The sequence below is a fragment of the Mesorhizobium sp. CA4 genome, assembly GCF_020165075.1.
Classification (GTDB): domain Bacteria; phylum Pseudomonadota; class Alphaproteobacteria; order Rhizobiales; family Rhizobiaceae; genus Mesorhizobium.
Genome location: NZ_JAIUHK010000001.1, coordinates 280,964 through 333,587, shown reverse-complemented (window position 1 = coordinate 333,587; position 52,624 = coordinate 280,964). Strand labels below are relative to the sequence as shown.

At 64.1% G+C, this 52,624-nt stretch carries 42 protein-coding genes and 3 pseudogenes (1 of these 45 only partly in view); 17 read left to right on the top strand and 28 right to left on the bottom strand.

Going from position 1 to position 52,624, the window contains the following annotated elements:
* Positions 1-105 precede the first annotated feature (105 nt).
* From LB528_RS01615 to LB528_RS01605, 3 genes are all read right to left on the bottom strand, one after another.
* Positions 106-1,131 (bottom strand): NAD(P)/FAD-dependent oxidoreductase, encoded by a 1,026-nt coding sequence (locus LB528_RS01615; protein WP_224713603.1) that lies wholly within the window; start codon positions 1,129-1,131, stop codon positions 106-108.
* A 231-nt stretch (positions 1,132-1,362) separates the two neighbouring features.
* On the bottom strand, positions 1,363-1,683 hold the full coding sequence (locus tag LB528_RS01610; RefSeq protein WP_041000712.1) for a 2Fe-2S iron-sulfur cluster-binding protein: 321 nt from the start codon (positions 1,681-1,683) through the stop codon (positions 1,363-1,365).
* A gap of 98 nt (positions 1,684-1,781) precedes the next feature.
* On the bottom strand, positions 1,782-2,150 hold the full coding sequence (locus LB528_RS01605; RefSeq protein ID WP_224512047.1) for an Hpt domain-containing protein: 369 nt from the start codon (positions 2,148-2,150) through the stop codon (positions 1,782-1,784).
* Positions 2,151-2,451: 301 nt separating this feature from the next.
* On the opposite strand from LB528_RS01605, the gene LB528_RS01600 reads away from it, so the two are divergent.
* Positions 2,452-8,658, top strand: coding sequence for a kinesin (locus LB528_RS01600; RefSeq protein ID WP_224713602.1), 6,207 nt, complete (start codon positions 2,452-2,454; stop codon positions 8,656-8,658).
* An 87-nt stretch (positions 8,659-8,745) separates the two neighbouring features.
* On the opposite strand, the gene LB528_RS01595 is transcribed toward LB528_RS01600, so the two are convergent.
* The 4 genes from LB528_RS01595 to LB528_RS01580 form a co-directional block, all read right to left on the bottom strand.
* Complete coding sequence (locus LB528_RS01595) at positions 8,746-9,372, bottom strand: ABC-type transport auxiliary lipoprotein family protein (RefSeq protein ID WP_224713601.1); 627 nt, start codon at positions 9,370-9,372, stop codon at positions 8,746-8,748.
* Between the two features lie 63 nt (positions 9,373-9,435).
* Positions 9,436-10,809, bottom strand: a complete 1,374-nt coding sequence (locus LB528_RS01590; RefSeq protein WP_224713600.1) for an MCE family protein — start codon at positions 10,807-10,809, stop codon at positions 9,436-9,438.
* 14 nt (positions 10,810-10,823) lie between these two features.
* Positions 10,824-11,636 carry an ABC transporter ATP-binding protein gene (locus LB528_RS01585; protein ID WP_224512051.1) on the bottom strand — a complete coding sequence of 271 codons (813 nt, stop codon included), beginning with the start codon at positions 11,634-11,636 and terminating at the stop codon, positions 10,824-10,826.
* Between the two features lies 1 nt (position 11,637).
* Positions 11,638-12,825 (bottom strand): ABC transporter permease, encoded by a 1,188-nt coding sequence (locus LB528_RS01580; RefSeq protein ID WP_224713599.1) that lies wholly within the window; start codon positions 12,823-12,825, stop codon positions 11,638-11,640.
* Positions 12,826-12,902: 77 nt separating this feature from the next.
* Here LB528_RS01580 and dgcA point away from each other — a divergent pair, with 77 nt between their 5' ends.
* Positions 12,903-13,886 (top strand): N-acetyl-D-Glu racemase DgcA, encoded by a 984-nt coding sequence (dgcA, locus tag LB528_RS01575; protein ID WP_224512053.1) that lies wholly within the window; start codon positions 12,903-12,905, stop codon positions 13,884-13,886.
* On the opposite strand, the gene LB528_RS01570 is transcribed toward dgcA, so the two are convergent.
* Entirely contained in the window at positions 13,857-15,071 is a 1,215-nt protein-coding gene (locus LB528_RS01570) for an MFS transporter (RefSeq protein ID WP_224713598.1), read from the bottom strand. The two genes, dgcA and LB528_RS01570, sit on opposite strands and share 30 nt — an antisense overlap.
* 189 nt (positions 15,072-15,260) lie before the next feature.
* Entirely contained in the window at positions 15,261-16,091 is an 831-nt protein-coding gene (locus LB528_RS01565; protein ID WP_224713615.1) for a UDP-2,3-diacylglucosamine diphosphatase, read from the bottom strand.
* 122 nt (positions 16,092-16,213) lie between these two features.
* On the opposite strand from LB528_RS01565, the gene LB528_RS01560 reads away from it, so the two are divergent.
* From LB528_RS01560 to LB528_RS01550, 3 genes and pseudogenes are all read left to right on the top strand, one after another.
* Entirely contained in the window at positions 16,214-16,993 is a 780-nt protein-coding gene (locus LB528_RS01560; protein WP_224713597.1) for an SDR family oxidoreductase, read from the top strand.
* A gap of 161 nt (positions 16,994-17,154) precedes the next feature.
* A pseudogene (locus LB528_RS01555) lies at positions 17,155-19,477 on the top strand (NADP-dependent malic enzyme).
* A gap of 100 nt (positions 19,478-19,577) precedes the next feature.
* Positions 19,578-20,798, top strand: coding sequence for a DUF2865 domain-containing protein (locus tag LB528_RS01550; protein WP_411962083.1), 1,221 nt, complete (start codon positions 19,578-19,580; stop codon positions 20,796-20,798).
* Here the strand turns inward: LB528_RS01550 and gltX are convergent.
* Positions 20,716-22,089 (bottom strand): glutamate--tRNA ligase, encoded by a 1,374-nt coding sequence (gene gltX / locus LB528_RS01545; RefSeq protein WP_224713596.1) that lies wholly within the window; start codon positions 22,087-22,089, stop codon positions 20,716-20,718. The two genes, LB528_RS01550 and gltX, sit on opposite strands and share 83 nt — an antisense overlap.
* A 710-nt stretch (positions 22,090-22,799) precedes the next feature.
* On the opposite strand from gltX, the gene LB528_RS01540 reads away from it, so the two are divergent.
* On the top strand, positions 22,800-26,576 hold the full coding sequence (locus tag LB528_RS01540) for a vitamin B12-dependent ribonucleotide reductase (protein WP_224713595.1): 3,777 nt from the start codon (positions 22,800-22,802) through the stop codon (positions 26,574-26,576).
* A gap of 1,126 nt (positions 26,577-27,702) precedes the next feature.
* The gene (locus tag LB528_RS01535) at positions 27,703-28,074 is read left to right on the top strand and encodes a VOC family protein (protein ID WP_224713594.1); all 372 of its coding nucleotides are present in this window, start codon (positions 27,703-27,705) and stop codon (positions 28,072-28,074) included.
* A gap of 402 nt (positions 28,075-28,476) precedes the next feature.
* On the opposite strand, the pseudogene LB528_RS01530 reads toward LB528_RS01535, so the two are convergent.
* The 4 genes and pseudogenes from LB528_RS01530 to LB528_RS01520 all read right to left on the bottom strand — a co-directional run.
* Positions 28,477-29,343: pseudogene (locus LB528_RS01530) on the bottom strand (GH25 family lysozyme); the annotation flags it as partial.
* 135 nt (positions 29,344-29,478) lie between these two features.
* Positions 29,479-29,619: pseudogene (locus LB528_RS30505) on the bottom strand (muramidase); the annotation flags it as partial.
* A 147-nt stretch (positions 29,620-29,766) separates the two neighbouring features.
* Positions 29,767-30,552, bottom strand: a complete 786-nt coding sequence (locus LB528_RS01525) for a phosphodiester glycosidase family protein (protein WP_224713592.1) — start codon at positions 30,550-30,552, stop codon at positions 29,767-29,769.
* Between the two features lie 49 nt (positions 30,553-30,601).
* The gene (locus LB528_RS01520) at positions 30,602-31,474 is read right to left on the bottom strand and encodes an undecaprenyl-diphosphate phosphatase (RefSeq protein WP_224713591.1); all 873 of its coding nucleotides are present in this window, start codon (positions 31,472-31,474) and stop codon (positions 30,602-30,604) included.
* 199 nt (positions 31,475-31,673) lie between these two features.
* Between LB528_RS01520 and LB528_RS01515 the strand changes: the two genes are divergently transcribed.
* Positions 31,674-32,603 carry a hypothetical protein gene (locus LB528_RS01515; RefSeq protein ID WP_224713590.1) on the top strand — a complete coding sequence of 310 codons (930 nt, stop codon included), beginning with the start codon at positions 31,674-31,676 and terminating at the stop codon, positions 32,601-32,603.
* Between the two features lie 11 nt (positions 32,604-32,614).
* On the opposite strand, the gene LB528_RS01510 is transcribed toward LB528_RS01515, so the two are convergent.
* The 3 genes from LB528_RS01510 to LB528_RS01500 all read right to left on the bottom strand — a co-directional run bounded on the left by LB528_RS01510 (position 32,615) and on the right by LB528_RS01500 (position 33,720).
* A complete protein-coding gene (locus tag LB528_RS01510; protein ID WP_224713589.1) occupies positions 32,615-32,827 on the bottom strand; it encodes a hypothetical protein in 213 nt (70 codons plus the stop codon).
* 129 nt (positions 32,828-32,956) lie between these two features.
* Complete coding sequence (locus LB528_RS01505; protein ID WP_040981201.1) at positions 32,957-33,352, bottom strand: GFA family protein; 396 nt, start codon at positions 33,350-33,352, stop codon at positions 32,957-32,959.
* Between the two features lie 119 nt (positions 33,353-33,471).
* Positions 33,472-33,720 carry a ParB N-terminal domain-containing protein gene (locus tag LB528_RS01500; RefSeq protein WP_224713588.1) on the bottom strand — a complete coding sequence of 83 codons (249 nt, stop codon included), beginning with the start codon at positions 33,718-33,720 and terminating at the stop codon, positions 33,472-33,474.
* Positions 33,721-34,011: 291 nt separating this feature from the next.
* On the opposite strand from LB528_RS01500, the gene LB528_RS01495 reads away from it, so the two are divergent.
* From LB528_RS01495 to LB528_RS01480, 4 genes are read left to right on the top strand one after another with little or no spacing between them, the layout of a single operon-like run.
* The gene (locus LB528_RS01495; RefSeq protein ID WP_224713587.1) at positions 34,012-35,652 is read left to right on the top strand and encodes a N,N-dimethylformamidase beta subunit family domain-containing protein; all 1,641 of its coding nucleotides are present in this window, start codon (positions 34,012-34,014) and stop codon (positions 35,650-35,652) included.
* A gap of 1 nt (position 35,653) precedes the next feature.
* Complete coding sequence (locus LB528_RS01490; RefSeq protein ID WP_224713586.1) at positions 35,654-37,036, top strand: aspartate aminotransferase family protein; 1,383 nt, start codon at positions 35,654-35,656, stop codon at positions 37,034-37,036.
* A gap of 13 nt (positions 37,037-37,049) precedes the next feature.
* Positions 37,050-37,544 carry a GNAT family N-acetyltransferase gene (locus LB528_RS01485; RefSeq protein ID WP_224713585.1) on the top strand — a complete coding sequence of 165 codons (495 nt, stop codon included), beginning with the start codon at positions 37,050-37,052 and terminating at the stop codon, positions 37,542-37,544.
* Positions 37,545-37,546: 2 nt separating this feature from the next.
* The gene (locus tag LB528_RS01480) at positions 37,547-38,575 is read left to right on the top strand and encodes a histone deacetylase family protein (RefSeq protein WP_224512083.1); all 1,029 of its coding nucleotides are present in this window, start codon (positions 37,547-37,549) and stop codon (positions 38,573-38,575) included.
* Between the two features lie 59 nt (positions 38,576-38,634).
* Here the strand turns inward: LB528_RS01480 and LB528_RS01475 are convergent, their stop codons facing one another.
* The 3 genes from LB528_RS01475 to LB528_RS01465 form a co-directional block, all read right to left on the bottom strand.
* Positions 38,635-39,903 (bottom strand): cysteine desulfurase-like protein, encoded by a 1,269-nt coding sequence (locus LB528_RS01475; protein ID WP_224713584.1) that lies wholly within the window; start codon positions 39,901-39,903, stop codon positions 38,635-38,637.
* A 34-nt stretch (positions 39,904-39,937) separates the two neighbouring features.
* Positions 39,938-41,005 carry an aldo/keto reductase gene (locus LB528_RS01470; protein WP_224713583.1) on the bottom strand — a complete coding sequence of 356 codons (1,068 nt, stop codon included), beginning with the start codon at positions 41,003-41,005 and terminating at the stop codon, positions 39,938-39,940.
* Between the two features lie 349 nt (positions 41,006-41,354).
* Positions 41,355-41,813, bottom strand: coding sequence for a hypothetical protein (locus LB528_RS01465; protein WP_224713582.1), 459 nt, complete (start codon positions 41,811-41,813; stop codon positions 41,355-41,357).
* Positions 41,814-41,931: 118 nt separating this feature from the next.
* On the opposite strand from LB528_RS01465, the gene LB528_RS01460 reads away from it, so the two are divergent.
* Entirely contained in the window at positions 41,932-42,174 is a 243-nt protein-coding gene (locus LB528_RS01460) for a hypothetical protein (RefSeq protein WP_224713581.1), read from the top strand.
* A 31-nt stretch (positions 42,175-42,205) separates the two neighbouring features.
* Positions 42,206-42,370, top strand: a complete 165-nt coding sequence (locus tag LB528_RS01455) for a DUF1127 domain-containing protein (RefSeq protein WP_140546832.1) — start codon at positions 42,206-42,208, stop codon at positions 42,368-42,370.
* Between the two features lie 53 nt (positions 42,371-42,423).
* Here the strand turns inward: LB528_RS01455 and LB528_RS01450 are convergent, their stop codons facing one another.
* Complete coding sequence (locus tag LB528_RS01450; protein WP_224512094.1) at positions 42,424-42,930, bottom strand: DUF1993 family protein; 507 nt, start codon at positions 42,928-42,930, stop codon at positions 42,424-42,426.
* Positions 42,931-43,071: 141 nt separating this feature from the next.
* Between LB528_RS01450 and LB528_RS01445 the strand changes: the two genes are divergently transcribed.
* Positions 43,072-44,121 (top strand): DUF1176 domain-containing protein, encoded by a 1,050-nt coding sequence (locus LB528_RS01445; RefSeq protein WP_224713580.1) that lies wholly within the window; start codon positions 43,072-43,074, stop codon positions 44,119-44,121.
* Between the two features lie 14 nt (positions 44,122-44,135).
* Here LB528_RS01445 and LB528_RS01440 read toward each other — a convergent pair whose 3' ends face one another.
* From LB528_RS01440 to LB528_RS01410, 7 genes are all read right to left on the bottom strand, one after another.
* Complete coding sequence (locus LB528_RS01440; protein WP_224713613.1) at positions 44,136-45,023, bottom strand: alpha/beta hydrolase; 888 nt, start codon at positions 45,021-45,023, stop codon at positions 44,136-44,138.
* Positions 45,024-45,056: 33 nt separating this feature from the next.
* On the bottom strand, positions 45,057-46,673 hold the full coding sequence (locus tag LB528_RS01435; protein WP_224713579.1) for an NTP transferase domain-containing protein: 1,617 nt from the start codon (positions 46,671-46,673) through the stop codon (positions 45,057-45,059).
* Positions 46,670-47,374: an XdhC family protein gene (locus LB528_RS01430; RefSeq protein WP_224713578.1), complete on the bottom strand. Its 705-nt coding sequence runs from the start codon at positions 47,372-47,374 to the stop codon at positions 46,670-46,672. Before LB528_RS01430 ends, LB528_RS01435 begins: the two co-directional genes overlap by 4 nt.
* 6 nt (positions 47,375-47,380) lie before the next feature.
* Positions 47,381-47,719, bottom strand: a complete 339-nt coding sequence (locus LB528_RS01425; RefSeq protein WP_224713577.1) for an XdhC family protein — start codon at positions 47,717-47,719, stop codon at positions 47,381-47,383.
* Positions 47,720-47,804: 85 nt separating this feature from the next.
* Positions 47,805-49,055 (bottom strand): vWA domain-containing protein, encoded by a 1,251-nt coding sequence (locus LB528_RS01420; protein WP_224713576.1) that lies wholly within the window; start codon positions 49,053-49,055, stop codon positions 47,805-47,807.
* Positions 49,056-49,060: 5 nt separating this feature from the next.
* Entirely contained in the window at positions 49,061-49,984 is a 924-nt protein-coding gene (locus LB528_RS01415; protein ID WP_224512108.1) for an AAA family ATPase, read from the bottom strand.
* 29 nt (positions 49,985-50,013) lie between these two features.
* The gene (locus LB528_RS01410) at positions 50,014-50,508 is read right to left on the bottom strand and encodes a flavin reductase (protein ID WP_224713575.1); all 495 of its coding nucleotides are present in this window, start codon (positions 50,506-50,508) and stop codon (positions 50,014-50,016) included.
* Between the two features lie 191 nt (positions 50,509-50,699).
* Here LB528_RS01410 and LB528_RS01405 point away from each other — a divergent pair, with 191 nt between their 5' ends.
* Positions 50,700-51,770 carry a branched-chain amino acid ABC transporter substrate-binding protein gene (locus LB528_RS01405; protein WP_224713574.1) on the top strand — a complete coding sequence of 357 codons (1,071 nt, stop codon included), beginning with the start codon at positions 50,700-50,702 and terminating at the stop codon, positions 51,768-51,770.
* Positions 51,770-52,624: the 5' portion of a P1 family peptidase gene (locus LB528_RS01400; RefSeq protein WP_224713573.1), read on the top strand. Its footprint extends 162 nt past the window's final position; 855 of the gene's 1,017 nt are visible here — the first part of the coding sequence; the start codon lies at positions 51,770-51,772; its stop codon lies off the right edge, out of view. The genes LB528_RS01405 and LB528_RS01400 overlap by 1 nt, the downstream gene beginning before the upstream one ends.

The following is a 52,624-nucleotide window of genomic DNA, read 5'->3' as shown; positions in this document are numbered from 1 at the left end:
CCGCCTCTGTCGTCGTGGCGCTTCCATGAAGAACCTGGCCCATAGCGCATCCTTTGATTCGGAGGATAAGGATGCCCCATCAAAGCCTGGGATCAAACACTTTTTTTAGTCGTGGACGCCGAGCTTCTTTTGCAGGCTCGTCGACGAGGTCGTGTACTGGAAGACGATTCGCTCGCCCGGGCTGACGATGCGCTTGGCCGCCTGCGCCATCAGCGCCACCTCGTGGAAGCCTGACAGGATCAGCTTGAGCTTGCCGGGATACCAGTTGATGTCACCCACCGCAAAGATACCCGGGAGGGACGTCTGGAACTTCTCGGTATCCACCGGGATCAGGTTCTCGTGCAGGTTCAGGCCCCATTCGGCGATCGGCCCGAGCTTCATGGTGAGGCCGAAGAACGGCAGCATACGGGTGCACGGCACCTCGACGTCGCCATCCGGGCCGCCCTTGATGGTCGCCGATGACAGCTGGCCGTCAGCGCCGGCAAGGCCGCTGACCTGACCGACCAGGAATTCGAGCTGCTTCATCTCCTGCATGGCATACATCTTGTTGACGCTGTCGGGCGCGGCCCGGAATTCCGGGCGGCGATGGACCAACGTCACGCTTTTGGCGATCGGCTGCAGGTTGAGCGTCCAGTCGAGCGCCGAATCGCCGCCGCCGACGATGACGAGATCGTGGCCGCGAAATTCCTCCATGCGCCGGACGGAATAGAAGACGCTTTTGGCTTCATATTCTTCGATCCCGGGAATGGGCGGGCGCTTGGGCTGAAACGAGCCGCCGCCGGCGGCGATCACCACCACCTTGGCCTCGAACAATTCACCCTCGTCGGTGGCGACGCGGAAGCTGCCGTCCTCCAGCTTTTCAAGGCTCGAGACCATGCGGTTGAAGGTGAACTCCGGTTTGAACGGATGGATCTGCTCCATCAGCTTGTCGACGAGACCCTGGGCCGAGATCGTGGGCCAGCCCGGAATGTCGTAGATCGGCTTTTCCGGATAGAGCTCCGCGCATTGCCCGCCCGGACGATCGAGAATGTCGATGAGGTGGCATTTCATATCGAGGAGGCCGAGCTCGAACACGGCGAACAGGCCGACCGGCCCTGCCCCGACAATGAGAACGTCCGTGGTCTCGGTCATGCGCTGCGCCCCGTTGGCAAACGGTGCGAGACTGCATGAGCTATCGCCTGCTGCCAAGCAGCCAGCGCGAAAGAATGTTGGGAAGCAGCCAAGGTGCGTCGAAATTCAGGTCAGGCCCAGTCGAAAATGGTGGCTTCCGGGAACCGGGCCGGAGCGCACTCAAGTATGTGAGCACCGGAAGCGCAGAAAGTCGCCAATTTCAGGCCGGCCTCACCTGAATATCGACGCGCCTTAGCCCTGCCGCTCGGGGACCCGAACGACCAGCCCGTCAAGCGCGTCGCGCACCTTGATCTGGCAGGAGAGGCGCGAATTCGGCCGGACATCGTAGGCGAAGTCCAGCATATCCTCTTCCATCGCCTCCGGCTCGCCGACCTCGGCCGTCCAGGCCTCGTCGACATAGACGTGACAGGTCGCGCAGGCGCAGGCGCCGCCGCATTCGGCCTCGATGCCGGGCACCGCATTGCGGATCGCGTTTTCCATCACCGTCGAGCCGTTTTCGGCGTCCACGTCAAATCGGGTCCCGTCATGGGCGATGTAAGTCAGCTTGGTCATTAAGTCACCTGAGGAGTCGCAGCCGAGATAATCACTCCACCGGACAAGTCAACTGCGGCGCGAAAGCGCCACGAAATGACGTTTTCGAAAAGATAGTGCTAGCGGCTGATGCCGGCGATGAAATCGCGCACTTCCTCAATCAGGGTGCCGAGCCGCTTGAGCGCCCGCACGTCCTCGGGCTGCTTTTCGATGATCGCCGCGCAGTCGGCAACCGCAAAGGCGCCGATGCCGCGCGCCGAGCCCTTCAAGCCATGCGCCAGAAGCACCCGCTGCCTGATGTCGGCATCGGCGATCTGGTCGCGGACGGTGAGCGACTGATGCACGAACAGCGCCAACACCTCCCGTTCGAGGTCGCGGTCGCCCATTGTCTGACGTGCCAGATGACCGAGGTCCACAGGTCGGGCTCCGGCCGTTCCGGAGACATCTCCCCCCGGCATGGAAAACGCAATACCAGTTTCGCCACGCATACGCACTGCAACTCCCTCAAGCGGGCAGACGGGGCCCAGGAAATAGGCGATTCCGGTCGCCAACGGGTTAACGATTGCAGGGGAAAAATGTTGTCACGGGGGCGGCCGGATCACGCTTCCGTTAACCTTATATTTAAAGTTTTACGTATCGCCCTGAATGCATGTTTTCTTTACCCCTGTGTGTCATTACGATACGAAGGTCCATTTTTCAGCCTCCTGCTCGGGATAGACAAGCCAGAATCGGGCCAGAATCAGGCCAAAATGATAAGTCCCGCGGCAGCTAGTACAGGGTAGCGAAGGCATGGCTAAGAAACCAACGACGACCAAGTCTCTCGATAATGACGTAGCCGCGGAATTGGAAAAGGCGCTCGACCTTGACCTTGCCGGCGACGAAGGCGGGCTCGATATGGCGGCGTCGATGGAGGACCTCGAAGCGCAGATCTCGGCGGCAGCCGACGAGCTGGCGCGCGAGGGCCGCAGCCATAGAGCGGAGCCGGCAAACAATCCCCAGCCCCCCAAGGCGCCCGCGGCCAAACCGGCCGACCTGCGCCCCATCGAGCCGCGCAACGGGCAGCCATCCGGCTTTACGCCTCCCGCCGGCTTCACGCCCGCCAATGATGACCGCCAGAAGGACTACAAGACGCTGCTGCACAGCCTCAACCGGCGCGCGTCGAGCACCGTCTACTGGGTGATTGCCTTTATCTCGCTGGCCTGGATCGCCGGCGCCAGCGGCCTGGCCAATCTCCTGTTCGGCCCCGGCATCTGGAAGATCCGCACCTTCGACCAGTTCTTCGCTCGCCCTGAGCTGATCGGTCTGGTGGTTGCCGCGATTGTTCCGGTCATTCTGTTCTGGGCGTTCGCCGCCATGATTCGGCGCGCGCAGGAAATGCGCCTCGCCGCGCAATCCATGACCGAGGTCGCCTTCCGCCTGGCGGAGCCGGAAAACCTCGCCCAGGACCGCGTCATGATGATCGGCCAGGCCGTTCGCCGCGAGGTGGCGGCCATGGGCGAAGGCATCGAGCGCACCCTGGCCCGCGCGGTCGAGCTCGAAACGCTTGTCCATGGCGAAGTCAGCCAGCTCGAACGCTCCTATTCCGAGAACGAGGCCCGCATTCGTTCGCTGGTTGACGGTCTCGGCAGCGAGCGCGAGGCGGTCGTCACCCATGCCGAGCGCGTGCGCGCCTCGATTGCCAGCGCTCACGAGACGCTGCGCGACGAGATCGGCTCGGCCAGCGACATCATCCGCGACTCGATCCTCAACGCCTCGACCAAGCTGTCGATGACGATCAGCAATTCGGGCGACACGCTGATCGATCGCATCAATGAAAGCTCGACGTCGATCTTTGATTCGGTCGAATCGCGCCTGGACAGCATCACCGACCGCCTCTCGACCTCCGGCGAGGCTTTCGCGAGCCTGCTCGATACCCGTATCGCCAAGCTGACCGACACCACGGACGGCCTGACCCGCTCGCTGACCGACCTGCTCGACGACCGCACCAATGGCATGGTCTCGCTGCTCGGCGGCGCGGCGCGCACGCTGAATTCGGAATTCGAGGCGAGCCTCAGCGGCATCGAGCGGACGCTGGCCGAACGCGGCCAGGCGCTGATCAGCGAGTTCCAGACCCGGGCCGAGGCGCTCGACACCGGCACGCAGAAGCTCAACGCCGCCCTCGAAGCGCGAGCGCGTCAGATCAACGAGACGATGGTGGAGCGTGCGAAGGAAATCGCCCACGCCTTTGCCGAGAGCAAGGACACGCTGTCGGCGATGATCGATCAGGGCAAGACCCAGATCGGTGCCGATATGGCCGACATCATCTCGTCGACCTCCTCGATGCTCGAAGCCCGCGCCACCGACTTCGCCGGCCGCATGGAAGCGGCCCGGCATGTGGTGTCGCGCTCCTTCGATTCCGACATCCAGCGGCTGGCCGATGCCCGTGTCGGCATCGAGGAAGCCGTCGAGAACCACAGCCGCGCCCTTTCCGAGAGCCGCGAGCGCATGGCCGCCGCCATGCAGGAGGACCTGGCGAAATTCGCCGAAGGCCGCGCAGCGATCGATGCCGCCGTCACCAACCAGGTGCAGAAGCTTGCCGAAGGCCGCGGCCTGATCTCGCGCGCGCTGGAAGAAGATCTGCGCAAGGTCAACGAATCGCGCGCCGCCATCGACGCCTCGCTCGGCAGCCATCTGGAGCAGCTCGAACAAGGCCGTAATCGCCTGTCTCAGGCCTTGAACGAAGACTCCGGCAGGCTCGTCGAAGCCCGCACAATGATTGACGAAATGGTCGCCGGCCATGTCGGCAAGCTGGCCGAGGGCCGCAACATCCTGGCGCGCGCCCTAGAAGCCGATCTCGGCAAGCTGCAGGACAGCCGCGCCTCGATCGACGGCCTTGTCGCCGGCCAGGTCGAGAAGATCGCCGAGGGCCGCGCGGTGCTCGCCAAGGCGCTCGAAACCGACATCGTCGGCATCAGGAGCCTCATCGAGACCCATTCGACCAAGCTCGCCGAGGACCGCGGCGAGCTCAGCCGCGCCCTTGAAAGCGATCTGAGCGGCATCCGCGGCCTGATCGACAGCCACGCCGGCAAGCTCGCCGAGGACCGCAGCCTGCTGTCGCAGACGCTGGAAGCCGACCTCGCCAAGCTGGCCGAAAGCCGCGCCTCGATCGACGGCCTTGTCGCCGGCCAGGTCGAGAAGCTCGCCGAGGGCCGCGACATCCTCAAGCGCGCCCTGGAGGCCGACCTCAGCACCATCAAGGGTGCCATCGCGGGACATTCGGATAAGGTGCTGGAAGATCGCTCGCAGCTTTCGAAAGCGCTCGAAGCCGACCTGCAGGCCATCAGCGGCGCCATCGCCGACCATCAAAACCGGCTCGTTCAGGACCGTTCCGTGCTGTCGAGGTCGCTGGAGGACGATCTCGCCAAGCTGGCGGAGAGCCGCTCCAGCATCGACGGGCTGGTCGCCGGCCAGGTCGAAAAGCTTGCCGAGGGCCGCGACATTCTCAAGCGCGCGCTGGAAGCCGACCTCAACACGATCCAGGGCGCAATCGTCGATCACTCGCAGAAGATCACCGACCACCGCGCCGAGCTTTCGCGTGCGCTGGAGGCCGATATGGCCAATGCCAGCGGCCTCATGCAGACCCATGCCGACCAGCTGTCGCAGAACCGCGCGACGCTGTCCAAGGCGCTCGAGGACGATCTCGCCAAGCTCGCCGAGAGCCGCGCCGGCATTGACGGCCTGGTGTCCGGCCAGGTCGAGAAGCTCGCCGAAGGCCGCGACATCCTCAAGCGTGCGCTTGAAGCCGACCTTGCCAAACTCGCTGAGAGCCGCGCCTCAATCGATGGTCTCGTCGCCGGCCAGGTCGAAAAGCTTGCCGAAGGCCGGGACATCCTCACGCGCGCTCTTGAAGCCGATCTCGCCAAGCTGGCCGAAAGCCGCTCCGGCATCGACGGACTGGTCGCCGGCCAGGTCGAAAAGCTCGCCGAAGGCCGCGATATCCTCAAGCGCGCCCTCGAAGCCGACCTTCAGAAGCTGACCGAAAGCCGATCCGAGATCGACAACGTCATCGCCAGCCATGTCGGCAAGCTGTCCGAGGGCCGCGACATGCTGGCCCGCGCCCTGGAGGACGATCTCGCCAAGCTCGCCGATGCGCGCAAGGACGTCGATCGTTCGGTTTCCGGGCATATCGACCAGATCGCCGCCAGGAGCGGCGACATCTCGGCGGCGATTGCCGCCGACGTGGAGAAGATCGAGCAGGCCTTCAGCCGGCAGACCGGTGTCATCGAGGAGCGCGCCGGCACCATGGAGCGTGCGCTGTCGACCGGTGTCGACAACGTCCGCGGCGTACTTGAAAAGACCGCCGTGTTCGTGGCGGGCGCGCTGCGCGACAAGGTCATAGAGATCACCAGCACCCTGCATGAGCAGGCCGGTGCCGCTTTCAGCGACGCCGATCGCAAGATCGCCGAGCGCGCCGAGCAGACCTCCGCCGCGCTGCTTGCCAGGGCCGAGGACATCGCCCAGGCCTTCGAGGCGGCCGATCGCCGTCTGCACGAACGCGCTCAGGACACGTCCAACATGCTGATGGCGCGCGCCGACGACGCATCGAACGCGCTCATGGCCCGCGCCGAGGAGACCGCCGACAAGCTGGCGACGCGCGCCGGCGAGATCGCCAACACCTTCGACGCGGCCGACCAGAAGCTGGTTGCCCGTGCCGTCGAGACGGCGCAATCGCTGGCCGCCCGCGCCGGCGACATCCTGCGCAACTTCGAGGGCGCCGACGAGCGGCTCTCGATGCGCATCAGCGAATCGGCCGAAGCGCTGGCTGCTCGCGCCACCGATCTCGGCCGCATCTTCGACAGCGCCGATCAGCAGTTGATGGCGCGTATTGCCGAAGGTTCGGAAGCGCTTTCCGCTCGCGCAGGCGAAATCGGCCGCATCTTCGACGACGCCGACAACCGCCTGGTGTCGCGCATTGCTTCGACCAGCTCGACCATCGGTGAGCATGCCGACACGATCGTCGGCGCCTTCGCCGCCACCGAGCAGCGTGTTGCCGACCGCGCCCGCCAGACCGGCCAGGAACTTGCCGTGCATGCCCGCGAGATCGAGCAGGCGCTGGCCGGCGCCGACGAGAGGCTTGCCGCAAGTGCCGCTGCCGCCGCTTCCCGCGTCGAGGATCAGGTCGCGAGCGTGGAAAACCGCCTCGCCTATTCCGCCGAGACCATGGGCCAGAAGCTCAACGAGCAGGTCTCCAGCGCCGAGGCCCAGCTCATCTCGCGCGCCAATGTCATCGCGGAGACCTTCACGGCGGTCGGCCAGCATATCGGCCAGAGCACCAACGAGGCCGCGCGCACGATCGGCGCCAACACCCGCGAGCTCAACACCATGCTCGCGGCGCGTTCGGCCGAGATGGCGAGGATCCTCGACGAGACGGCCAAGCCGTTGGTCGAGCGCTTCGCCCAGGGCGGCTCCGAACTGCAGCGCAGCATGGAAGAGGTCGCCGAACGAGCGGCCGAGAAGCTGCGCAGCGAGAACACGAACCTCGTCAATGCTCTCGCCAGCCGCACAGCCGAGACGCTGTCGGCCGTCGAAGGCGCTCGTTCGTCGCTTGCCGACAGCGTGGCCGATCTCATCGGCCGCATGACGACCTCCAGCGCGCAGCTCGGCCAGCTCATCGAACAGGCGGCCGTCAACCTCGGCCAGGTCGAGGAGCGGCTCTCGGGCAGCACGCAGAGCTTCGCCGCAACCACGGAGAAGGCCGCCCAGACCTTCGCCAGCTCGGCGCGCCTCGTCGATTCCAACACGACGCGGCTCACCGACCTGTCCTCGGCGACGCTGCGCGAGGTGGCCTCGATCGCGACCAAGTTCGACGAACACAGCCGGCTGCTCTCCAGTGCCTCCAACCTGCTCAGCTCCGCGCAGAGCAATCTCGAGCACACGCTGGAGCGCCAGTCCTCGCTGGAAGATCTTGCCGTCGGCCTGGTCAAGAAGTCGGAAGACCTCGAGAAGGTGATGCGTTCCTTCGAAAGCCTCGTCGGCCAGACGATGCAGACCGCGGAAGGCCGCACGATGGAATCGGCCGAAAAGATCCGCACCACCATCGCCGAAGTCGTCGATTCGGCGACGCGCCGCTTTGCCGACGCGACCGAGGAGATGCGTCGCACCGCGAGTTCGATCAAGAGCGAGCTCGACCTGACCCGCGCCGAGCTGAAGAAGGGCGTCATCGAGATGCCGGAAGAGGCCAAGGAATCCACCTCGGCCATTCGCCGCGCCGTTGCCGAGCAGATCAATGCACTCAAGGAACTGTCGGATATCGTTGCGAAATCCGGCCGCAGCGGCAGCAGCGAGCAGGGCGAACCGCGCGGTCTGCGCCCTGCTTCGCAAGCGCCGGCCCGCGCCGCCGAGCCGCCGCTGCGCCGCACGCCGGCTCCGCAATCTCAGCCGCAGCCGCAACCGGTGTCTCGCGCTCCGGAGGCGCCGCTTGCCGAGACCACCCTGCGCGGCACGCTCGACCTGGAACGTCCCGCCGAGGCGCCGCGCCGCGAGAACGGCAAGACGTCGCCGCAGGGCGGCTGGGTGCGCGACCTGCTGACCAACGCCTCGCGCGAGGAAGAGCTGCGGCCGGCAGCGCCCGCGGAAGCGCCGCGCCCAACGCCTGCCCAGCGCTCGCCGCTGCACGTCATGGAGTCGCTCAACTCGCTCTCCGTCGACATCGCTCGCGCCATCGACCATGACGCCTCGATCGAGCTCTGGAACCGTTACCGCCGCGGTGAGCGCGACGTCTTCACGCGCCGCCTCTACACGCTCAAGGGCCAGCAGACCTTCGACGAGATCCGTCGCAAGTATCAGGCCGAGGCGGAATTCCGTGCCGCGGTCGACCGCTACTGCGAGGATTTCGAAAAGCTGCTCAAGGATGTCTCGCGCAACGACCGCGACAACATCATGGCCCAGACTTATCTGACCTCCGACACCGGCAAGGTCTACACCATGCTGGCCCATGCCAGCGGCCGGCTGCACTGACGCCGCCAAGCGGAATCAGAACTAAAAAGGCGGGTCTCGACCCGCCTTTTTCATGTCGATGATTTCGATTGTCGGCTTGGCCCGAGCTCAGATCGTCGAATCCGTCCAGCGGACGATGTCCTTCGCCGCCTGTCCAAAGGCGCTGTCCAAGGCGTCGACATAAGCCGCATTGCCGCCGCCGGAGACCGGCGCGCTCGCGGTGAAGCTCTTCGAAGCGCGCACCTCTCCATTGCGGTCGTTCAGGATGCGCACGAACAGATCGACATCGGCATGCTCGCCACCATCGACGCGCACCTCGAAGGAGCGCACCTCGACGATGATCTGGTAGTCGATCGCCAGCCCCTCACCCGGCTTGCCGACGCCGGCAAAGCTGCCGGAGCGCTGGAAGGTTTCGGCCAGCCTTGCCTGGACGATCAGCGGCAGCCGGTCCGCCCATTGCGCGCCCTTCAGGAACTGGATCGACCGGTCGGAAGGCCTGATGACAATGTTCTGGCTATCCAGCGCCTTGAGCGCCGACGGCTGGGCGATCAGGATCTGGCGACGGCTGTGGGCACGCACGTCGACCGACGGCGCCGACAATTCGAACGTGTCGAGCGGCGCCGGCTTGGCGCCCAATGCCGCGCAGCCGGCAAGCGCAAGCACCAGCAATGCTGCCGCGGATGATCTGAAAGTCCCCGCCACCACCCTCACCGACTCACGCCTGATCCCCGTCATCCCCGGATCTTACGATCAACCCGCATTTGCAGTTTATTTTCTTGGCTGTCGCGGCAGCCGAAGTCAACGCCGCGCCCTTCCATCGAACTGCCGGACCTCGCCGGCGCCGCCGGACAGAATGCGCTGCGGATTGCGGCTGAGATCGGTTACCGCTTCCTCGATGCGATTAATCGAGCGCCGGCTGTCCTGCACCAGCCCCTGCACGTTCTGCAGGCCCTGGCCGGAGAAGCGCGACAGGTTGTCCACGATGGTGCCGAGGCGGGAGTTCAGCGTGTCGGCCACCTGCTTGAAGGATTTCAATGTGGCCCTGGCATCGGCCATCACGCCGTTGGCCTCGCCGGAGCCGAGGAGATTGTCGACCTTTTCGAGGATGCCATCGACGCGCACCGAAGCGTCGTTGAGGCGCTGCGCAAGCTGGCGGGCATTCCTGATCGTATCGTTGATGTCATCGGAGCGGCTGGCGATCTTGTCGGTGACCTTGGCTATGTCGGCAGCCGCCTTGTTGGCGCTGTCGCTCGCCTTCTGGATATTGGCGAGCGCGGTGCGGACGTCATTCGGATCAATGCCGTCGAGCACGCCGTTGACCCTGGCCAACGTGCCCTGCGTCTGCTTGGCGAAATCGTTGATCGAGCCGACCGCCGTGTTGACGTTGCCGATGACGGTATCGAACTGCTTCGAGGTCTCCTTCAGGTTCGCCGTCACCGTGTCGACATTGGCCACGATGCTCTTGATCTGGTCCTTGTCGACGGAATTGAGCAAGCCTTCGGCGGCCTTCAGCGTGCTGTCGAGCCGGCCCGAGACATTCTTCAGCTGATCCGAAAGCGAGCTCACCGCCGTCAGGAACTTGTCTATGCCGTCGGAGTTCTTGGCCAGCGCGTCCGAGAAGGTCTCGACATTCTTGACCGTCTGCGTCAGCGGGCCGCGAACGTCCTTGGTGAAGCCTTCGAGCTCGCTCAGCACCTTGTCGGCGCGCGTGAAGATGTTCTGCGCCGTCTGCAGAAGGTTGGTGACCGCCGACGGATTGGCGGTAATCTCGGGGATCCTGCCCTCTTTCTCCGCCTCGTCGAGCAGCTTCGCTTCCTTGGGGTCGGCGCCCCGGAGTTCGATATTGGCTTGGCCGGTCAGGCCGGCCAGCCCGATATCGGCCTGTGTCGACTTGGTGATCGGCGTCATGCGGTCGATCTCGGTGTCGGCAATGGCCACCGTCGGATTGTCGACGTCGATGTAAACCCGTTTGACGTCGCCGACCTTGACGCCGTTGAACAGCACGAAGCTGCCGCGGCCGAGACCTGAGGCCGAACCCGGAATGCGCACGCGCAGCATTGCCGTTTCGCCCCTTTCGCCGATCGCCGCTGTCCAATAGACGAAGGCGAAGGCCGCCAGGATCGCACCCAGCGTGAAGATGCCGACAATAATGTAGTTGGCCCTTGTTTCCATCGCCCCACTTATGGCTATGCGCGCGCCGCAAGATCAAGTTGCCGGGCGCGTTTTCCGCGGAAATAGGATTTCACCCACGGCTCCTCGCTCTTCAGCATGTCGTCGATCGTACCCTCGACCAGCACCCTCTTCTTGCCGAGCACCGCCACGTGGTCGCAGGCAGTGAACAGCGTGTCGAGATCGTGCGTGACCATGTAGACCGTCAGATCCATGGTGTCGCGGAGCTTGACGACCAACTCGTCGAATTCGGCCGCGCTGATCGGATCGAGCCCCGATGTCGGCTCGTCGAGAAAGACGATGTCCGGATCGAGCGCCAAGGCGCGCGCCAGTGCCGCGCGCTTGATCATGCCGCCGGACAGCTCGGAAGGAAATTTCTGCGCCGCGTCGGCCGGCAACCCGACCAACTCGATCTTGAGCATGGCGAGTTCGTCCATCAGCGCCCTGGGCAGGTCGAGATACTCACGCATCGGCACCTGCACGTTTTCCAGCACCGTCAGCGCCGAAAACAGCGCGCCATGCTGGAAAAGGACGCCGAGCCGCATGTCGATGCGCAGGCGGTCCGCGTCGCTTGCCTTGTCGACGTCGACGCCGAACAGGCTGATCGTCCCCGATTGCTTCGGCATCAGTCCCAATATCGTGCGCAACAGCACCGATTTGCCGGCGCCCGAGGCGCCGACGAAGCCGAGGATTTCCCCGCGCTTGATGTCGAGCGAAAGCTTGTCGAGGATCAGCTTGTCGTCGATGGCGACGGTGACGTCGCGCACCGAAAGCACGATTTCGTCGTCGTTCGCGTCCCCCGCTGCCGTTGCGCCGTTGCCATTCGCCATCTCAGAACCCGATCGCTGCGTAGAACATGGCGAAAAGCCCGTCGAGGATGATAACGACGAAGATCGACTTCACCACCGACGCGGTGACGTGCAGGCCGAGCGATTCGGCGCTGCCGCCGACCTTCATGCCTTCGACCGATGCGATGATGCCGATGATCAGGGCCATGAACGGCGCCTTGATCAGGCCGGCAAAGATGGTGCTGAGATCGATGGCGACGCGCAGCCTGTCGATGAACGCGGCCGGCGGGATATCGGAATAGAGCCAGGCGGCGACGATACCGCCGCCAAGGGCTGCGAAATTGGCGATGATGGTGAGGCAAGGCAGCCCGATCACCAGCGCGACGAGCCGCGGAAAGACCAGCACGCCGATCGGATTGAGGCCGATCACCTTCAGCGCGTCGACCTCCTCGCGCATCTTCATCGAGCCGATCTCGGCGGTGATGGCGCTGCCTGAACGTCCGGCGAGCATGATCGCCGTCATCAGCACGCCGAGTTCGCGCAAGATCAGCACGCCGACGAGGTCGACGACGAAGATGTTGGCGCCGAAATAGCTGAGCTGATAGGCGCCCTGCTGGGCGACGATAGCGCCGACGATGGCCGACATCAGCACCACCACCGGTATGGCGCCGACGCCCATGCGATCGATCTGGTTGAAGATAGCGGCGGGATTGACCGCGTGACCGCGCCCGAGTTTCATCTGCGCGCCGCGGATCGTGGCGCCGAGGATGTTCATCGAGGCCAGGAAATCGTCGCGCATCTCATAGACGCGGCGGCCGACCAATTCCAGCGCGCGCAGGATGATGTTGGGCGGGCCGGCCGGTCCCGATTCGGGCTCGCGGCGGACCGCGTCGCCGACCGCACCGAGCAGGATCGAGGCGACCTCGCTCTGACCCTGCAAATGGACCTCGGTGCCCTTCTTCTCGAAGGCGCTGGCCAGCCGATCGATCAGCCAGGCGCCGGCCGTGTCCATCTTTTCGATGTGGGAAAGGTCGAGCACCAGCTGTTTCGCGCCGCTTCTCTGCTCGATCTTGCGCATGTCGGCATCGACCGCCGCAACGGTGCGCGTCGTCCACACGCCTGAGAAGGCGCAACCCAGGACCCCGCCTTCCTCGCCGACGGCAACACGCGGCCGGTGCTCGGCCTCCTTGGCGGCCTCGCCGCTTGCGTCGCGTTTGCGGATGGTCAACATGGCGTCCTGTTTAGCCTGACGGGACTGGCGTGTCGATTTGCCGGCAGACCGGTGTCGCACAGCCGGAGAAGAAAATTATGGCGCGTGTCATTTCGGTCGAAATGGAGCGATTCCCGATCGCCGGCACCTTCACCATCTCACGCGGATCCAAAACCGAGGCCGAAGTCATCACCGTAACGATCACCGACAGGGGACGTTCCGGGCGCGGCGAGTGCGTGCCTTACAAGCGTTACGGCGAGACCATGGAGGGGGTGCGCGCGGCCATCGAGGCCATGCGCGATCCGATCATCGCCGGCATCGACCGGACCGCTCTGCTCGCTGCGATGCCCGCGGGCGCCGCGCGAAACGCCATCGACTGCGCCCTTTGGGACCTGGAAGCCAAGCTGACCGGCACGCCCGTGGCGGCGGCGATCGGGGTTCTTCCGACGAGGCCGCTGGAAACCGCCTACACGCTGTCGCTCGCCGAGCCGGAGGCCATGGCGGCGCAAGCGCGCGCCAATGCCACGCGGCCTCTGCTCAAGGTCAAGATCGGCGGCGACAACGACATGGCGAGGATTCGCGCCGTAACGGAGGCCGCTCCCGAAAGCCGCATCATCCTCGACGCCAATGAGGGCTGGACCGACGAAACTGTCGAGGCGAACCTTGCCTTCGCCGCCCAACACGGTATCGCGCTGGTCGAACAGCCGCTGCCGGCGGGCCACGACGAGATCCTGCGCCGGATCGCGCATCCGGTGCCGGTCTGCGCCGACGAAAGCGTGCATGCGGCGAAGGACCTCGATGCGCTGGTCGGCCTCTATGACGCCGTCAACATCAAGCTCGACAAATCCGGCGGCCTGACAGAGGCATTGAAATTGCGCGACCGCGCGCGCGATCTCGGCTTCGGCATCATGGTAGGCTGCATGGTCGGCACCTCGCTCGCCATGGCGCCGGCCGTGCTGCTCGCGCAGGATGCCGACTTCGTCGACCTCGATGGCCCGCTGCTGCTGGCGCGGGATCGCGAGCCCGGCCTCGTCTACCGGGGATCGCTCGTTTCACCTCCTGACAGCGTGCTTTGGGGCTGAGCGGGAAGCGAGGCCTATCAGCGCCACGCCGATGATCGCAATCGGGATCATCGCCCAGAAACCGTCGACGCCCAGGCGATCATAGAGCGGGCCGGAGGCGAGCGTCACCGCCGCCATGAAGAAGCCGTTGAAGAAATAGGCAATGCCTTGCGCCGCACCCGTGCGCTCCTCGGAGACCGTTTCGCCGATCATCTTCTGCAGGCCGATCAATACCATTGCCACCGACACCGAATGCAGCGTCTGGACGCCGAAGAAGCCGGCAATGCCAAGCCCAAGCGGCCAAACCAGCGGAAAGGCGATCCAGCGCACGATCGAGCCGATACCGGCGATCACCATCACCCGGACCACCGAGATGGAAGCAAAAATACGATTGAAAAACAGAAACATGCAGACCTCGGAGACCACGCCCCAGGCCCACAGCAGGCCAACGACGGAATCGCCGATGCCGATCGACTTCCAATAGATCGATACGAAGCCGTAGAGAAAGGCGTGGCTGGCGGTGATGATGCCGACGCCGAGCGTGAAATAGAGGAAATAGGCGTTGAACAGGCTCGGCGCCTTATTCTGGATCTCGGTGGCCGACAGCGGCGAGGCCTTGCGAGGTCGCCCCATGCGCGGCGCCCATAACCCCGCGACCAGAGCCGCGCCGAGCGCGATGAAAATGATGACCGGAACTGCCTGCGGGCCCGTGGCCGCCAGGATGAAGCCGCCCACGACATTGGCGCCGAGATAGGAGATCGAGCCCCATTTGCGCATCGCCGTGTAGTTCGAGCCGAAGCGGCGCACGCCCGACAGCGCCAGCGAATCGGCCATCGGCGAATGTGGCGTCCAGACGATCGTAAACAGCAGCGAGACGGCAAGCACGGTGGCGTAAGTGGCCGGCAGGAAGTAGCCGGCAGAGACGGCCATCGAGGCCGCAACCAGCACGATGTAGACATTGGCGCGGTCCTTCGCCCGATCGGCAAGCGCGGTCAGCATCGGCGTCGTCACCACGCGCAGGAACATCGGCGCCGCCAGGATGACGGCGATCTGCTCGGCATGAAATCCTTTCGCCTGCAGCCAGAGCGGAAAGTAAGGCAGATGCGTGCCCTGCGACACGAACAAGGTCGCGAAGATCAGGCTCATGCGCAGTTCGAAATGGCTGGGCTTGACGAGTTGCTCGGGCGATAGCGGGGGCAGCGACATGAATCGATCCAATTTCGTTGCACCAAGCGTTCGTGCAACGCGTCTCGATCCCTAACATGCGGCAAAGCGCGGCGGAACTGGCTGGGCCAATCGATCAAGAGCAAAGCTGTTGACGAAAGCGGCCTGGAGCGAGAGCGCGCCCGAGGTCAGCGCGACGAGGAAACTGGCTGAATCGGGAAAAAGACAGCTTCAAGCCGCCTGAGCCGCCCTGCCCGTCAAGCCGATGATGTCGATCGGCACCAGCGCTTCATTGCCGGCCGACGCCTCGGGCAGCACATGCGCCCAGGTCAGGATCTCCATGCGGCCGTCAAAATGCTCGACCACCGCGGTGCAGCTTTCGACCCAGTCGCCGGTGTTGATGTACTGCACGTCGCCATAGCTTTCGATCGCGGCGTGATGGATGTGGCCGCAGATCACGCCATCGACATGCGAGCGCCGCGCTTCTTCGGAAAGCACCGTCTGGAACGAGCTGATGAAGTTCACCGCCTTCTTGACCTTGACCTTGGCCCATGACGAAAACGACCAGTAAGGCAGGCCGAGCAGGTGACGCAGCCTGGTCACGACACGGTTGATCAGCATCGCCGTGTCATAGGCATAGTCGCCGAGATAAGCGAGCCAGCGCTGGTTGTGCACCACCGTGTCGAACTGGTCGCCATGGATGACCAGCAGGCGCCGGCCGTCGGCGGTCTCGTGGATGGCGCGGTCGGCGACGACGATGCCGCCGAAATGCACGCCCTGGAACTGGCGGGCGAATTCGTCGTGATTGCCGGCGATATAGGTGATCGAAGCGCCCTTGCGCGCCTTTCGCAGCAGCTTCTGCACCACGTCGTTGTGGCTCTGCGGCCAATGCCAGTTGCGCCGCAGCCGCCAGCCGTCGACGATATCGCCGACCAGATAGATGATTTCGGCATCGTGATGGCGCAGGAAATCGATCAGGAAATCGGCCTTGGCCGCTTTCGAGCCGAGATGCACGTCGGAAATGAACAGTGCGCGGAAAGTGCGGGGCTCTGGGTCCGACATCACGATTTTACCCCTTTGCTTTGGCGTGCCTATGCCCCGATTCATGCAACAACCGTATGACGGTTGCGGTTGGTCCAGCCCAGGCGCTAGCTTGCGCCGCCAACACATCAGGAGAAATCACCATGAATCTCGGCATTCGCGGCAAAAAGGCCATTGTCTGCGCTTCGAGCAAAGGGCTTGGAAAAGGCTGCGCAATGGCGCTGGCCGAGGCCGGCGCCGACCTCGTCGTCAACGGCCGCAACGCCGAGCTTCTTGCCAAGACTGCCGCCGAGATTCGCGAAAAATTCGGCGTCAAGGTGATCGAAGTCGCCGGCGACGTGTCGAAGCCCGACGTGCAAAAGGCGCTGCTTGCCGCCTGTCCGGATCCCGACATCCTGGTCAACAACAATGGCGGCCCGCCGCTGCGCGATTTCCGCGAACTGGACCGCGCCAAGATCCTCGAGGGCGTGACCCAGAACATGGTCACGCCGATCGAGCTGATCCAGGCGGTGATCGACGGCATGGCCAAGCGCGGCTTCGGCCGCATCGTCAACATCACCTCGCTGTCGGTCTATGTGCCGATCCCAGGCCTCGACCTGTCGTCCGGGGCCCGCGCCGGCTTGACGTCCTTCCTCGCCGGCGTGGCGCGCACGGTTGTCGACCGCAACGTCACCATAAACAGCCTGCTGCCCGGCAAGCTCGACACCGACCGGCTGCGCGGCCCGCATGAGGCCGGTACACCGGAAGACCCGGCCGCGGCCGCCGCGCGCAAGGCCCGCATCAGCGCCGACGTACCGGCAAAACGTCTCGGCACGCCGGAGGAATTCGGCCAGATCTGCGCCTTCCTGTGCTCGGTCCATGCCGGCTATCTCACCGGCCAGAACATCCCGGTCGACGGCGGCCTCTACGTCAGCGCGTTCTGACCGCCGCCAATCCGAAGGGTTGAGGCTCGCAGCCCAACCTTCTGGAATCCATTGATTATTTTCGCTCCGGCATTGTGAGGGCCGGAGCCCGCTATTTGACGTCGCGAAAACTCTCCGGCACATGCTAAAAGGCTCCAAATCAGAAACAGAGGGAGGGCCGGATGGACGGCGAGAACAAGAAAACGGCCCGATCGGACCTCGACGAGGCTGCCCTCTTCTTCCACAAGCACCCGACGCCTGGAAAGCTCGAGATCCAGGCGACGAAGCCGCTCGGCAACCAGCGCGACCTGGCCCTTGCCTATTCGCCGGGCGTGGCCGCGCCGTGCCTCGAGATCCGCGACGATCCCGCCACCGCCGCCGACTACACCGCCCGTGCCAATCTCGTCGGCGTCGTCTCCAATGGCTCCGCCGTGCTGGGGCTCGGCAATATCGGCCCGCTCGCCTCCAAGCCGGTGATGGAAGGCAAGGCGGTGCTGTTCAAGAAGTTTGCCGGCATCGACGTCTTCGACATCGAGATCGACGCGCCGGAGATCGAGCGCATGGTCGAGACGGTGGCCGCGCTCGAGCCGACCTTCGGCGGCATCAATCTGGAGGACATCAAGGCGCCGGAATGTTTCGAGGTCGAGGAGCGGCTGAAGGCCCGCATGGGCATTCCGGTTTTCCACGACGACCAGCACGGCACCGCGATCATCGTCGCCGCCGCAGTGCTCAACGGGCTGGAACTGGCCGGCAAGACGATTTCAGACATAAAGATCGTCACCTCCGGCGCGGGTGCTGCGGCCCTCGCCTGCCTCAACCTTCTGGTCTCGCTCGGCGCCAAGGTGGAAAACATCTGGGTCACGGACCGCTTCGGCGTCGCCCATAAGGGCCGCGTCGAGGAGATGGATCGCTGGAAAGACCCTTATGTGAAGGACACCGAGGCGCGCACGCTGGCCGATGTCATTGCCGGCGCCGACGTGTTTCTCGGCCTCTCCGCCGCCGGCGTGCTGAAGCCGGAGCTCTTGCAGCACATGGCGCCGAAACCGCTGATCCTGGCCTTGGCCAACCCCAATCCCGAGATCATGCCGGAAGTGGCGCGCGCCGCCCGGCCGGACGCCATGATCTGCACCGGCCGCTCGGACTTTCCCAACCAAGTCAACAACGTGTTGTGCTTTCCTTACATCTTCCGCGGCGCTCGATTGCGGCGCCAGCGCCATCAACGAGGAGATGAAGATGGCCGCCGTGCGGGCGATCGCCGCCCTTGCCCGCGAAGAGCCTTCCGACGTCGCGGCGCGCGCCTATTCCGGCGAGACGCCGATGTTCGGCCCCGATTTCCTGATCCCCTCGCCCTTCGATCCGCGCCTGATCCTGCGCATCGCGCCGGCGGTGGCGAAGGCTGCTTGCGACACCGGCGTCGCGACGCGGCCGATCGCCGACTTCGCCGCCTATATCGACAAACTCAACCGCTTCGTCTTCCGCTCCGGCCTTGTGATGAAGCCGGTGTTCTCCTCCGCCAAAGCCTCGAGCGCCAAGCGCGTCATCTATGCCGACGGCGAGGACGAGCGTGTGCTGCGTGCCGCCCAGGTGGTGCTGGAGGAAGGCATTGCCGAGCCGATCCTGATCGGCCGTCCGCATGTCGTGGAGGTCCGCCTGAAGCGTTACGGCCTGCGCATCCGGCCCGGCGTCGATTTCGGCTTGATCAACCCGGAAGACGATCCGCGCTATCGCCACTATGTCGACCTCCTGATCGAGCTTGCCGGCCGCCGCGGCATCACAACGGAAGCCGCCCGCACCATGGTGCGCACCAACAATACGGTGATCGCCGCCCTTGCGCTGAAGCGGGGCGACGCGGATGCCATGATTTGCGGGCTCGAGGGTCGCTTCGAGCGGCATCTGCGCAATGTCACGCTGATCATCGGGCCGCGCGCCGGCATCAAGGACCGCGACCTGTCGACATTGTCGATGCTGATCTCCCAGCGCGGCATTATTTTCCTCACCGACACGCATGTCTCGGTCGATCCCACGGCGGAAGAAATCGCCGAAATGACGGTGCTCGCGGCCGAGGAAATCCAGCGCTTCGGCATCGAGCCCAAGGCAGCGCTTCTGTCGCATTCGGATTTCGGCTCACGCGATTCACCCGGCGCGCTGAAGATGCGCCAGGCCGCGGCGATCCTGGCTCGCATCGCCCCGGACCTGCAGTGCGATGGCGAGATGCACGCCGACTCCGCTCTTTCGGAACATCTGCGCCAGCGCGTCTACCCGCATTCGCGGCTGAAAGGCGAAGCCAATCTGCTGGTTTTCCCGAATCTCGATTCAGCCAACATCACGCTGACGGCGCTGCGCGCCATGATGGACGCGCTGCATGTCGGACCGATCCTGCTCGGCACCGACAAGCCCGCGCACATACTGACGCCGTCGGTCACCTCGCGCGGCGTCGTCAACATGACGGCACTTGCCGTTGTCGAGGCCGCGCACAAGGCGCAGGCGCTTGTCGACCTGAATTGAGGCGGCGCGCCAAAGCACAATATGTCGGGTTGCAAACTAGGGAACAGTTAACCACGAACGCGGTAGTTTTCCGGCCACGGGCAATCGGGATTCCAGGCGGATGAAGGGGTGGACGCTGATGCATCTTGCGACGCTGCTTGCAGCGCTTGCATGTTCAGCTGTCACTCTCACCGAATCCCAGGCGGCTTCTCGCACATGCCGGCAACTCGAAGCCGAACTCGCCGCGACGCGCGGCGGCGGAGGACCAGGTCTCGTCCGCAAATATGACGACGCGATCGCCAGGCAGCGCGAGCAGCTTGCCAAAGCCCGGGGCCGGGCAAGCGATGCCGGTTGCGGCTTCACGCTGTTTTCGCGCAATGCCAGCCAATGCGCCGCGATCAACGCCTCGATAGATCGCATGAACGCCAATCTCGACGCATTGCAGGCCAAGCGCGAGCGGCTGGCCGCGGGCGGCACGCGGCGCGACCGCGGCCGCATCCTCGCGGCGCTCGACGCCAATGACTGCCGTAGCGACGAGATCGCGCCGCGCCGCGCACCCCTTCAGGAGGCTTCCCGCGACAATGGCGGCGGCAATCTGTTCGAGCAGCTTTTCGGCCGCCAGGATGAGCAACTCGAAACGCCTGATGCTCCTGGCGTTCCAGACACGGCGGACGTGCCGTCCGACGATCCCAGCGAGCGCAACTTCCGCCGCATCATCAACGAGCCGGACGGCATGGACCTGCCGAGATTGGGCGGCGAATTCCATACGATGTGCGTGCGCACCTGCGACGGCTATTTCTTCCCGATGTCCAACGCTGCCTCCGTCGGCGATTTCGAACGCGACCAGAAGAATTGCGAATCGAGCTGCCCCGGCACCGAGATGCAGGTCTTCTATTCGCGCGGAATAGATGACGATTCGGGTTCGATGACCTCCTCGGTCACCGGGCACCCCTACAGCGAGCTGCCGACCGCCTATCTCTACAAGCAGGCCAATTACTCGCGCCCGCCGAGTTGCGGCTGCAACGCGCAGGCCGGCAATTTCACCATCATCGGCGGCAACCCGCCCAATCCCGAACAGTCGCGGCCCAACGGCGAGGCAGCGCCCTTCGTTCCCATGCCGGCGGTCAAACCCGATCCAGGCGCCGATCCCGAAACGCTCGCCAACGCCGAAGGCGGGCTCGACCTGGACGCGATCAAGCGGCTGACCGCCAAGGCGCCGGTGTCGCCGGTCTCGGCGTTGCCGCCGGACCAGCGCAAGGTCAGGGTCGTCGGGCCAGCGTTCCTTCCCGACCCATCAGCGGCAATAGATCTGAAAGCTCCGGCCCCGAAGTCCGCCCGGTAAGCGCCAGTCTCAGCGGCATGAACAACGGCTTGCCCTTGCGTCCGGTCGCTTCCCTGATCTTGCCGGTCCAGTCCTTCCAGACCGTGCCGTTCCACGGCTCCTCCGGCAGCAGTTCGAACGCCTGATTGAGGAAGTCGCGGTCCTCACCGGAAAATTCGGCCGGCTCCTGCGGACCCTCGTTCAAGATGCGCCACCAGGCGACCGCGTCCGACAGCCGGTCGAGATTGCCGCGCACCGCCAGCCAGAACGGCTCGGCCTTGTCGCCGGAAATGCCGAGCACAATCAGCCGGTCGCGCGCTTCCTCGAACGACATATGATGCATCAGCGTGCGGTTGAGCACGAAGAGCTCGTCCGGGTCGAATTTTGAGGCGGACTTGGACGTCGCCGCCGGATCGAAATGGCCCGCAAGCTCATTGAGGTCGTGCGCGGCGGTGACATTTTCCGACGTGCCGACAAGCACGGCCAGCGACGCGACCGCCATTGGCTCGATGCCGTCCTCGCGCAGGCTTTCGATCGACAGCGCGCCGGTGCGCTTCGACAGCCCCTCGCCCGACACGGTGGTGAGCAGGTTGTGGTGGCCGAAGACCGGCGGCTCGGCGCCGAGCGCCTTGAAGATGGCGATCTGCACGCCGGTGTTGGTGACATGGTCGTCGCCACGGATGACATGGCTGACGCCCATCTCGATGTCGTCCACCACGGAAGGCAGTGTATAGAGATAGGTGCCGTCCTCGCGCACCAGCACGGGGTCCGACAGCGAAGCGAGGTCGACGGTCTCTTCGCCGCGCACCAGATCGTTCCAATGCACTTCGGTGCGCTCCGGCTGCAACGGATCGCTGGTGAAATTGGGCAGCAGGAAGCGCCAGTGCGGCTTGCGTCCGTCCGACTGGTATTCGGCCACCTGCTCCGGCGTCAGTGTCAGCGCCTCGCGGCCATAGACCGGCGGCAGGCCGCGCGTGCGGCGCACCTTGCGGCGCAGATCGAGCTCTTCGGGCGTCTCGTAGCAGGCATAGAGCACGCGTGCCGCCTTCAGCCGCTCGACCGCCGCGTCATAGATCTCGAAGCGGCGCGACTGATACTCGGTGACATCCGGAAAGATGCCCAGCCAATGCAGGTCGTAAAGAATGGAATCGGCATATTCCTGCTTCGAGCGGGCAATATCGGTGTCGTCGAAGCGCTGGATGAAACGGCCCTTGTTGTTCATGGCGAAAAGCCAGTTGAACAGCGCGGTGCGCGCATTGCCGATATGGATGCGGCCGGTCGGCGACGGGGCAAAACGTACGGTAACTGTCATGAGCGGGGCGTAGCGGATGCTTTTGGTGTTGACAAGGCGCGCCCCCGCGCGAACGCAAGAGATAGTGCAAGCCAGCTAAAATGAAAAGCCGCTGGCCTGACGCGCTTCGCGGCGGCCGGACGAAGCTCGTCAAGCGCCGGCAAACCCGGGCCTCTTATGTCCCCGTTATCCACATATGTGACACACAAGATGTTGGGGTCACAAAAGCTACAAAAACGAATCCTTGACGGCTCGGAACGAGTCGCTTTTTATGGGCCATGCGCTCCTGTGGCGGGCGTGACCGGAGAGTTTAGAGGCCGGTCTTTTTTCCCGGATTTTGTGCGTTTTGCCAACTTTTCCGCCCGTTCACGAGGCCGGCGGAAGCGTTGGATCGTTTGGGCTTGGGTGGGCGAAAGGGAGAATTGTTGGCCTGGAAAAAATGATCTGTTAACACTATATTTAGTGTTTGCGGGCAGGCTGGACCCTAGATAATGTGAACCTCCCTCTTCCGAGGGAATCGACAAAGTTTCATTTGAGGGACCCGCGGGAGTCGGCCTGCAGCCCGGGCAAACGCCTGGCAAGGCGTTATGCTGTCTGCATGGCGGCGCCCGCGAAGAGGAGAGTGCCGGCGTCGCCTGCGATGCCGGCAAACGGCGGGCTGCGCTTTTCGTTGTGCGGGGCAGAGATTCCCGGAGAAAAGCGCTATATGTAGATACAAAGGGACCGGACCAATGCGCATCGAGCGTCGCTTCACCAAGCCAGAGCAATCAGCCTATGCGGAGATCGAATTCCGCAAGGCTTTGTCGGAGATCAAGAATCCCGACGGCTCGGTGGTGTTCCGCCTCGACAACATCGATGTGCCGGCGCAGTTCAGCCAGGTCGCGGCCGACATCCTGGCCCAGAAATATTTCCGCAAGGCCGGCGTGCCGGCGCGGCTGAAGAAGGTCGAGGAGAACGACGTCCCCTCTTTCCTGTGGCGCTCGATCGCCGACGAGGCTGAGCTCGCCAAGCTGCCCGAGGCCGAGCGCTACGGTTCGGAAACCGACGCCCGCCAGGTCTTCGATCGCCTCTCCGGCACCTGGACCTATTGGGGCTGGAAGGGCGGCTACTTCAAGTCGGAGGAAGACGCGCGCGCCTTCCGCGACGAGCTTGCCTATATGCTCGCCACCCAGCGCGTCGCGCCGAACTCGCCGCAATGGTTCAACACCGGCCTGCATTGGGCCTATGGCATCGACGGCCCGAGCCAGGGTCATTTCTATGTCGATCCCTTCACCGGCAAGCTGACCAAGTCGAAGTCGGCTTACGAGCATCCGCAGCCGCATGCCTGCTTCATCCAGAGCGTGCAGGACGACCTCGTCAATGAGGGCGGCATAATGGACCTGTGGGTGCGTGAGGCGCGCCTGTTCAAATACGGCTCCGGCACCGGCTCGAACTTCTCCATGCTGCGTGGCGAAGGCGAGAAGCTGTCCGGCGGCGGCCGCTCGTCCGGCCTGATGAGCTTCCTCAAGATCGGTGATCGCGCGGCGGGCGCCATCAAGTCGGGCGGCACGACGCGCCGCGCGGCCAAGATGGTCATCGTCGACGCCGACCATCCGGATATCGAGGACTTCATCGACTGGAAGGTCAATGAAGAGCAGAAGGTCGCCTCGCTGGTGACCGGTTCCAAGATCGTCAAGAAGCATCTCGAAGCGATCATGAAGGCCTGCGTCAATTGCGAAGGCAATGGCGACGACTGCTTCGACCCGGCGCTGAACACCGCGTTGAAGCGCGAGATCAAGGCGGCCAAGAAGGACGCCGTGCCGGAGAATTACATCTCCCGCGTCATCCAGTTCGCCCGCCAGGGCTACACCTCGATGTCGTTCAAGACCTACGACACCGACTGGGACTCGGATGCCTATCTCACCGTCTCCGGCCAGAACTCCAACAATTCGGTGTCGCTGAAGGACAATTTCCTGCGCGCCGTGGAGGCCGATGGCGACTGGCAGCTCACGGCCCGCAAGGACGGCAAGGTGCTGAAGACGCTGAAGGCGCGGGATCTGTGGGAAAAGATCGGCTACGCCGCCTGGGCTTCCGCCGATCCGGGCCTGCATTTCAACACGACGATGAACGACTGGCACACCTGCGCCTCCGCCGGTGCGATCCGGGCCTCCAACCCGTGCTCGGAATACATGTTCCTCGACGACACGGCCTGCAACCTGGCCTCGATCAATCTCCTGCCCTACCGCAAGCAAGACGGCACGATCGACATCGCCGCTTACGAGCACACCGTTCGCCTGTGGACCGTCGTGCTCGAGATCTCGGTGATGATGGCGCAGTTCCCGTCCAAGGAGATCGCCAAGCTCTCTTACGAATACCGTACGCTCGGCCTCGGCTACGCCAATATCGGCGGCCTCTTGATGACCTCGGGCATCCCTTACGACTCCGATGAGGGTCGCGCCATCTGTGCAGCGCTCACCGCCATTATGACCGGTGTTGCCTACTCGACTTCGGCCGAAATGGCCGCCGAGCTCGGCGCCTTCCCGGACTATGACCGCAACGCCCAGAACATGCTGCGCGTCATGCGCAACCACCGCCGCGCCGCTTACGGAGACAAGGACGGTTACGAGAGGCTCGCCGTCAATCCGGTGCCGCTGGTCGCCGCCGACCTCAAGCAGCAGGCGCTGGCCGAGCACGCCCGCGCCGCCTGGGACCGCGCCATCGAGCTCGGCGAGGAACATGGCTACCGCAACGCGCAGGCGACTGTCATCGCGCCGACCGGCACGATCGGCCTGGTCATGGATTGCGACACCACCGGCATCGAGCCCGACTTCGCGCTGGTGAAGTTCAAGAAGCTTGCCGGCGGCGGCTACTTCAAGATCATCAACCGCGCCGTGCCGGAAGCGCTCAGGACGCTGGGCTATTCCGAAAGCCAGATCGCCGAGATCGAGGCCTATGCGGTCGGCCATGGCAACCTCAACCAGGCGCCCGGCATCAATCCCTCGACGCTGAAGGCCAAGGGCTTCACCGACGAGAAGATCGCGGCGCTGAATGCGGCGCTGAAGTCGGCCTTCGACATCAAGTTCGTGTTCAACCAGTGGACGCTCGGCGCCGACTGGGTGAAGGACACGTTCGGCTTCACCGATGAGCAGCTTAGCGACGTCTCCTTCGAGATGCTGCCGGCTCTGGGCTTCTCGAAGAAGGACATCGACGCCGCCAACATCCATGTCTGCGGTGCCATGACGCTCGAAGGCGCGCCGTTCCTCAAGGCCGAGCACCTGCCGGTGTTCGACTGCGCCAGCCCCTGCGGCAAGATCGGCAAGCGTTCGCTGTCGATCCAGAGCCACATCCTGATGATGGCGGCGGCGCAGCCCTTCATCTCGGGCGCCATCTCCAAGACCATCAACATGCCGAACGAGGCGACGGTCGAGGACGCCAAGAACGCCTATATGCTATCGTGGAAGCTGGCGCTGAAGGCGAACGCGCTTTATCGCGACGGCTCGAAACTGTCACAGCCGCTCAACGCCTCGCTGCTCGCCGATGACGACGAGGATGAGGACGAGGCGGTCGAGCAGCTGATCGCCGCGCCTGCCGCGCAGCGCGCCGTGCAGGTGACGGAAAAGATCGTCGAGCGCGTCATCGAGCGGCTCTACCGCGACCGCGAAAAACTACCGAACCGCCGCAAGGGCTACACCCAGAAGGCCGTCGTCGGCGGCCACAAGGTGTATCTCCGCACCGGCGAGTTCGACGACGGGCGCCTGGGCGAGATCTTCATCGACATGCACAAGGAAGGCGCCGCTTTCCGCGCGATGATGAACAACTTCGCCATCGCCATCTCGCTCGGCCTGCAATATGGCGTGCCGCTCGATGAATATGTCGAGGCCTTCACCTTCACCAAGTTCGAGCCGGCCGGCATGGTGCAGGGCAACGACGCGATCAAGAACGCCACGTCGATCCTCGACTATGTGTTCCGCGAGCTCGCCGTCTCCTATCTCGGCCGCCACGACCTCGCCCATGTCGACCAGTCGGATTTCGACAAGACCGCGCTCGGCCGCGGCATCACCGAAGGCAAGGCGACGCCCTTCTCCAGGGGCCTCTATCGCGGCGCCTCGCCGGTGAAGCTGGTGTCAGCTGCCGGTTCAGACCCGAAGGGTTTCGGCGGCTCGGGGCCGTCGACCGCCCCTGCCCGCGCGGCGCCCACGGCCTTCTCAGGCTCCAACGTGCTGGCGCTGAAGCCGGCAAGCGACGAGGCCATCGCTTACAAGCGTGACTATGAGGAGCGCGCCAGGGAACTGGCCGAGGACATGGTGGAAGAAGAAGCCGAAGCCGCCGGCGGTACTGAGGCTTTATTCACCGACGCCGCAGCCAACGAGGCCGCCGAGGCCAAGAAGCTCGCCGCCACCCGCCGCCAGCAGTCGCTGCTCCAGGGCTACACCGGCAACGAATGCTCCGAGTGCCACAACTTCACCATGGTGCGAAACGGCACCTGCGAGAAGTGCGATACGTGCGGCTCGACGAGCGGATGCAGCTGAGAAATCTTAGCCGCTAAAACGCAACATCATCGGCCCGGTCGTAAGATCGGGCCGAAATGGCAAAGGGAACAAAAAGAGAAAGGGCCTTAAAAATTTTAAGTCGCGCAAATGCGCCTGAAAACACCAAAGCCGATCCCTTGGGATCGGCTTTGGATACCGCGAAAAGCCGAGGCCCACGCGGGGCGACGAGATTGAGAATCCCATCTCCTGTGATAAGGTTATTATATCGAGATTCTCCTCTCAGAGTCGAGAAGGCATCGGCACTTTCCGTAGCCTAACGAATCTAGAAAAGGATTTCTCGTATATGAAAATCGAACCGCAAATAAGCGCTAACAAATTAGTTGAATATTGTTTCGCGCGGTCACCCGAAGAACTGCTATTATCGAAGACGTCATTAGACCAAAGAACTTTCTTCTCGACACTCGATACAATGAAATCGAGCGCGCAATGATGTATTTCATTGAGTCTCATGGAAAAGACGACACTCGACTGACGCAGCTCGACAAAGCTCTGTTGTCTCGTAAGCCTGCCACCTCTCATGATGAGCAAAGGCTACTCACGGCCCATGACGCGACAGAGCTTTGCCGTACCATGAGCTTGGCGAAGCTACCTGCGACCGCAAAGATAGTCGGCATTCCAGATAATCAGCCGCGTTTCTCTCTTGGGGGCGTCGCGGTTGGCATTCGACCGACGAACTCATTCAAGTTGCCGCAAATGGGAAAAAAGTCATCAGCTTTCGGTCTGATCAAGCCCTACACTTGCAAAACGCTGCCGTTAGTATGGAAACCTCCGCACTCCACGGTACCCTGCTGCATTGGTACGCCGAGGAGTCGTTCGTTGGTGCTGGCGAACCTCGCCCAGAGTTGTGCTTTGTCGTTGACGTTTTTGCGCAGAAAATCTTCACCGGACCTCGTAACTATAGCCAACGGCGAAAACTGCTGGCAGCTTCGTGCCTAGAGATTGCTGATAGGTGGCAATCCATAAGAGCCCGACTGACTGCGGGCGAGGCGGGACGTCGCAAACAGCAGAAAGATAAGTAGACCGAAGCCCTAAGAAATTGGCCAATCCTCCCTTCCCTTGTTTATAGGAGAAGGGAGGAGTCGACCTACAAGGTTTCGAAATAACCATGATCGACCACATAACCGTCGAAGTCAGCGATCTCTCTAAGAGCAAGCTCTTCTACGAAAAGGCTTTCGCGCCCTTGGGCTACAGCCTCTCCTTCGGCAAGGAAGGCATCTTCTGGGCCTTCGATGTCGGCAATGGCTGCCTGTTCGAAATCCAGAACACGGGTGAGAAGCCGCCGCTCACCCATCTGCATGTTGCGTTCCGGGTGAAGAGCAAGGCGGAGGTCGAGGCGTTCTATCGGGCGGCGCTCGATGCCGGCGCGGCGGACAATGGGGCGCCCGGACCGCGCCCGGATTATGCGGAGCATTACTACGCCTGCTTCGTGCTCGACCCCGATGGCTACAACATCGAGGCGATGATCAACGGGGGGTAGGTGGGGATGCCCCTTCTGCTTCGTCATTCCAGGGCGGAGCAAGGAGCGAAGCGACGCGCGCAGACCCTGGAATCCATTCCGTGACTTTGAAGCGTTGCAGCGATGCAGAATTCTGCTCCGTTTGCACGCTTCACCGTGGTCACGGAATGGATCCTCGGGTCAAGCCCGAGGATGACGACCGCGCGGGGCCGAGGCATGAGCGCCCTCTCCTTCTCCCCCTTGTGGGAGAAGGTGGATCGGCGCGTAGCGCCGAGACGGATGAGGGGTGTTCCAGCGGAGTGAGACGCTGGCGATCTTGCTGCGGCGCCCCAAGCCGGCAAAGGTTTTCGTCAAGCTGGAGCACCTCTCATCCGGCCGCTTCGCGGCCACCTTCTCCCGCAAGGGGAGAAGGGAAAACCTCGCCTAATCCGCGTCGGCCATCATCTGCCCGCCTCCGCCCAGCCAGGCGCGCCATTGGCGCTCGTCGCCATGGAAGACGTTGAGGTCGATACGGCCGCTCACGCCATGCGACAGGCCGGAGCCGGAATACTGCCAGAACAGCCACTTGCGGCCCGGATAGACTTTTGACGGATGCGCCGCCACCGCGCGCAGCCAGAACGGGTAATCCAGGAAGGCGCCGCGCAGATTGTCGCGATAGAAATCGGGGCTGGTGTAGATGATGGGCCGCTGGCCGTAGTGGCGCTCCAGCTTGTCCATGAACACCTGCATCTTCTCTAGCACCTTGTCGCGCGACGGCTTGCGTCTGCACGAAGAGTCGCCGTTCCACTCGACGTCGATGACCGGCGGCAGCGCGCCATCGACCTTCGGCACGTTGCGGATGAACCAGTCAGCCTGCTCGCCCGCGGTGCGGCACCAATAGAAGAAATGATAGGCGCCGCGCTTCAGCCCGGCGGCATCGGCGTTGCGCCAGTTCTTCATGAACATCGGGTCGAGATGGTCGCCGCCGTCGGTCGCCTTGATATAGGCGAAATTGGCGCCCTGGGCGCGCAGCTTTTGCCAGTTGATGTTACCCTGCCAGCGCGAGACGTCGACGCCGTGAACGGCAAGATGGCGCGGCGAAGCGCGGCCGAAATTGATCGGCTTGGCGTCGCGGAACGCGTAGCGCGTGACCGGACCGGCGAGCATGGCGGGCGCGGCGCGCGACAGCCGCTTCGGCGGCGAGACGAGCGCTACTTCCTGCACCGGCGGCTCGACGCTGTCCAGCAGATCGGTCGCCGGGAAGTTCACCGTCTCTTCCTCGGCAAGGCCGAAGGGGCGCGAATTTTCGTCGCCGGGGCGCGAGTTCTCGTCGCCGGGGCTCGCGTTAGCCTCGTGGAGCAGCGGCGCCGGCGGCTTGATGCGCGTGGCGTCCGACATCGACGCGGTCTCGACGGTTCTTTCGGTAATGGCGGTCCTCGCGCCCTTCGATACGGGCGCGCTTGGCCGCACAACCGAGCTCGTCGTCTCGTTGGACGGCATCTGCAAGGCATCGACGCCCGACGTGGACGAGCAGCCGGCAAGGCAAAGCGATGCGAGCACGAAACTGACGACGCCAAAAATCCGCATCTTGACCTGTACGCAAAACAAAACAGACCGAAGGCAGGAACAGCGCCGCCGGAAACGCCATTCCTAATGAGAAATTACCAACAAAGTTTGAATCAAAATTTACTTTTGGCGCGATCGGATGATTCGGGTGGCGCCGAAGAAGATTGGCTAGCGCCTGAACACGCCGATCATCGGTCCCAGATTCCAGAAATCGTCGTTGCGGCCGATCCCGGGCGCATAGAGGCTCGAGATCGAGCCGTCGAGGAAGAGCGCGTTCGGGCAGCCGAGCCGGTCGCGGAACAGCCGCGCGAATTCGTGGAAGGTCACGACGTCGTCCGAGATCGCGAAGACCGCGACGCCGTCGGCGCGCACGCCCACGCCATCGCGGATCTTTCGCGAGGTGCCGTCTGCCTGGAATTTCGGATGCAGCTTGCCGTCGATGACCAGCATCGGTCCGGATTGCGTGGCGTAATCCACGCGCGGCGGACGTTTGAGATAATCCCTGGTCGCGCGAACGCCGGCCTTGCCGTCGCTGAGATAGAAGATGCCGTTGGGCTGCATGGAGAAATTGCCGGTTCCCGATCCGGTCTTCGCCGGCGTGACCCGCTCGCCGCGTTCGACATATAGCCCGACCGGCGCGAGATCGGGGTGATACATGCCGGCATTGAGGCCGAAAAGCAGGGTACGTCCCGTCGCCTGCTGCGCGCTGCGCAGATTGTGCAGCGACCGATAGAGTTCGCCATCCTTGTTCTTCCAGAACAGCTCGATGGAAAAATGCTTCGGATCGGCCTCGCAGACCAGATAGGTCGCGTTCTCGAAAATCTGGTTGCGGCAGGGCGGCAGCGCCGCCAGCCATTGGCCAAGCCCTATGCCCGCGCCAATTGCTGCCGGCACCGCCGATTTCACCAGCGTGGCCAGCAACGGCACGGATTGCAGCAGCGTCCCAAGATCCATCAGCGCGTCCGGCGGTCAGCTGGCGATAGAGCGGATTCGGTCGAGACCTCTAGACAAGCCAGCCGGTCGCGACGCCGATCAGCAGCACCACGCCGAGCAGGCCGCGATAGATGACGAACGGCCAGGCGGAGAAGCGCTCGAGCACCCGCATCAGCCCCCAAATGGCGAAGAAGGCCGAGATCGACGCGACGACAAGGCCGACGGCCAGGATCGACCAGCCATGCGCGTCGAGATGCACCTTGTGCAGTTCATAGAGCTCCTTGAGCCCGGCCAGCGCGATGGCCGGCAGGCCGAGCAGGAACGACAGCCGCGCCGCCTCGGGCCGGGCGAAGCCCAGCCCCATCGCCGCCGTCAGCGTCGAGCCCGAACGCGAGACGCCGGGAATAAGCGCGCCGACCTGGGCGACACCCACCAGCAGCGCGTCAAGGATCGATGCCTGGCGCAGCACGAGCTTGTGGCTGGCGAAGATCTCGGCCAGCGCCAGAAGGATCGCCATGGCGATGCAGGCCCAGCCGATGACGGCCAGCCCGCGCAGCGGCGAGTTGCAGGCGTTGAGCATGCCGGAAAGCGCAAGGCCGGCAATGATGATCGGGACAGTGGCAAGCACGATGCTGATCGCGAGCCGGAAATAGCGGTCGCTGAAATCGCGGCGCGAGATCGCCGTCAGCGAACCGAACAGCACGTCCCTGACATCGCTCCAGAAATAGCTGACCACCGCCGCCAGCGCCGCCAGTTGCATGGCGGCCGAGAAGGCCGAGCCGGGATCCTGCCAGCCGAGCACGGCCGGCACGATGCGCATATGCGCGGTCGAGGAGATCGGCAGCAATTCGGTGATGCCTTGCACGATGCCCAGAATTGCCACCTTGGCATAACCCAGGCCGACAAAGCCGGTGTCCAGTCCTTGAGTGCAGACGTCGGTCATCTCAATCCTTTTCCCAGCGCCCCGGCCCGAGGCAAAAGTGAATCGTCATTCGAAAAGCCTGGCAGACAGGCTTAGCCTCACGATAGCGTGATTCCAACTCACGGATTTGTAAGGTGGCGCTAATCCTGCTTGACAACTGGCGCTGCCATATTATCCTGCGCTAATCTTACAGTGTAAGGCAAATCGGAGGAGCATCACGATGTCGACCGCCGCCCTCTCGGAATTGGAGCCGGTCACGCCGCCGGAAACGCATGCTGCCGAAATCGCGATCGAGGAGGTGTCGCGTGATACCAGCCGCGCCATCGAGCGCGCCGAAGTCGCTGCCTGGCTCGACCTCTACGAAGCGGCGCCGACGGATTTCGCGGCCCGGCAAGGGCTTGCGATTGACAGGGACGGCGATCTTGTCTGGACCACCTGCACGACGATCCCGTTCATCCATTTCAACTGCGTGAAGAATATCGGCGTCGATGGTCCCGCGACGGAAGAACAGGTCGACACGTTGCTCGCGCATTACCGCGATGCCGGCATCAGGCGGCCGTGGTTCTATACCAATCCACATGCTGAACCGGCGCGGCTGCGGTGTTGGCTGGAAGCGCGCGGCCTGCAGCATCAGGGCGGCTGGGAGCGCATCTATCGCGACGCGACGCCGCTGCCGGACGAACCGCTCTTCCCGGCCGACCCGCTGATCCCGGTCGACGATCTGGTGGTCGAGGAGGTTACGCGCAGGACGACCTCGGAATGGGCTTCCTTCATCGATGCCAAATACAGGCTTCCCACCACGCCCTGGCTCACGGCGCTTGTCGGTCGCAAGGGCTGGCGTCACTATATGCTGAAACGCAGGGGCGCGGTCGCCGCAGTACGCTCGCTCTTTATCTCAGATGGTGCCGCCTGGAGCGGTCTCGACGCGCCGGTGCCGGGAATCATGGCGCCGAGCTTCGATCTGGATGCCATGCTCGGCGAAAGACTGGTTCGCGACGGCATAGCCGCCGGCGCGAAACTGTTTGTCGCCGACATCGAGGCGCCGCGCCCCGACCGCGACGGGCCGGCCTATCGCAACTACGACCGGCTCGGCTTCAAGCTCGCCTATTTGCGCAATCATTACAGCTACCTGCCCGCTCATTCGAGCTGAACCGGGTCGCCTCAGCGGTAGAGCCACTGCTTCAGGCAGCCTCTTGCCACCACATGCGCGGGTGGCACCGAAGCCTGATCGATGCGGGAATCATCGCTCGCCCTCTTGCGAGCCTTTTCCAGAAGCAGGCGAATCTCGGCCGGGCGCACGCGGTCGCGCGCCATCACGAGTTGGACCATCGGGTCGTTCAAAAGCTCGTCCAGGGTGTTGATGCTCTCGCTCATCCGTCGCCTCCTCGATGCCTTCCCGCATGGCGCTTAGATAGGCAGCCAAAGATGGCCCGCCAATGACGCTTTGCCGGCTATGTCGTGAATCGAAGATGAAATTTTTGTGCAGGCCTGCGTCGCAATGACTCAGGCCGGCGGCGCGCCTTCATATTGCGGCAGGCCATCGTCGAGCATCACCCAGGGCTGCTTCGAGGCGGTCCAGAAATGCATGTCGGGCTTGAACAGCGACGGATCGTCGAGCGAGCCGGAGGTGACGCCGAGGATGCCCCTGGAGTCGCGCCGTGAGAATAAAGTCGTGCCGCAAGCCGGGCAGAAGCCGCGCTTGAGGTCCGGCGTGGAATTGATTGTCGCCACCGGCCCTTCGATGGTCACGTCGTCGATGCGAAACAGAAGTCGCGCATTGAAGGCGGCGCCGATCGCTCTCTGGCAGATCCGGCAATGGCAGACGCGTTCGTTGACCGGTTCGACTTCGGCCTTGTAGCGCACCGCGCCGCATAGGCATCCGCCCTCATATTTTGCCATGGGAAGCTCCTGTTCCTGGAGTAGCGGCACGCTTTAACTGCAGGTACGACAGCGTCAATCAAAAAGCGTTGATGGAACGCGATCGCTAACGGTGATAGGTCCCGCCCCCTAACGAGAAATCAGTGGCGCTTGGCCTGCACCAGATAGGCGTCGATTGTGGTCTCGCCGAGCCACTTCGCGGCTTCGAGCCTATGCAGCCCCTCGACCAGGATGTGGCGCTTGCCGTCGTGCCGCACCTGTATCGGCGTCTTCATGCCGTTTTCGAGAATATCCTCGGCGAGATGGCGCACCGTCTCGGGATGCAGCGTCTTGCGCCGCGCCGTCGGTACATAGATGTCGTCGACCTTGATCTTTTGCACACGCAGCATGTCGGCTCCCTGTGGGAAATCTTGCGCCAGGGTCTGTCGAGATTCAGGTCAGGCCGAGCCGAGAAAGGCGGTTCCCGAGAACCGGAGCGGAGCGTACTTAAAGTACGTGAGCACCGGAAGCGCAGGGAACTGCCATTCGCAGGCCGGTCTCACCTGAATATCGGTAGACCCGAGGATGAAGTAACTCGTTTGCCGGACATCGCCAAGCGCAAGCGCGCTGGCCCGATGCTTTCCATTTGACGCTTGGCCGGCCGATGGTCTCAATGATGGCCTCGTGATCTCAGGTGTTTCTTGACGCAACTGCCCACCGAATTCCCCGATTTCGGGCTCACGCCCGAGCAGCGCCGCGAGGCGGTGCGCGGCCATTATTACGAATGGCCGGGAATGGATGGCTCGAGCGGCGAGATTTGGGCCTACAGCGACCGGTTCTCCTATCGTCCGGGCGAACTGGTCACGCTTTTCGTCAGCGCGTCGGCGCCGCAATTCAGCCTTGCCGTCATTCGCGACGGCGAGAGCGAAACAAAGGTGTTCGAGGGAGCGGGCCTGACGGCGCGCTGGCAAGATACGCCCGACCAATGCTCTGTCGACGGCTGCGGCTGGGAGGCCTCGTTCGAATTCCGCGTCGGCGTCGACTGGCCGTCCGGCGCCTACCGCGTGACGCTCTCGGTCGAAGGCCGCGACGGCACGCCGATTCACAGCCATCATCTCTTCATCGTTACACCCTTGCCCGGCCGCAAGCCCGGCCGCCTGCTGCAGGTCGCCGCGACCGGCACCTGGCTCGCCTACAACACCTGGGGCGGCTCGAACCATTATCAGGGCATCACCGGCCCGAACCGCGACCAGTACGCGACGACGGTGTCGACGCAGCGCCCCTGGTGCCGCGGCTTCGTCGTGCTGCCCAAGGATGCGCCGCGCGTGCCGCTGGAAGTCGTGGTGCCGCCGAAGACCGTGCCACGCTATCCGCATATGGAATGGGCCTTCGCCACCGGACATTCGAAGAAATACGCCTCGTCGGGCTGGGCGAGCTACGACAGCCATTTCTTCCGCTTCGCCGAGCGCGCCGGCTATCAGGTCGATCTTGCCAGCCAGCACGACCTCCATTTCTCGCCCGAAATCCTCGACGGCTATGACTGCGTCGTCTTCGTCGGCCACGACGAATACTGGACCTGGGAGATGCGCGATGCCGTCGACAATTATGTCGAGCGCGGCGGACATGCGGCGCGCTTTGCCGGCAATTTCATGTGGCAGACGCGGCTGGAGGACCAAGGCCGCCGCCAGGTCTGCTACAAATACAAGGCGCGGGCGGAAGACCCGGCCTATCGCGGCGGCGACGTCAGCCGCGCCACCAATTCCTGGGAAGCGCCGGAGATCGGCCGTCCCGGCAGCGCCACCTTCGGCCTCAATGCTACCCGAGGCGTCTATGCCGGCTGGGGCGGCTGCGCGCCGCGCGGCGTGCGCGGCTTTCCGGTGTACCGTCCCGAGCACTGGGCCTTTGCCGGCACCGGCGTCTATTACGGCGACCTGCTCGGCGCCGACAGCCATGTCTACGGCTATGAAGTCGACGGCCTCGAGTTCGAGATCCGTGGCGGTTTGCCCTACCCGACCGCGACCAGCGGCGCGCCGGACGGCTTGCAGGTGCTGGCCGTCGGCATGGCGAGCCAAGTCGAGGAAAGCGCCGACATCCCGATCGAGGACCAGTTCCTCACCGACGAGGATGGCCGCTTCACCGCCGAAACGTTGTTCGGCGAGGCGAGCGACGCCAATCTCGACAAGGTCAAGCGCGGCAACGGCATGATCGTCAATTTCCCGCGCGGCAAGGGCGAGGTGTTCCATGCCGGAAGCTGCGAATGGGTCGCCGGCTTGCTAAGGCAGGACGCGATGGTCGAACGCGTGACCAAAAATGTTCTCGACCGCTATCTTGGAAAATCCTGACATGTCGAAACCGGAAGTCCAGCCCGCAGCAGAGGCCGAAACGCGACCGCCGTCGCATCTGTTCTACCTCTCCAGCCTGCGCCGGCCGCTCGTCGACCGCGCCGAGGGCATCTATTTCTGGACAAAGGACGGCCGCCGCTTCATCGACGGCTCGAGCGGGCCGATGGTCGCCAATATCGGCCATTCCAACCGCAACGTGCTCGACGCCATGAAGCGGCAGATGGACAAGACCACCTTCGCCTATCGGCTGCATTTCGAGAACGAACCCGCCGAAGAGCTGGCGCGCGCGCTGGCCGGCAAGCTGCCCGAAGGCATGGATCGCATTTTCTTCGTGTCGGGCGGCTCGGAAGCGACCGAATCCTGCATCAAGCTCGCCCGCCAATGGGCGGTCGCCATCGGCCAGCCCAAGCGCTGGAAGGTGATCACCCGCTTCCCCTCCTATCATGGCGGGACGCTTGGCTCGCTTGCCGTCACCGGCGACGATGCGCTTGCCGAAACCTTCACCCCGATGATGCGGGTAATGCCTACGGTGCCGGCGCCCACCGCCTGGCGCGACCGCGACAACCTTTCGATGGAGCAGCGCGGCATCCGTTACGCCGACATGCTGGAGGAGAAAATCCAGGCTGAAGGCCCCGAAAACGTTCTGGCCTTCATCATGGAGCCGATCGGCGGTGCTGCGACCGCAGCCCTGGTCGCGCCCGACAGCTATTATCCGCGCATCCGCGAAATCTGCGACCGCTACGGCATCCTTCTGATCCATGACGAGGTGATGAGCGGCGCCGGCAGGACAGGCAAGTTCCTCGGCGGCGACCACTGGAACTGCAGGCCCGACATCGTCGCCCTCTCGAAGGGCCTGGGCTCGGGCTACGCGCCACTCGGCGCTCTGGCAGCACCCATGCGCCTGGTCGAGCCGCTGCTGGCCTCCGGCGGCTTCCAGCATGGCCACACCTATGCCGGCAATCCGCTCGCCTGCGCCGCCGGCCTTGCTGTCCTTGGTGAAATGGACCGGCTCGAGCTCATCGCCAACGCCGCCGCGATGGGCGAGGTGCTGATGGCAGAGTTGAAGGGCTTGCAAAAGCGCTTCCCCTTCATCGCCGACGTGCGCGGCAAGGGCCTGCTCACCGGCGCCGAAATGGTCGCCGATCCGGAGACGCTGAAGCCCATCGACCCGGCCAGCAAGGCGACGCAGCGCCTGCTCGACCACGCCTATGCGCGCGGGCTGATCATCTATGGCCGCAAGGTCAAGGGCGGCGTCGACGGCGACAATTTCATGGTGGCGCCGCCGATGATCATCACGGCCAAGCAGATCGGCGAGATGATCTCTATCATCGGCGATTCGCTGAAGGCGCTGGCCGCGGAGCTCAACCTGCCGGTGGAAGGATGAGAAAGGTGTTTTGATGCCGGCACCAATCACCCTCCGCCCCGGCACCATTGACGACGTCGAGACCATCCACGCCGCCCTGCTGCGCCTCGGCACACATATCGGCGCGCACCAGGAAATCACCTCGACGCCCGACGATCTCCGCCGCTACGGCTTCGGCGAAAAACCCGCTTTCTCGACGCTGATCGCCGAGATCGACGGCGAATTCGCCGGGCTTTGCCTGCATTTCCCGATCTTCTCGACCTGGATCGGCCGTCCCGGCGTTTATGTGCAGGACCTTTACGTCGAGGATCGTTTCCGCGGCCGCCGGGTCGGCGAAAGGTTGCTGCGGCGCGTCGCGAAGGAATGCCGCGCGGCGGGCGGCGTCTACCTGAGGCTCTCCGTCGATACCGACAATGAGACGGCCAAGGCCTTCTACGAAAGACTGGGCATCGGCCGGTCGAGCTACGAGCAGGTGCAGAAAATCGTCGGCGACGCCTTTTTCGCCTTTGCCGACACGCCGGAGGAATGACGATGAAAGCCTTCTATGCCGAGGAGCAGAAACGCCATGACCCGAGGGCTTTCCTCTCCAGCGGCGCGCCGCAGCCCAACCCGGAAAAGCCGGAGCGGACCGAACGATTGTTAGCCGGCGCGAGATCGGCCGGCTTGACGATCGAACGCCCAGAAAATCATGGGCTCGGCCCGATCGCGGCGGTGCATACGCCTGAATATCTCGATTTCCTCGAGCACATTTTTGCGCGCTGGCAGCGCATCGAAGGCGCCTCGGCGGAAGTCATCCCGAACATCCACCCGATCGCCCGCAATGGCTCCTATCCGGCCTCGGCGGTCGGCCAGGCCGGCTACCACATGGCCGACACCGCCTGCCCGATCTCGGCCGAGACCTGGAACAGCGCGCTGTGGAGCGCCTGGAGCGCAGTGGAAGCTGCCGAAGCGGTGATGGCCGGCGCGCCTTCGGCCTATGCGCTCTGCCGCCCGCCCGGCCATCACGCCTTCGGCGATGTCGCCGGCGGCTTCTGCTTCATCAACAATTCGGCGGTCGCGGCGCAGGTGCTGCGCAAGAACGCCGCCCGCGTCGCGATCCTCGATGTCGACCTGCACCACGGCAACGGCACGCAAGGAATCTTCTATGCCCGCCCCGACGTGCTCACCGTCTCGCTGCATGCCGATCCGGTGCGCTTCTACCCGTTCTTCTGGGGACACGCCGACGAGCGCGGCGAAGGCCTCGGCCTCGGCTACAATCTCAACCTGCCGCTGCCGCGCAAGTCCGGCGACGCGCCCTTTCTCGAAACGCTGTCGGCGGCCTTCCAGCGCATCCGCGCCTTCGCGCCGGAAGCGTTGGTCGTGGCGCTCGGCCTCGACGCTTTCGAGGGCGATCCGTTCGGCGGCCTGTCGGTGACGACGCCGGGCTTCTCGCGCATCGGCGAAGCGATCGCCGGGCTCGGCCTGCCGACGGTCATCGTCCAAGAAGGCGGCTATCTTTGCGATGCGCTCGGCGACAATCTCACCGCTTTCCTCACCGGCTTCGGCGGCAAGCAGGGTTAGGAGCAATTCCAGGAAAAGTGTGTAGCGGTTTTCCGTCCGGAATTGCGTAAAGCTAAAAACTACGAACGCTGCTGCCGCAGCATCGCGATCACACGATGCACGCTCTCCAGCGTCTCTTGGATCTCGGCCGCCGTGTTGTAATGCGCAATGCCGATGCGCACGACGCCCTGCTCGGCGGGTATGCCCAGCTGGTGGACGACCTCCCACGCATAATTGTGGCCGGACCAGACGAAAATGTTCTCGGCATTCATCTGCCGTACGATCGTTTCCGGCGCGATCCCTTCGACGCTGAAGGAAATCGTTGGCACACGCTCGGCGAGGCGATTCGGATCGGTGATGCCGTGGATGACCAGGCCCTCGATGTCGGACAGGCCTTCGATCAGTTGTCCGGCAAGCCTGTTCTCGTAAGCGATCGAGACCTCGAACGCCTTGGCGATCCGCTGCCGCCGCGATCCGGTCTCGCCGGCGGCAGCGCCGAGATCGGCGAAATAGTCGATGGCCGCCGTTAACCCGGCCATCAGCTCGATCTGCGGCGTGCCAAGCTCGAACCGCTCCGGCAGGGCGTTGGACGAGCAGCGGCATTTGTAAGGCTCGAGCGCGTCGATGACATCGCGGCGGCCCCACAATATGCCCATATGCGGCCCGAAGAATTTATAGGCGGAGCAGATCAGGAAATCGCAGCCGAGCGCCTGCACGTCGATCAGCCCATGCGGCGCGAATTGCACGGCATCGACATAAACCAGCGCGCCGGCCTGTTTAGCTGCCGCCGTCAGCGTCTTCACCCGGTTGATCGAGCCGGTGAGGTTCGAGGCATAATTCAGCGCGACAAGCCGCGTTTTTTGCGAAAGCAGCGCCTTCAGCGCCGCTTCCTCCACCTGCCAGCTCCGCTCGTCGAACGGCAGGAAGCGCACGACCAGGCCGAGATCCTCGGCAAGCTGCAGCCAGGGCGAGACATTGCCCTCGTGATCCATGCGCGTGACGATGATCTCGTCGCCCGGTTTCATCGTGCGGCCAAGCGTGCGCGACATGTGGTAGGTCAGCGTCGTCATGTTGGCGCCGATGACGATCTCCTCGACGCTTGCGGCGTTCAGGAAATCAGCCATCGCGGCATGCGCAGCATCGACCACTTTTTGGGCCGCGACCGTTGTCTCAAAGAACCCACCCAGATTGGCGTTGGTCGAGAGCAGGCAGCGCGCCACCGCATCTGCCACCGTCAGCGGCACCTGCGTGCCGGCGGGATTGTCGAGATAGACGCGCCGGCGCCCGTCATCGGCCAGCGAAAGCGCCGGAAATCTGCCGCGCACGGCCTCGATCGGAAAATCTGCCATCCTCTCCACCCTCTGTTTTTTAGAAGATTCCTGCTCAAGGGCACGGATTGCCGACACGCTGGTGGATGGCGTCGACCGCCTTCTGCATCTCTTCCGTCCAGGTGACGTCGACCGAGGACAGCGCCGTCTCGAGCTGCGCGGTCGTGGTCGCGCCAATGATATTCGCGGTCACGAAGGGCCGGCTCGCCACATAGGCGTTGGCGAAAAGCGCCGGCTCCATGCCGAAGGAACGCGCGAGCTCATTGTATTGAAGCAGCACCTCCGCCGCATTCGGCGTCTCGTAACGCTGGCCGCGGTTGAAGAGCTGTGTGCGCGAGCCCTGCGGCCGCGCGCCATGATCGTATTTTCCGGTGAGATAACCCTGCGCCAGCGGCGAATAGGGAAGAAACGCGATCACCTCGCGCTCGCAGACCTCGGCAAGGTTCACCTCGAAGGTCCGGTTGACGAGGTTGTAGGCGTTCTGTAGCGAGGCGACGCGCGGGCCGGAGCCCTTCTCGGCTTCGAAGACGAAACGCATGACGCCCCAGGAGCTTTCGTTCGATAGGCCGAGATGGCGGATCTTGCCGGCTTTCACCAGGTCCTCGAAGACGGCGAGCGTCTCGGCAACCGGCGTCTCGTCTCCCGGAGCCCCTGCCGCATCCGCACGCCGCGCCACCGCTCCGACGCGCGTCGGGTTCGAACCCCACGGAATGTCCCGGTCCGGCCAGTGGATCTGGTAGAGGTCGATATAGTCGGTGCCGAGCTTGGCCAGCGATTTCTCGACCGCGTCGAAAATGTCGGCGCGCACCAGCTTCGACGGACGATCGCCGCGGAACCATGCGTTGGCCGTGCGGCCGACCACCTTCGAGGCAAGGATGACCTTGTCGCGGTTGCCGTTGGCCTTCATCCAGCTGCCGATGATCCTCTCGGTTCGCCCTTGCGTCTCTGCCTTGGGCGGGATCGGGTAAAGCTCGGCCGTGTCGATGAAATTCACCCCGCGCGAGAACGCCAGATCCATCTGCGCATGGCCTTCCGCCTCGGTGTTCTGCTGACCCCAGGTCATCGATCCGAGGCAGATTTGCGAAACAAGGAGATCGGTCCGACCGAGGCGGCGTTTATGCATGGGGTTCTCCGGCGGGAGGTTTGCGCGGACAGCGCGGGGAGGAGGTTGAACATAGAGCAAAACGCTTGCGTTTTGCAAAGCCGCCCAGTTTCGAGATTGGCCGAAGCGTCAGTCAGTTCGTCATTCTAGGGCGGAGCAAGGAGCGAAGCGACGCGCGCAGACCCTGGAATCCATTCCGTTACCCTAAAGCGTTGCAGTGGTTACAGAATTCTGCACCGTTGCACTCTACGTTGAAGGTCACGGAATGGATCCTTGGGTCTGCGCTCCGCTTCGCGTCGCTACGCCCAAGGATGACGAATATTGGAGAGGCTCCAGCCAATTTCGATAGCGAAGTCTCTGATGGAGGGAACTACCGCCTCGCCCCGGCCAGCGCCCGCCGCTTGGCCTCGTCGATCAGCATGTTGGCAACCTGCATGCGGATCATCGCACGCTGGCGCAGATGCGGCGCGACCCGGTCCGGATGGTTGGCGAAGGCGAAATTACGGCGGATGCGACCGAAATCGGCGTTCTTGGCGGGACGGTCGAGGCCGAGCTCGCCGGCGATCGCTTCGGGATCGATCGGCGGCAGCTTTTCCTCCGGCCAGTGCTCTTCGCCGGCAAGCGTCAGTTTCGCCTGGTCGAGAAGTGCCGCGAACTCGGCCGCGAGGTCAGCGCCTTGCTCGCGATATTCGGCGGCGACGCTCTCGCCGGCGACCTTGATGCGGCCGGAATGCAATTCATCGGCCACGGACAGATAGTCGAACGGGATAGACGGCCGGGCGCCCTCGTCTTCGCCTTTCTCCGAGGCGACGATCAGGTCGTCGAGCAACGAAGCGAAATCGAGCTTGTTCCCGGTGCCGATCTCAACCTCCTATCGTGACGGCATGCACTGATGCCGCCAAACATAAGGAGCTCTCGTTAAGAATGAATTCTGGCGATGCTGACAATTGGCGGCTTTTCCGCCCGGCAACACGGCATCGGACAATAAAAAGCCGGACTGCTCTTTGCAGTCCGGCAAGTTCGCCAGGAGTGGCGAGGAAAAAGCCAGCCATGTGCCGGCACGATTGCCTACGGTCGAGCCTACCGAAAAGTTTCACGGAGAATCGACTGTGACGGAAAAAATCTGGTGCGGCATGGCAGCCATGCAAATGCTGCACTGCACAATTTTTAGCAAATCGCCTATATCGTGATGTCGGGAGGACCAACAGGGGCAACTGAGTCATGGGGTTCTTCACTGAAATGTTCGCCCGGCCGAGGCCGCAGGAACACCAGCGTTACCGCTCGGCGCTCGCACTTCTGAACGCGATGAGCAATGCCGACCGCGCCGATATCGGCGTCAAGCCGGCGGATTTTCCGCGCATCGCGCGCGAAATGTCGATCCGCTGAGCCGAATCGAAGAGGTTTCCCGGAGTGCTGGGAAACCTCTAAACCACTCCAAGTCAGCGATTTCCCAGAAAAGTCTGCTTGCCGAGCGGCACGCCGTTGTGGCGCAGGATGTCGTAGGCCGTGGTGACATGGAAGTAGAAATTCGGCATCGCCAGGTGCAGCAGATATTGCAGGCCGGGCAGCGTGGTTTCACGCCCTCCCAGTCTCACTTCGACGGTCCGGTCCTCGGAGCCTTCCAGGTCAGCCACTGAGAAAGTCGCCAGATGATCGAGCGTCTTGGCAATCCGGGCCTGCAGCTCGGCAAAGCTCGCTTCATTGTCCTCATATTTCGGCACATCGCGGCCGGCGAGCCGCGACGGCGCGCCCTTGGCATGGTCGGTGGCGATCTGGACCTGCCTGGCCAGCGCGAACATGTCGGGCGCCAGCCGCGCGGTCAGGAACACCTGCGGATCGATCTTGCGTTCGCCGGCATTCTGCTCCGCCGCCGTCAAGACGCTGGCCAGCGCCTTCAGCCTGGCGGCAAACACGCCGACCGATATGTCGTACATGGAAATGGTCACGGGTAACCTCCGACGCGGCCCCAGCGCCGCGGGCCGTGAACTAGCGCCTCCCACCACGATTCTTCAAGCGGTCCTGTCCACGGCGTCACCACGCCGCCGCAATCGCCGTGGTAGTATTTTCGTTACCGAGCGGAGGATTCGATGAAAAGAGCCACTTTCGCAGCGACTGCCTTTTTCTCACTGGCCGGCTTCGCGCAGTCCGCGTCCGCGGCGGATGCACCCTATATCGATGACCGATCAAGCGCCGAAGCGGTCGTCCGTTCGCTCTACAGCGCCATAAACCGCCACGAATTCGCCCGTGCCTGGGGCTATTTCGGCGATACGAAGCCGGCAAAAGACTTCAATGCCTTCGTCAAGGGTTACGACGGCACGGACAGCGTCGAAGTCAAGACCGGCGCTGTCTCGGAGGACGGTGCTGCCGGCAGCATCTACTACAGCGTTCCGGTTGCCATCCAGGCGACCGACAAGAAGGGCGAGGCCAAGATTTTCGCCGGTTGCTACACGGTCCGCCGGGTCAACGCGCAGATCCAGGAGCCGCCTTTCCAGCCGATCTTCATCGACAAGGGCGCGCTGAAGCCTTCGACCGAGGATTTCGGCAGCGCCGTGCCGGCAAGCTGCGGCGACGGTCCGCCGCCGCCGAAGAAGGACGCGGCGCTGGAACAGGCCAAGAAGGCCTTCCTCGCCACCTACGGCGACCAATGCGACAAGCAGGATCCAGAGGGCAAGCCGATCGGCGAGCCCGAGGCTCATTCCATCCATTACAAGGACAAGGATGCCCAGCCCAGCGACCCGGAGCGCGAGACGCGGCTGTTCCGCTTCTTCTGCTCGATGGCCGCCTACAATGAGACGGCGGTCTACTACATCGCCGACGACGTCAACGGCGTCTCACAGCTACAGTTCACCGAGCCGGACCTCGACATCCGTTACGAGAACAACAACAGCGAAGGCAAGGTCGAGTCGATCCACGTCATCGGTTTCAAGACCAGCGGCTGGGCGACCAATTCGGACTATGACGACAACACCAAAACCATCACCACATCCAACAAATGGCGTGGCGTGGGGGATGCCTCGTCATCGGGAACCTACCTCTTCCGCAACGGCGATTTCTCGCTCGTCCAGTATGACGTCGATGCCTCTTATGACGGCGAGATCAATCCGCAGACGATCATCGACTACAACACCGCACCCTGAACGCCGAACGTCGGTCAGGGCGCTTTGGTCAGCATCCAGTTCAGCGTGCCGCGCCAGTCGACCATGCGGATCGGCGTGCCGTGGGTGCCGGTCTCAAAGCGCACGAAGCGGGTCGGATAAGACTTCTTGGCCAGAATCGAGCGGAAAAAGGCCTCCTGCTTCTCCACCGGGAAGACCACGTCATGGCTGCCCTGTCCGAAAAACACCGGTACGCGGCGCTTGAAAGCGGGGCTGGTGAGAAAGCTGTCGTCCCACAGCGATCCCAGCAGCAGCAGCCCATTGATGCGGCCGCCCGTGTCCTTGCGCGCGGCGAGCTTCCAGCAGATCATGCCGCCCATCGAGCCGCAGGCGACGAAGATTTTCGCGCCCGGCGATGTCTCGGCGTAGTGATCGATGAGCGCCGCGACCTGCGCCGCGCCCTTGTCGCCGAAATCGGGGAAATCCGGCGAAAGATAGAGCCCGTTATTGGCGGCCATCAGGTTCTTGATGCGGTTGAAATTGCCGCCGAAAGTGAAGTCGTCGACGCCTTGCTTGCGGCTGCCGCCTTGCCCATGCAGGTAGAGCACGATGATGGAGGCGCCTTCGGTCCTGCCGACCGCGACATGCCTGATGTCGCCGGCGTCGGTCTTCAGCATCAGGTCCTGCTGCACCTTGCGCACACCGGGATCGGTATACTGCGCATGCACACGCCTTTCCGGCACCTCGTCACGCTGATTGATGTCGCGCATCTCGCGATAGTCGAGGACGGTGTAAGCGCCATTGTCGCCGGTCGACAGTGTCGCCGGATAGGCGAAGAGATCGTCCTTGAACGATTTCAGCGAAAGCGTTTGCCCCTCGGCGACCGAGAGGGAAAACGCTGTCGCGGCGATCAGGGCGAAGAAAAGTCGGAAACGCAAAGCCATGCCGAGAGGCATGCGGAATTCGGCTCCGCTTTGTCAATCCTGCAGAACGCCGCCCGCCCCCTCCAGCGCCTCGCGCGTGTCGACATCGATCGAGGCGCCCTGCCCGATCTCGACATCGATGATGTCGAGACCCTCGGCCTCGACCAGATGGCGCGCGCCGGTATCGCCCTCGAGCTGCGCGACGGCCGCGAAAAGCGAGCGCGGCAAAAGCACCGGATTGCCGCGCTTGCCTTGGTGCGAAGCGCGCACCACGGAGCGGCCGCCGGAACTGCGGAAAGCGTCGATCAGGCTGTCGAGATCGCGTGACGAAACGCCCGGCATGTCGCCAAGCACGATCAGGGCGCCGGCCGCGTCGGGCGCGACCTTCGCGATGCCCGCCTTCAACGACGAAGCGAGGCCATCGGCGAAGTCCGGATTGTCGGCGACCGTCACACCGAGACCGGAAAGCGCAGAACGCACGCGCTCGCGCTGGTGGCCGGTGACGACGATGGTGGCCGCCGCCTTCGAGCCCAACGCGCGGGAGGCGGTACGGCGCACAAGCGGCTCGCCGTCGAACAGCGCCAGAAGCTTGTTCGGCCCGCCCATGCGGCTCGAACGGCCGGCGGCCAGGAGCACTATATCGACCTTCAGCGCCGACCTTGCCGGCTGCGGCGCCGGCTCGCGCGGCTGCGGCCTGCTCGGGATTTCCATCAGGAGCCCCCCGACGCCCATGCCGGCAATGTCGCCCGCCGTCACCTCGAGTCCGGCAACCAGGCGATCGAGCACCCAGTCGAAGCCATTCTCCTTCGGGCTGCGGGCACACCCGGGCGCGCCGACGACGCGCTTGCCGTCGAGGGTTCCGAGCACCAGCAGATTGCCGGGATCGACGGGCATACCCGCGCGGACGATTGTGCCACCGGCACGCTCGATCGCAGCCGGCACGACATCGGCGAAGTCGCTCATCGCCGAGGCGCCGAAAATCACCACCATGTCGTTGTCACGCGCCAGCTGGGTTGCGGCCGCGGCGACCGGCGCCACCTCATGCGGGGTGCGCCGCTCGGCCGTCAATCGGCCGCCGAAACGCGCCAGCCGCGCCTCGGTGACGCGCAGCGTCTTGTCGAGCACGCTCGGTTTGACGCCGGGAAGCACCGTCTGAATCACGCCGACAGTGACAGGGCGATAGGCGTTGACGGCAAATATCTCGCGGCCGGCGCAGATCCTCACCACGCGGTCCACAAGGCTTGCGGCGACGGCAAAGGGGATGATCTTGACCGTCGCCACCATCTGGCCCTTCTCGACAGGCGCGTGCTGCGCCAGCGTCGCGACGGTGATGGCCGGATCGACGGCATTGATGGCGTCGATCATACCGGCTTCGACGGTAAAGACGCCCGAAGCACCTGCGTGCAGGTTCACTCGCCCGGTCGCGGCCGGCTTGACCTCGATATTGCGGTGGCGCATGGCGGTGGCGATCTTAGCGGCAGCGGCATCCTCACCGAGATCATGCTCGTCAAGAACCGCCGCGACGACCTCGCCGACGCCCGCCGCCTTGAGCGCCGCGGTATCCTCCCCGCTCAGCCGGTGCGCCTTGCGGAAGCGTTTTTCACCGGCGGTGGTCGCATGAGCCAGGACCGCCCCTTCCGCTTCGTCGATCGGAACAGGTCCGAATTTCACGCCACCGCGCCTTTCGCTTCGAGACCGCGCGAGCGGAAGGCGTGGATTGTCTGCGCAAGCACCGCGACGGCGATCTCGGCCGGACTGGCAGCACCGATGTCGAGGCCGATCGGCGCGTGGATGCGGGCAATCTGGTCGGCGCCGGCGCCAAGCGCCAGCAGGCGTTCGACGCGCTTGGCGTGAGTCTTGCGGCTGCCCAGCGCCCCGACATAGAAGCATCGCGCGTCGAGCGCCGCCTTCAGCGCGAAATCGTCGATCTTCGGATCGTGGGTGACGGCCGCGAGCGCGGTATAGCTGTCGAGCGGCGCGCGCTTCAGCACATCCTGCGGCCATTCGGCGTGCAGCGCGACGTCGGGGAAGCGTTCCGGGGTGGCAAACGCGGTGCGCGGATCGATGATCTCGACCGGGTAGCCGGCGATCTTCGCCATCGGCGCCAGCGCCTGGCTGATGTGCACGGCGCCGATCACCACCAGGCGCGGGCGCGGCAGATGCGCGTTGAGAAAGAAGGTCCGCCCTTCCGCCTCCACCGATTGCGAATTGCCGGTGCGGAACGCATTGGCGATCGCCGCCCCGAGATCGCCTGCGACATGGTCGCCCTCGCGCACTATGCGGTCGCGGCCGTCGCCAAGGTCGGTCACAAGCACCGCGGCGCGGCGGGCGCGGCGTTCTTCATTGAGCGTCTTCAGGACGTAGGGATCCATCTGTGATCAGCCAAGCCTTTCGACATAGACCTTGATGCGCCCGCCGCAGGAAAGGCCCACCTGCCAGGCGGTCTCGTCGGCGACGCCGAACTCCAGCATCCTTGCCTTGCCACTGTCGATAACGTCCATCGCCTCGGTCACCACGGCACCCTCGACACAGCCGCCGGAGACCGAGCCATGGAAATTCCCCTCGGCGTCGATGACCAGATGGCTGCCGACCGACCGAGGCGCCGAACCCCAAGTCTCGACCACGGTCGCGATGGCGACATCCTTGCCGTCCTTCATCCAGCCTTCCGCGATGATCAGGGGATCGCGGGCCTCGTCGAGATAAATGCTCTCATCCATCGTCGCTTCTCGCAAAGTATGTTTTTCAAGGGAAACTTTGGTCGTCCCTACGGTAAACGTTGGTTTCCGCCAAGGAAACATATGGCTATGCGGCACGCCTCCCGCCAGCTTGCTGCCAGCGGCGCGGGTCGACCGAAGCCGCCGGCCGCTGGTCGAGCGAGGCGCAAAGATCGGCCAGCGCGTCGAGATTATGCACCGCCCGGAACTCGTCGACATAGGGCAGCATCGCCTTGACGCCACGGGCGCGCGCCTCGAACCCGTCGAAGCGCAAAAGCGGATTGAGCCAGATCAGCCGCCGGCATGATTTATGCAGCCGCTCCATCTCTTGCGACAGGCCGGTGACGTCGTCGCGCTCCAGCCCGTCGGTGATGAGAAGCACCACGGCGCCCTGCCCCAGCACGCGGCGCGACCACAGCCGGTTGAACTCGGCGAGCGTGTCGCCGATGCGGGTGCCGCCCGACCAGTCCTTCACCGACGCCGAGCATTCGGCGAGCGCCTCGTCGGGATCGCGATGGCGCATCTGGCGGGTCAGGTTGGTCAGCCGCGTGCCGAAGACGAAGGCGTGCACCCGCCGGCGCTTCTCGGTCAGGGCGTGCAGGAAATGGACAAAGATGCGGGTGTATTGGCTCATCGAGCCGGAAATGTCGGCCAGCACCACCAGCGGCGGATGAACTTCGCGCTGCGACCGGAATTTTGGCAGGATAAGCTCGCCGCCGGTGCGCGCGGCCGAGCGCATCATGGCGCGTGGATCGATGCGGCGCCCTTGCGCGTCCGCCCTGAAGCGCCGTGTGCTGACGACATCGAAGGGGAGCCGCAAGGCCGCGATCGCCCTTTTGGCTTCGGCCATCTCCGCCGCATCCATCTGGGCAAAATCCTTGCCCCGCAGCACCTCGTTGCCGGAAAAAGTGAGCCGTGCATCGACCTCGATCACCGGCACTTCGCGCGCAGGCTGGTTCTTCCGATGGCCCTCGAACATCGCCTGGCTGACGCGGTTCTCCGCCGCCCGCGGCTTCTGCTTGTTGCGATCGTCCGGCGCGATCGGCGAGAACATCGCCAGCAGCTTCTCGATCAGCTCGCGCGATTTCCAGAACAGGCGGAAGGCCTCGTCGAAGACAGGATGATCCTCGTGCCGCGAGACCAGCACCGCATGCAGCGTCCAGTAGAAATCGTCGCGCGAGCCGATGCCGGCGGCAAGCACCGCCTCGATGGCCTCCTTCACCGAGGCCGGGCCGACTCGCATGCCGGCCTTGCGCAGCGCCCGTGCGAAATAGACGATGTTGTCGGCGATGCGCCCATCGGCGAGCGCCGCTTTGGGTTCCGGACGCAGCGACGGCATCGCCCCTACTCCGCCGCCGAAAGCTCGGCCTTCACCTCATTGAGGATGCGCCGGCCTTCGCCCTCGCCGATACGGGCGATGTCGTCCTGGTATTTCAAAAGCACGCCGATGGTGTCCGACACGGTCTCCGGATCGAGCGCCACCTTGTCGAGTTCTGTGAGCGCACCGGCCCAGTCGATGGTTTCGGCGACGCCGGGCGCCTTGAACAGCTCCACCTGGCGTAGCTTCTGAATGAAGGACACGACCTCCGCCGACAGCCGGCGGTTCGCCTGCGGCACCTTGCGCCGCACGATCTCCAGCTCGCGCTCGGCATTCGGATAATCGACCCAGTGATAGAGGCAGCGACGCTTCAGCGCGTCGTGGATCTCGCGTGTTCGGTTGGTGGTGATGATGACGATCGGCGGCTCTTCCGCCTTGATCGTGCCAAGTTCAGGAACCGTGACCTGGAAGTCCGACAGGATCTCGAGCAGGAATGCCTCGAACGCTTCGTCCGTGCGATCGAGCTCGTCGATCAGGAACACCGGCGCCGCGCCCGCCTTGCCGGTCAGCGCGTCGAGCACCGGGCGGCGGATCAGGTATTTTTCGGAGAATACGTTGCGCTCCATGTCGGAGCGCACGACCTTGCCCGCCGCCTCTCCCATGCGGATTTCGATCATCTGCGCGGCGTAATTCCACTCATAGACAGCCGAGGAGACGTCGAGCCCTTCATAGCATTGCAGGCGGATCAGCCGACGGCCGAGCGCTCCGGCCAGCACCTTGGCGATCTCGGTCTTGCCGACACCCGCCTCGCCTTCGAGGAACAAGGGCCGCTTCATGCGCAGCGATAAAAACAGCACGGTCGCCAGCGAGCGGTCCGCGACATAGTCCGCACCGGTCAAAAGATCGAGCGTTTCGTCGATCGTTTTCGGCGCGGGGCGCGGCGCGGTCATTTTGTCTCCGTGGATTCCGCCCGCCCGTTTCAAAGAAAATGGTAGCCGCGGTTGTGGTAGATCAGCGGCCGCAAATTATCGCCGATGCGCAGGCCTGTCACCTTGCCAAAAAGCACACGGTGGGTGGCAAGATCCTTGCTATCGATGATCTCGCAGTCGAACACGGCAAGGGCGCCTTTCAGGGTCGGCGCGCCGGTCGAGATCACATCCCACTCGGCCAGCGCGAAGCGCTCCTCCGGCGGCAGGCCGGTGACGCCGGAAAAGCCGACCGAGACGGCTTCCTGATCCGAGGCGAGCGTGTTCAGCGCAAACTTGCCGTTCTTGATGAAAGCTTCGTTCTTGGCGTTCTCGCGGTTGAGGCAGACCAGCAGCGTCGGCGGCGTGTCGGAGACCGAACAGGCGGCGATCACCGTGGCGCCCCGTTTGCCGCCGGGCCCATCCGTCGTCACCACATGCACATGGCCGGCAAAATGCGCCATTGCATCGCGATAATGCTGCGGCCCGATGTCATTGATCTTCAGCACCCGATAGTCCACCTGTCGAAACCAGTTCGTTATATATGGCGGCATATTGCACGCCACAAGTTGCCCGGCATGGGCGAAGTGCTTGACTGCAATCCGCAAATTCGCGTGTTGCGCGCCGCTTAGCCAGCCTTTAGGCATTTCTGGAATAGTGTCGGGACTGTATTCCCGGCATGGAGGATCTCTTAGCCCGAATGCGTCTTCTCACGACGACATCAGCCGTGCTGCTCTGGCTGTCGCTGGCCGCGAGCGCCGACGCCCAGGCGCTGATCGGCGTTGCGGCGCCGCTTTCCGGTCCGTCGGCGATCCTCGGCAAGCAGGTCGAGACCGGCGCGGGCCTGGCGGCGGAGGCAAACGGCATCGCGGTGAAAACCGTCGACGACGCCTGCACCGCCGATGGCGGCGCCGCGGCGGCGAAGGAATTCGTCGAGGCCAAGGTCAATGTCGTGGTGGGCTTTCTCTGCACCGAGGCGATCGAGGCGGCGCTGCCGATCCTGAAGGATGCCAACATCCCGGTCATCACGGTCGGCGTGCGCACCGAAAGTCTGACCGACCGGCGCGCCAAGACCGGCTGGCCGGTCTACCGGCTCGGCCCGCGCGGCGACGATGAGCGCAATGCGGTTGCGGCCAAGCTTATTCAGCTCTGGCGCGATGACCTGTTCGCCATCGTCGATGACGGCACCATCTATGGCCGCGAGCTGGCCGAGACCTTTCGCGCCGCGGCCGGGCAGGCTGCCTTGAAGCCGGTCTTCGCCGACACGTTTCGGCCGCAGCTCGACAACCAGATCGGACTGGTCGGCCGGCTGAAGAAGGCCGGCGCGACCAAGGTATTCGCCGGCGGCGACGGCGACGACATCGCCATCATGGGTCGCGACGCCGCCCAGCTCGATGCCGGCATCACCTTCGCCGGGGGCGAGAACCTGCGCACGCCGCCGGGCGATGTGCCTTATGCCGTCGGCACGCTGATGATCGCCACGCCGGAATGGTCGGAGATTGCCGACCCCAAGATCGTGCAGGCTTTTGGCGCGAAGAACATCGCGCCGGATGGCTACACGCTGCCGGCCTATGCCGCGGTCGAGGTCGCCAAGGCCGCGCTGGCCGGCGCGGAAAGCTCCGGCCAGCCGATCGGCGAAGCGCTGACCGGCCATGATTTTGCGACCGCGATCGGCACTATCCACTTCGACGACAAGGGCGATCTCAGCCAGAACCCGTTTCGCCTCTTCCGCTTCGACGGCGCGCGTTTCGTGCCGCTGGAGGACAAGTGATGTTCCGCACTGGTCCGCGCAATCTGATCACCGACGTTGCCGGCCTTCGCGTCGGCAACACCACCGACCCCAGTCTCAAATCCGGCGTCACGGTGGTGCTGTGCGACGAGCCCGCGGTTGCCGGCGTCCAGGTGCTGGGCGGCGCGCCGGGCACGCGCGAGACCGATCTGCTCGAGCCGCAGAATTCGATCGCGACGATCCATGCCGTCGTTCTGTCGGGCGGCTCCGCCTTCGGCCTTGACGCTGCCTCGGGCGTGCAGGCGGCGCTGCGCGAGAAGAACATCGGCGTCGAGGTTGGCGGCTTCCGCGTGCCGATCGTGCCGGCCGCGATCCTGTTCGACCTGCGCAATGGCGGCGACAAGGATTGGGGCCGTTACCCGCCCTATCGCGAGCTTGGTTACGAGGCAGTGCAGGCGGCAACCGTCGATTTCGCCATCGGCACGACGGGCGCCGGCACCGGCGCCCTGACCTCCGGCCTGAAAGGCGGGCTGGGCTCAGCCTCGACCGTGCTCGACAGCGGCGTCACCATCGGCGCGCTTGCCGCCATCAATCCGACCGGCTCGGTGACGGTCGGCCGTGGGCGCCATTTCTGGGCGGCGCCGTTCGAGATCGGCGACGAGTTCGGCGGTCTGGGCTATCCCGATCCGCTGCCGCAAGACGCGAGGAATATCCTGCTGAAATATCGCGACAGGCGCGTCGGCGGGCATGGCGAAGCCGGCAGCACCACCATTGCCGTCATCGCCACGGATGCCGTCCTGACCAAGGCCGCGGCCAAGCGGCTGGCGATTTCGGCGCATGACGGCTTCGCCCGCGCCATCTGGCCGACGCACACGCCGGCGGACGGCGATCTGGTG

What these genes read in the sequence shown, in the direction of transcription:
- LB528_RS01580 (WP_224713599.1), bottom strand. Translation starts at nt 12,825, where the DNA reads ATGTTGACCATCCGCAAACGCGACGCAAGCGGCGAGGCCGCCAAGGAG.
- LB528_RS01535 (WP_224713594.1), top strand. Translation starts at nt 27,703, where the DNA reads ATGATCGACCACATAACCGTCGAAGTCAGCGATCTCTCTAAGAGCAAG.
- gltX (WP_224713596.1), bottom strand. Translation starts at nt 22,089, where the DNA reads ATGACAGTTACCGTACGTTTTGCCCCGTCGCCGACCGGCCGCATCCAT.
- LB528_RS01415 (WP_224512108.1), bottom strand. Translation starts at nt 49,984, where the DNA reads ATGACCGCGCCGCGCCCCGCGCCGAAAACGATCGACGAAACGCTCGAT.
- LB528_RS01500 (WP_224713588.1), bottom strand. Translation starts at nt 33,720, where the DNA reads ATGCTGCGTGTGCAAAAGATCAAGGTCGACGACATCTATGTACCGACG.
- LB528_RS01560 (WP_224713597.1), top strand. Translation starts at nt 16,214, where the DNA reads ATGAATCTCGGCATTCGCGGCAAAAAGGCCATTGTCTGCGCTTCGAGC.
- LB528_RS01515 (WP_224713590.1), top strand. Translation starts at nt 31,674, where the DNA reads ATGTCGACCGCCGCCCTCTCGGAATTGGAGCCGGTCACGCCGCCGGAA.
- LB528_RS01610 (WP_041000712.1), bottom strand. Translation starts at nt 1,683, where the DNA reads ATGACCAAGCTGACTTACATCGCCCATGACGGGACCCGATTTGACGTG.
- LB528_RS01510 (WP_224713589.1), bottom strand. Translation starts at nt 32,827, where the DNA reads ATGAGCGAGAGCATCAACACCCTGGACGAGCTTTTGAACGACCCGATG.
- dgcA (WP_224512053.1), top strand. Translation starts at nt 12,903, where the DNA reads ATGGCGCGTGTCATTTCGGTCGAAATGGAGCGATTCCCGATCGCCGGC.
- LB528_RS01425 (WP_224713577.1), bottom strand. Translation starts at nt 47,719, where the DNA reads ATGGATGAGAGCATTTATCTCGACGAGGCCCGCGATCCCCTGATCATC.
- LB528_RS01550 (WP_411962083.1), top strand. Translation starts at nt 19,578, where the DNA reads ATGAAGGGGTGGACGCTGATGCATCTTGCGACGCTGCTTGCAGCGCTT.
- LB528_RS01490 (WP_224713586.1), top strand. Translation starts at nt 35,654, where the DNA reads ATGTCGAAACCGGAAGTCCAGCCCGCAGCAGAGGCCGAAACGCGACCG.
- LB528_RS01445 (WP_224713580.1), top strand. Translation starts at nt 43,072, where the DNA reads ATGAAAAGAGCCACTTTCGCAGCGACTGCCTTTTTCTCACTGGCCGGC.
- LB528_RS01480 (WP_224512083.1), top strand. Translation starts at nt 37,547, where the DNA reads ATGAAAGCCTTCTATGCCGAGGAGCAGAAACGCCATGACCCGAGGGCT.
- LB528_RS01475 (WP_224713584.1), bottom strand. Translation starts at nt 39,903, where the DNA reads ATGGCAGATTTTCCGATCGAGGCCGTGCGCGGCAGATTTCCGGCGCTT.
- LB528_RS01485 (WP_224713585.1), top strand. Translation starts at nt 37,050, where the DNA reads ATGCCGGCACCAATCACCCTCCGCCCCGGCACCATTGACGACGTCGAG.
- LB528_RS01600 (WP_224713602.1), top strand. Translation starts at nt 2,452, where the DNA reads ATGGCTAAGAAACCAACGACGACCAAGTCTCTCGATAATGACGTAGCC.
- LB528_RS01440 (WP_224713613.1), bottom strand. Translation starts at nt 45,023, where the DNA reads ATGGCTTTGCGTTTCCGACTTTTCTTCGCCCTGATCGCCGCGACAGCG.
- LB528_RS01525 (WP_224713592.1), bottom strand. Translation starts at nt 30,552, where the DNA reads ATGGATCTTGGGACGCTGCTGCAATCCGTGCCGTTGCTGGCCACGCTG.
- LB528_RS01590 (WP_224713600.1), bottom strand. Translation starts at nt 10,809, where the DNA reads ATGGAAACAAGGGCCAACTACATTATTGTCGGCATCTTCACGCTGGGT.
- LB528_RS01470 (WP_224713583.1), bottom strand. Translation starts at nt 41,005, where the DNA reads ATGCATAAACGCCGCCTCGGTCGGACCGATCTCCTTGTTTCGCAAATC.
- LB528_RS01505 (WP_040981201.1), bottom strand. Translation starts at nt 33,352, where the DNA reads ATGGCAAAATATGAGGGCGGATGCCTATGCGGCGCGGTGCGCTACAAG.
- LB528_RS01565 (WP_224713615.1), bottom strand. Translation starts at nt 16,091, where the DNA reads ATGTCGGACCCAGAGCCCCGCACTTTCCGCGCACTGTTCATTTCCGAC.
- LB528_RS01605 (WP_224512047.1), bottom strand. Translation starts at nt 2,150, where the DNA reads ATGCGTGGCGAAACTGGTATTGCGTTTTCCATGCCGGGGGGAGATGTC.
- LB528_RS01615 (WP_224713603.1), bottom strand. Translation starts at nt 1,131, where the DNA reads ATGACCGAGACCACGGACGTTCTCATTGTCGGGGCAGGGCCGGTCGGC.
- LB528_RS01430 (WP_224713578.1), bottom strand. Translation starts at nt 47,374, where the DNA reads ATGGATCCCTACGTCCTGAAGACGCTCAATGAAGAACGCCGCGCCCGC.
- LB528_RS01420 (WP_224713576.1), bottom strand. Translation starts at nt 49,055, where the DNA reads ATGCCGTCGCTGCGTCCGGAACCCAAAGCGGCGCTCGCCGATGGGCGC.
- LB528_RS01520 (WP_224713591.1), bottom strand. Translation starts at nt 31,474, where the DNA reads ATGACCGACGTCTGCACTCAAGGACTGGACACCGGCTTTGTCGGCCTG.
- LB528_RS01540 (WP_224713595.1), top strand. Translation starts at nt 22,800, where the DNA reads ATGCGCATCGAGCGTCGCTTCACCAAGCCAGAGCAATCAGCCTATGCG.
- LB528_RS01405 (WP_224713574.1), top strand. Translation starts at nt 50,700, where the DNA reads ATGCGTCTTCTCACGACGACATCAGCCGTGCTGCTCTGGCTGTCGCTG.
- LB528_RS01585 (WP_224512051.1), bottom strand. Translation starts at nt 11,636, where the DNA reads ATGGCGAATGGCAACGGCGCAACGGCAGCGGGGGACGCGAACGACGAC.
- LB528_RS01455 (WP_140546832.1), top strand. Translation starts at nt 42,206, where the DNA reads ATGGGGTTCTTCACTGAAATGTTCGCCCGGCCGAGGCCGCAGGAACAC.
- LB528_RS01570 (WP_224713598.1), bottom strand. Translation starts at nt 15,071, where the DNA reads ATGTCGCTGCCCCCGCTATCGCCCGAGCAACTCGTCAAGCCCAGCCAT.
- LB528_RS01595 (WP_224713601.1), bottom strand. Translation starts at nt 9,372, where the DNA reads ATGACGGGGATCAGGCGTGAGTCGGTGAGGGTGGTGGCGGGGACTTTC.